The sequence below is a fragment of the Thalassobaculum salexigens DSM 19539 genome, assembly GCF_000423805.1.
In the GTDB taxonomy this organism is placed as follows: Bacteria; Pseudomonadota; Alphaproteobacteria; order Thalassobaculales; family Thalassobaculaceae; genus Thalassobaculum; species Thalassobaculum litoreum.
Genome location: NZ_KE384093.1, coordinates 916,535 through 973,051, shown reverse-complemented (window position 1 = coordinate 973,051; position 56,517 = coordinate 916,535). Strand labels below are relative to the sequence as shown.

General features: G+C 68.0%; 55 protein-coding genes (2 of these 55 only partly in view). 30 read left to right on the top strand and 25 right to left on the bottom strand.

The window, feature by feature from the left end; all coding sequences use genetic code 11:
* The 8 genes from pdeM to G578_RS25495 form a co-directional block, all read left to right on the top strand.
* Positions 1-370, top strand: the 3' portion of a protein-coding gene (gene pdeM / locus G578_RS25505; protein ID WP_051244397.1) for a ligase-associated DNA damage response endonuclease PdeM. It extends 362 nt beyond the left edge of the window; 370 of the gene's 732 nt are visible here — the last part of the coding sequence; its start codon lies off the left edge, out of view; its stop codon occupies positions 368-370.
* Positions 367-1,554 carry an EAL domain-containing protein gene (locus tag G578_RS0108870; protein WP_028793927.1) on the top strand — a complete coding sequence of 396 codons (1,188 nt, stop codon included), beginning with the start codon at positions 367-369 and terminating at the stop codon, positions 1,552-1,554. Before pdeM ends, G578_RS0108870 begins: the two co-directional genes overlap by 4 nt.
* 86 nt (positions 1,555-1,640) lie before the next feature.
* On the top strand, positions 1,641-3,095 hold the full coding sequence (locus tag G578_RS0108865; protein WP_028793926.1) for a cryptochrome/photolyase family protein: 1,455 nt from the start codon (positions 1,641-1,643) through the stop codon (positions 3,093-3,095).
* 72 nt (positions 3,096-3,167) lie between these two features.
* Entirely contained in the window at positions 3,168-4,490 is a 1,323-nt protein-coding gene (locus tag G578_RS0108860; protein ID WP_028793925.1) for an NAD(P)/FAD-dependent oxidoreductase, read from the top strand.
* Positions 4,491-4,499: 9 nt separating this feature from the next.
* Positions 4,500-5,318, top strand: a complete 819-nt coding sequence (locus G578_RS25500) for a DUF1365 domain-containing protein (RefSeq protein WP_051244394.1) — start codon at positions 4,500-4,502, stop codon at positions 5,316-5,318.
* Between the two features lie 35 nt (positions 5,319-5,353).
* A complete protein-coding gene (locus G578_RS0108850; protein WP_028793924.1) occupies positions 5,354-6,577 on the top strand; it encodes an SAM-dependent methyltransferase in 1,224 nt (407 codons plus the stop codon).
* Positions 6,570-7,937: an MFS transporter gene (locus tag G578_RS0108845; protein ID WP_051244391.1), complete on the top strand. Its 1,368-nt coding sequence runs from the start codon at positions 6,570-6,572 to the stop codon at positions 7,935-7,937. The genes G578_RS0108850 and G578_RS0108845 overlap by 8 nt, the downstream gene beginning before the upstream one ends.
* A gap of 3 nt (positions 7,938-7,940) precedes the next feature.
* Complete coding sequence (locus tag G578_RS25495) at positions 7,941-8,510, top strand: DUF3833 domain-containing protein (protein ID WP_084618777.1); 570 nt, start codon at positions 7,941-7,943, stop codon at positions 8,508-8,510.
* Positions 8,511-8,548: 38 nt separating this feature from the next.
* Here the strand turns inward: G578_RS25495 and G578_RS0108835 are convergent, their stop codons facing one another.
* From G578_RS0108835 to G578_RS0108820, 4 genes are read right to left on the bottom strand one after another with little or no spacing between them, the layout of a single operon-like run.
* Entirely contained in the window at positions 8,549-8,974 is a 426-nt protein-coding gene (locus G578_RS0108835; protein WP_028793922.1) for a nuclear transport factor 2 family protein, read from the bottom strand.
* A gap of 13 nt (positions 8,975-8,987) precedes the next feature.
* The gene (locus G578_RS0108830) at positions 8,988-9,740 is read right to left on the bottom strand and encodes an SDR family NAD(P)-dependent oxidoreductase (RefSeq protein ID WP_028793921.1); all 753 of its coding nucleotides are present in this window, start codon (positions 9,738-9,740) and stop codon (positions 8,988-8,990) included.
* 12 nt (positions 9,741-9,752) lie between these two features.
* Positions 9,753-11,276, bottom strand: coding sequence for a cryptochrome/photolyase family protein (locus tag G578_RS0108825; RefSeq protein ID WP_028793920.1), 1,524 nt, complete (start codon positions 11,274-11,276; stop codon positions 9,753-9,755).
* Positions 11,273-12,067, bottom strand: a complete 795-nt coding sequence (locus G578_RS0108820) for a DUF6134 family protein (protein WP_156907242.1) — start codon at positions 12,065-12,067, stop codon at positions 11,273-11,275. Before G578_RS0108820 ends, G578_RS0108825 begins: the two co-directional genes overlap by 4 nt.
* A 154-nt stretch (positions 12,068-12,221) precedes the next feature.
* Between G578_RS0108820 and G578_RS0108815 the strand changes: the two genes are divergently transcribed.
* Both G578_RS0108815 and G578_RS0108810 read left to right on the top strand, forming a co-directional pair.
* Entirely contained in the window at positions 12,222-12,722 is a 501-nt protein-coding gene (locus G578_RS0108815; protein WP_028793918.1) for a transcriptional repressor, read from the top strand.
* Positions 12,723-12,765: 43 nt separating this feature from the next.
* On the top strand, positions 12,766-13,908 hold the full coding sequence (locus tag G578_RS0108810; RefSeq protein WP_028793917.1) for a CobW family GTP-binding protein: 1,143 nt from the start codon (positions 12,766-12,768) through the stop codon (positions 13,906-13,908).
* 9 nt (positions 13,909-13,917) lie between these two features.
* Here the strand turns inward: G578_RS0108810 and G578_RS0108805 are convergent, their stop codons facing one another.
* Positions 13,918-14,445 (bottom strand): hypothetical protein, encoded by a 528-nt coding sequence (locus G578_RS0108805; protein WP_156907241.1) that lies wholly within the window; start codon positions 14,443-14,445, stop codon positions 13,918-13,920.
* Between the two features lie 19 nt (positions 14,446-14,464).
* The gene (locus G578_RS0108800; protein WP_051244386.1) at positions 14,465-15,352 is read right to left on the bottom strand and encodes an AEC family transporter; all 888 of its coding nucleotides are present in this window, start codon (positions 15,350-15,352) and stop codon (positions 14,465-14,467) included.
* Positions 15,353-15,556: 204 nt separating this feature from the next.
* Here G578_RS0108800 and G578_RS0108795 point away from each other — a divergent pair, with 204 nt between their 5' ends.
* A complete protein-coding gene (locus G578_RS0108795; protein WP_051244383.1) occupies positions 15,557-16,192 on the top strand; it encodes a flavin reductase family protein in 636 nt (211 codons plus the stop codon).
* Positions 16,193-16,299: 107 nt separating this feature from the next.
* Here G578_RS0108795 and G578_RS0108790 read toward each other — a convergent pair whose 3' ends face one another.
* A complete protein-coding gene (locus G578_RS0108790) occupies positions 16,300-17,274 on the bottom strand; it encodes an NADPH:quinone oxidoreductase family protein (protein ID WP_028793913.1) in 975 nt (324 codons plus the stop codon).
* 63 nt (positions 17,275-17,337) lie between these two features.
* Positions 17,338-17,964 (bottom strand): helix-turn-helix transcriptional regulator, encoded by a 627-nt coding sequence (locus G578_RS0108785; protein ID WP_028793912.1) that lies wholly within the window; start codon positions 17,962-17,964, stop codon positions 17,338-17,340.
* A gap of 160 nt (positions 17,965-18,124) precedes the next feature.
* Between G578_RS0108785 and G578_RS25490 the strand changes: the two genes are divergently transcribed.
* From G578_RS25490 to G578_RS0108750, 8 genes are all read left to right on the top strand, one after another.
* A complete protein-coding gene (locus tag G578_RS25490) occupies positions 18,125-19,645 on the top strand; it encodes a methyl-accepting chemotaxis protein (protein ID WP_051244380.1) in 1,521 nt (506 codons plus the stop codon).
* Positions 19,646-19,755: 110 nt separating this feature from the next.
* Positions 19,756-21,165: an MFS transporter gene (locus tag G578_RS0108775; protein WP_028793911.1), complete on the top strand. Its 1,410-nt coding sequence runs from the start codon at positions 19,756-19,758 to the stop codon at positions 21,163-21,165.
* A gap of 103 nt (positions 21,166-21,268) precedes the next feature.
* Complete coding sequence (locus G578_RS0108770; RefSeq protein ID WP_028793910.1) at positions 21,269-22,006, top strand: pyridoxine 5'-phosphate synthase; 738 nt, start codon at positions 21,269-21,271, stop codon at positions 22,004-22,006.
* 32 nt (positions 22,007-22,038) lie between these two features.
* Complete coding sequence (locus G578_RS29035) at positions 22,039-22,203, top strand: DUF2256 domain-containing protein (RefSeq protein WP_084618775.1); 165 nt, start codon at positions 22,039-22,041, stop codon at positions 22,201-22,203.
* Between the two features lie 27 nt (positions 22,204-22,230).
* Entirely contained in the window at positions 22,231-23,466 is a 1,236-nt protein-coding gene (locus G578_RS25485) for an NADH:flavin oxidoreductase/NADH oxidase (protein WP_084618774.1), read from the top strand.
* Positions 23,463-24,434 carry an ABC transporter permease gene (locus G578_RS0108760; RefSeq protein WP_028793909.1) on the top strand — a complete coding sequence of 324 codons (972 nt, stop codon included), beginning with the start codon at positions 23,463-23,465 and terminating at the stop codon, positions 24,432-24,434. The genes G578_RS25485 and G578_RS0108760 overlap by 4 nt, the downstream gene beginning before the upstream one ends.
* Entirely contained in the window at positions 24,431-25,342 is a 912-nt protein-coding gene (locus tag G578_RS25480) for an ABC transporter permease (RefSeq protein ID WP_245565581.1), read from the top strand. The genes G578_RS0108760 and G578_RS25480 overlap by 4 nt, the downstream gene beginning before the upstream one ends.
* 31 nt (positions 25,343-25,373) lie before the next feature.
* The gene (locus tag G578_RS0108750) at positions 25,374-25,784 is read left to right on the top strand and encodes a hypothetical protein (protein ID WP_028793908.1); all 411 of its coding nucleotides are present in this window, start codon (positions 25,374-25,376) and stop codon (positions 25,782-25,784) included.
* Between the two features lie 150 nt (positions 25,785-25,934).
* Here the strand turns inward: G578_RS0108750 and G578_RS0108745 are convergent, their stop codons facing one another.
* The gene (locus G578_RS0108745; RefSeq protein ID WP_028793907.1) at positions 25,935-27,113 is read right to left on the bottom strand and encodes a M20 aminoacylase family protein; all 1,179 of its coding nucleotides are present in this window, start codon (positions 27,111-27,113) and stop codon (positions 25,935-25,937) included.
* Positions 27,114-27,485: 372 nt separating this feature from the next.
* Here G578_RS0108745 and G578_RS0108740 point away from each other — a divergent pair, with 372 nt between their 5' ends.
* Positions 27,486-27,710 (top strand): hypothetical protein, encoded by a 225-nt coding sequence (locus G578_RS0108740; protein WP_028793906.1) that lies wholly within the window; start codon positions 27,486-27,488, stop codon positions 27,708-27,710.
* 35 nt (positions 27,711-27,745) lie between these two features.
* On the opposite strand, the gene G578_RS0108735 is transcribed toward G578_RS0108740, so the two are convergent.
* On the bottom strand, positions 27,746-28,975 hold the full coding sequence (locus G578_RS0108735; RefSeq protein WP_028793905.1) for a metal-dependent hydrolase family protein: 1,230 nt from the start codon (positions 28,973-28,975) through the stop codon (positions 27,746-27,748).
* 196 nt (positions 28,976-29,171) lie between these two features.
* On the opposite strand from G578_RS0108735, the gene G578_RS0108730 reads away from it, so the two are divergent.
* Complete coding sequence (locus G578_RS0108730) at positions 29,172-31,133, top strand: hypothetical protein (RefSeq protein ID WP_156907240.1); 1,962 nt, start codon at positions 29,172-29,174, stop codon at positions 31,131-31,133.
* On the opposite strand, the gene G578_RS25475 is transcribed toward G578_RS0108730, so the two are convergent.
* The 7 genes from G578_RS25475 to G578_RS0108695 all read right to left on the bottom strand — a co-directional run bounded on the left by G578_RS25475 (position 31,095) and on the right by G578_RS0108695 (position 39,333).
* Entirely contained in the window at positions 31,095-32,015 is a 921-nt protein-coding gene (locus tag G578_RS25475) for a ribokinase (protein WP_038013931.1), read from the bottom strand. The genes G578_RS0108730 and G578_RS25475 overlap by 39 nt on opposite strands.
* A gap of 112 nt (positions 32,016-32,127) precedes the next feature.
* Positions 32,128-33,231: an ABC transporter ATP-binding protein gene (locus G578_RS0108720; protein ID WP_028793903.1), complete on the bottom strand. Its 1,104-nt coding sequence runs from the start codon at positions 33,229-33,231 to the stop codon at positions 32,128-32,130.
* A complete protein-coding gene (locus G578_RS25470; RefSeq protein WP_038013929.1) occupies positions 33,224-34,264 on the bottom strand; it encodes an ABC transporter ATP-binding protein in 1,041 nt (346 codons plus the stop codon). Before G578_RS25470 ends, G578_RS0108720 begins: the two co-directional genes overlap by 8 nt.
* 4 nt (positions 34,265-34,268) lie before the next feature.
* Entirely contained in the window at positions 34,269-35,216 is a 948-nt protein-coding gene (locus G578_RS0108710) for an ABC transporter permease (protein WP_084618772.1), read from the bottom strand.
* Positions 35,209-36,198: an ABC transporter permease gene (locus G578_RS0108705; RefSeq protein WP_028793901.1), complete on the bottom strand. Its 990-nt coding sequence runs from the start codon at positions 36,196-36,198 to the stop codon at positions 35,209-35,211. The genes G578_RS0108710 and G578_RS0108705 overlap by 8 nt, the downstream gene beginning before the upstream one ends.
* Positions 36,199-36,287: 89 nt before the next feature.
* Positions 36,288-37,880 (bottom strand): ABC transporter substrate-binding protein, encoded by a 1,593-nt coding sequence (locus G578_RS0108700; RefSeq protein ID WP_028793900.1) that lies wholly within the window; start codon positions 37,878-37,880, stop codon positions 36,288-36,290.
* A 211-nt stretch (positions 37,881-38,091) separates the two neighbouring features.
* The gene (locus tag G578_RS0108695) at positions 38,092-39,333 is read right to left on the bottom strand and encodes a NupC/NupG family nucleoside CNT transporter (protein ID WP_028793899.1); all 1,242 of its coding nucleotides are present in this window, start codon (positions 39,331-39,333) and stop codon (positions 38,092-38,094) included.
* 147 nt (positions 39,334-39,480) lie between these two features.
* Between G578_RS0108695 and G578_RS25465 the strand changes: the two genes are divergently transcribed.
* The 6 genes from G578_RS25465 to G578_RS0108665 all read left to right on the top strand — a co-directional run bounded on the left by G578_RS25465 (position 39,481) and on the right by G578_RS0108665 (position 45,463).
* Complete coding sequence (locus G578_RS25465) at positions 39,481-40,275, top strand: VOC family protein (RefSeq protein WP_051244373.1); 795 nt, start codon at positions 39,481-39,483, stop codon at positions 40,273-40,275.
* A 134-nt stretch (positions 40,276-40,409) separates the two neighbouring features.
* Entirely contained in the window at positions 40,410-41,681 is a 1,272-nt protein-coding gene (locus G578_RS25460; protein ID WP_038013928.1) for an MFS transporter, read from the top strand.
* Entirely contained in the window at positions 41,678-42,043 is a 366-nt protein-coding gene (locus G578_RS0108680) for a hypothetical protein (protein ID WP_028793898.1), read from the top strand. Before G578_RS25460 ends, G578_RS0108680 begins: the two co-directional genes overlap by 4 nt.
* Before the next feature lie 75 nt (positions 42,044-42,118).
* The gene (locus tag G578_RS0108675) at positions 42,119-43,039 is read left to right on the top strand and encodes a glutaminase (RefSeq protein WP_028793897.1); all 921 of its coding nucleotides are present in this window, start codon (positions 42,119-42,121) and stop codon (positions 43,037-43,039) included.
* Between the two features lie 104 nt (positions 43,040-43,143).
* Complete coding sequence (locus tag G578_RS0108670) at positions 43,144-44,526, top strand: aspartate aminotransferase family protein (RefSeq protein ID WP_028793896.1); 1,383 nt, start codon at positions 43,144-43,146, stop codon at positions 44,524-44,526.
* 109 nt (positions 44,527-44,635) lie between these two features.
* Positions 44,636-45,463 (top strand): SDR family NAD(P)-dependent oxidoreductase, encoded by an 828-nt coding sequence (locus G578_RS0108665; protein WP_028793895.1) that lies wholly within the window; start codon positions 44,636-44,638, stop codon positions 45,461-45,463.
* A 6-nt stretch (positions 45,464-45,469) separates the two neighbouring features.
* Here the strand turns inward: G578_RS0108665 and G578_RS0108660 are convergent, their stop codons facing one another.
* Positions 45,470-46,315 carry a flagellin gene (locus tag G578_RS0108660; protein WP_084618770.1) on the bottom strand — a complete coding sequence of 282 codons (846 nt, stop codon included), beginning with the start codon at positions 46,313-46,315 and terminating at the stop codon, positions 45,470-45,472.
* A gap of 71 nt (positions 46,316-46,386) precedes the next feature.
* Here G578_RS0108660 and G578_RS25455 point away from each other — a divergent pair, with 71 nt between their 5' ends.
* The gene (locus G578_RS25455; RefSeq protein ID WP_051244370.1) at positions 46,387-47,418 is read left to right on the top strand and encodes an amidohydrolase family protein; all 1,032 of its coding nucleotides are present in this window, start codon (positions 46,387-46,389) and stop codon (positions 47,416-47,418) included.
* Here G578_RS25455 and dxs read toward each other — a convergent pair.
* The 7 genes from dxs to G578_RS0108620 form a co-directional block, all read right to left on the bottom strand.
* Positions 47,404-49,335 (bottom strand): 1-deoxy-D-xylulose-5-phosphate synthase, encoded by a 1,932-nt coding sequence (gene dxs, locus G578_RS0108650; RefSeq protein ID WP_028793893.1) that lies wholly within the window; start codon positions 49,333-49,335, stop codon positions 47,404-47,406. The two genes, G578_RS25455 and dxs, sit on opposite strands and share 15 nt — an antisense overlap.
* 30 nt (positions 49,336-49,365) lie before the next feature.
* A complete protein-coding gene (locus tag G578_RS0108645) occupies positions 49,366-49,641 on the bottom strand; it encodes a hypothetical protein (protein WP_028793892.1) in 276 nt (91 codons plus the stop codon).
* Between the two features lie 9 nt (positions 49,642-49,650).
* Positions 49,651-50,832, bottom strand: a complete 1,182-nt coding sequence (locus tag G578_RS0108640) for a geranylgeranyl diphosphate reductase (RefSeq protein WP_028793891.1) — start codon at positions 50,830-50,832, stop codon at positions 49,651-49,653.
* 11 nt (positions 50,833-50,843) lie between these two features.
* Positions 50,844-52,181, bottom strand: coding sequence for a BCD family MFS transporter (locus tag G578_RS25450; RefSeq protein ID WP_038013925.1), 1,338 nt, complete (start codon positions 52,179-52,181; stop codon positions 50,844-50,846).
* Between the two features lie 12 nt (positions 52,182-52,193).
* Positions 52,194-53,096, bottom strand: a complete 903-nt coding sequence (chlG, locus tag G578_RS0108630; protein ID WP_051244366.1) for a chlorophyll synthase ChlG — start codon at positions 53,094-53,096, stop codon at positions 52,194-52,196.
* A gap of 136 nt (positions 53,097-53,232) precedes the next feature.
* On the bottom strand, positions 53,233-54,642 hold the full coding sequence (gene ppsR, locus G578_RS0108625; protein ID WP_211228881.1) for a transcriptional regulator PpsR: 1,410 nt from the start codon (positions 54,640-54,642) through the stop codon (positions 53,233-53,235).
* A 129-nt stretch (positions 54,643-54,771) separates the two neighbouring features.
* A complete protein-coding gene (locus tag G578_RS0108620; RefSeq protein ID WP_028793888.1) occupies positions 54,772-55,515 on the bottom strand; it encodes a cobalamin B12-binding domain-containing protein in 744 nt (247 codons plus the stop codon).
* Between the two features lie 407 nt (positions 55,516-55,922).
* Here G578_RS0108620 and bchF point away from each other — a divergent pair, with 407 nt between their 5' ends.
* Both bchF and G578_RS0108610 read left to right on the top strand, forming a co-directional pair.
* Positions 55,923-56,471: a 2-vinyl bacteriochlorophyllide hydratase gene (gene bchF / locus G578_RS25445; RefSeq protein WP_051244363.1), complete on the top strand. Its 549-nt coding sequence runs from the start codon at positions 55,923-55,925 to the stop codon at positions 56,469-56,471.
* Positions 56,468-56,517 carry the 5' end (the start) of a ferredoxin:protochlorophyllide reductase (ATP-dependent) subunit N gene (locus G578_RS0108610; RefSeq protein WP_028793887.1) on the top strand. It continues 1,237 nt past the right edge of the window, so only the first 50 of its 1,287 coding nucleotides appear in the window; it begins with the start codon at positions 56,468-56,470; its stop codon lies beyond the right edge, outside the window. The genes bchF and G578_RS0108610 overlap by 4 nt, the downstream gene beginning before the upstream one ends.

The window sequence follows — 56,517 nt, the reverse complement described above, 5'->3', positions numbered from 1 at the left end:
CCTCGGCGGCATCGTCACCGACGGGCTGGTGGACGGCCCGCTGACCTTCCGTCACGAGGCCAGGGACACCGGCGGCCCGGGCGAGATCTCCGGCCACTACCACCCCGTGGCCCGGCTGCGGATCAAGGGCCGCACCGTCTCCGGACGCTGCTTCGTGAATGACGGCGCGCGGCTGATCCTGCCGGCATTCGGTGCCTATACCGGCGGCCTCGATGTGTGCGCGCCGGATCTGCGCCGGCTGTTCGCGCGCCGGTTCGAGGTGGCGCTGCTGCAGTCGGGACGGGTCTGGCGCGTTCCCTCCTCCGAGCTTCTGTCCCCACCGCCGGCGCAGATCGGCACGCCCGTGGAACGGCGAGAGAGCGTGCGATGAGAACGCGCGAGGCGGACCTGCTGGCCCTGGCCGTGAAGGCCGCCGAGGAGCACCCCGATGCGACCGCGCTGCTCGTCGACCTGTCCCACGTGCCGCATATCGACGATCCGGCGTTCTTCCGCGTCCTGGTCGGCCGGCTGCAGGAGCGCGCCCGACAGCTCGATGCCCAGCGCTTCGATCTGGCGGACCACCGGATCTGCTTCGTTGTCCGCACCAGCGACGCTGCGACGCTTGAGACCGCCGTGAAATCGCTCTCGTCCCTCCTGGTGGCCCACGGCAAACCGCCTATCCAAGAGACCAGGTTCGCCCTGCAGACCCGCCCCGAGCCGTTCCTGACCGCCTGCCGGGAGATGGCCAAGGCGGTCGAGAACCGCCCGGATTTCCGAGCCGAGGACGACGACGGCAGGGCCCTGGCCGCGTTCCTGGCGATCGAGCGCAATCTCGCCGCAGCCGATATCTCGAACCTGCTGCGCGAACAGGCGATCGTCGATCTGTCGGACCCGGCAGCGCCGTCGATCCTGGCGATCGAGATCTTCACCTCCATTCAGGCGGTCCAGACGCTCTACGGCATCCCGCTGACCCGCAATCCCTGGCTTTTCGACCGGGTCACCGAGATCCTGGACCGGCGCATGCTGCTCCACCTCTCGCGCGACCGCGCCCAGACCGACCGGCGGCTGTCGATCAACATCCATCTGTCCACGGTCCTGTCCGACAGCTTCGAGACCTTCCTGCTCGACCAGCGCTTCGACTGGCGCCGGCATCTGATCTTCGAGCTGTCCCATATCGAGATGATCGACGCGCCGGATCGGTTCGCCGCGGCCCTTCGCCGCTTCACCGATCTCGAGGCGACGGTCGCGGTGGACGCCGTACCTTGGACGTCCTTGGCGCACATGGCCGAGGCTTCGTCCGATATTCGGTTTATCAAGGTCGAATGGGCACCGGACCTGGCGAGCCTCGACGGTGACGCCCGCACCCGGCTGACCGAGATGCTGGACCGCATCGGCCGTGACCGTATCGTTCTGCACCACTGCCCGGACGAGGCCGCGATCGAGACCGCGCTGGCCCTCGGCATCCATCTGGTCCAGGGATGGGGCGTGGATGCCCGTCTCAGCCACCCGGTCGCGGCCGAAAAGCCCACGACGACAGCGCCCCATGGCCGGAAACCCCGCTCCCAACGGCGCTAGCCGTCTCCAGACCGGGCGTCGGCCTGATCCGGCGCACGCGCGGCCGCGTACCTCATGTTACCGACCGCAACCGGCCCAAGCCTTTCATGCCTGAAACCGCCCCGACCCTTCTCTGGTTCCGACGCGACCTGCGCCTGGACGACAATCCCGCCCTCGCCGCCGCCGTGACGCGCGGCGGGCCGGTGATCCCGCTGTTCGTTCTCGACGATGACGACGCGGGCGACTGGCGTCCAGGCGGTGCGTCGCGCTGGTGGCTGCACCACGCGCTGAAGGACCTCGCCAAGGCCCTGTCGAAGGCTGGCAGCCCGCTGATCCTGCGGCGCGGGAAGGCCGCCGACGTGATCGATGCCGTCATTCAGGAGACCGGCGCCGACGCCGTCTACTGGAACCGGCGGTACGAGCCCTGGGCGACCGAGCGCGACGGCCGGATCAAGACGGCCCTGAAGAAGCGCGACATCGAGGTGCAGAGCTTCAACGGCAGCCTGCTCTACGAGCCCTGGGAGATCGTCTCCAAACAGGGTACGCCGCTGAAGGTCTTCTCGCCGTTCTGGCGGGCGGTGCAGGCCAAGGGCGACCCGGCCGCGCCGCTGGCCGCGCCGAAGATGCTCCGCGCGCCGGCGACGGCCACGGGCAGCGAGGGGCTCGACGACTGGTCCCTGCTGCCGACGCGGCCTGACTGGGCCGGCGGCCTCCGCGCGACCTGGACGCCGGGCGAAGCCGGGGCGGCTGAGCGCCTGGAGCGGTTCCTCGACGAGGCCGTTCCCGACTACAAGGCCAAGCGCGATATCCCCGGCACCGCGGCCACCTCCGCCCTCTCGCCGCATCTGCATTTCGGCGAGATCTCGCCCCGACGGATCTGGCACGCCGCCCGGCTGGCCAGCGAGGCCCGCAGCAACGAGCCGATGGATCGCGGCACGGCGAGCTTCCTGTCGGAGATCTGCTGGCGCGAGTTCTCCTACAACCTGCTGTTCCACAATCCCGACCTGCCGGAGGTCTCGCTGAAGCGCGAGTTCGAGGACTTTCCCTGGCGCGACGATCCCGACGGCCTGACGGCGTGGCAGCGGGGACGGACCGGCTATCCCATCGTCGATGCCGGCATGCGCGAGCTCTGGCATACCGGCTGGATGCATAACCGGGTCCGGATGATCGCCGCCTCGTTTCTGATCAAAGACCTGCTGATACACTGGCGCGAGGGCGAAGCCTGGTTCTGGGACACCCTGGTCGATGCCGACCTCGCCAACAATGCCGCGAGCTGGCAGTGGGTCGCCGGCTGCGGGGCGGATGCCGCCCCCTATTTCCGGATCTTCAACCCGGTGCTCCAGGGCGAGAAGTTCGACGGCGACGGCGCCTATGTCCGGCGCTGGGTTCCGGAACTGGCGAAGCTTCCCGACGCGGTGATCCATAAGCCATGGGAGGCGAAACCGATGGAGCTGTCGGAGGCCGGCGTTACCCTGGGCAAGACCTACCCGCGTCCGATCGTCGATCATGCGGGCGCGCGGAAGCGGGCGCTGGAGGCGCTGGAGACGATCAAGAAGCGGTGATCGCGCCGCCTCCCTGATCCGGGCTCCGCTCCGGCTCGTATGATGGGAGCCACCAAGGGAGAGAGACAGCCTATGCGCATCGCCGTCATCGGGTCCGGAATTTCGGGTCTTTCCGCCGCCTGGCTGCTGAACCGCGATCACGAGGTCACCGTGTTCGAGGCCGCTGACCGGCTCGGAGGCCATAGCAACACCGTCGAAGTCGACTATGACGGCACCCCGATTCCGGTGGATACCGGCTTCATCGTCTATAACGAGCGCACCTATCCGAACCTGATCGCACTGTTCGCCGAGCTCGGTGTCGCCACCGAGAGGAGCGACATGTCCTTTGCCGTCTCGGTGGATGGGGGCAGGCTCGAATACGAAGGCTCCTTCGCCGGTTTCACCGCCCAGCCGGCCAACCTGATGAGCGCGCGCTACTGGCGGATGATCCGCGACCTGGTCCGGTTCTACCGCACCGCCCCGTCCCTGCTTCTGGGGCCGGCGAACGACGACTCCCCCACCCTTGGCGAATACCTGACGCGGGAAGGCTACGGCCCCGGCTTCATCGAGGACCACCTGCTGCCCATGGCCGCCGCGATCTGGTCCTGCCCGGTGGAGACGATGCTGACCTTTCCGGCGCGCTCCTTCGTGCGGTTCTTCTGCAATCACGGCCTGCTCGACTTCGCCGCCCGACCGCAATGGCACACGGTGACCGGCGGGTCGCGGGAGTATGTGCGGCGGATCTCCGAACCCTTCGCGTCACGGATCCGGCTGTCCACGCCGGTGCGGCGGATCCGGCGGGACAGCTTCGGCGTCGACGTGGTGACCGACAGCGGAAGCGAGCGCTTCGACGAGGTGGTGATCGCCACCCATGGCGACGCCGCCCTGGCCATGCTGGATCAGCCCGATCCCCGGGAACGCTCGATCCTCGGCTGCTTCTCCTACCAGAAGAACACCGCGATCCTGCACCGCGACGCGGCGCTGATGCCGCGGCGCAAGCGGCTCTGGGCGTCCTGGAACTACCTGTCGGCGAGTAGCGACGGCGGGCGAGACGTCGCCGTCTCCTACTGGATGAACCGGTTGCAGAACATCGACCGGCGGTATCCGCTCTTCGTCAGCCTCAACCCGTTGACCGAGCCGGATCCGGCCAGCGTCTTCGCCCGGGTCGAGTACGACCATCCGGTCTTCGACACCGCCGCGATCGGCGCCCAGGGACTTCTGCCGGAGATCCAGGGCCGGCACCGGACCTGGTTCTGCGGCAGCTATTGCGGCTGGGGCTTCCACGAGGACGGCCTGCGGGCCGGCATCGCGGTGGCCAAGGCGCTCGGCAGCACGCCGCCCTGGGCGGAGACGGTCGAGCCGGCGGACGGCATGCCGCTGTCCGCGACGCCCCGGTCCGTCGAAGCCGCCGACTGAGGACACGCGATGACCGCTCGCCGCTCCGCCCTCTATCTCGGCAAGGTGATGCATTGTCGCCTCGCCCCGAAGCGTCACCGTTTCCGATACCGGGTCGCCTCGCTGCTGGTCGATCTGGACGAGCTTGCGGATCTGGACCGGGGCCTGCGGGTCTTCTCGGTGGATCGCGCGAACCTGTTCTCCTTCCATCAGCGCGACCACGGTCCGCGCGACGGCGCCGCGCTCAAGCCGTGGGTCGAGGCCGTCTTCGCCGACCAGGGCAGCGCCATTCCCGGCGGCCGGGTGCTGTGCTTCTGCATCCCCCGCACCCTGGGCTACGCCTTCAATCCGCTGACGGTGTACTGGGGCTACCGGGCCGACGGATCGCTCGCCGGGGTGCTCTACGAGGTGAAGAACACCTTCGGCGACCAGCACTGCTACTTCGTGCCCGCCGGGCCGGACCACGTGCCCGGCGAACCGCTGGTCCAGGAGGCGGAGAAGCTGCTCTATGTCTCGCCGTTCTTCGACGTTGCCGGCGGCTACCGTTTCCGCACCGGCGAGCCGTCGGACACTCTGGGGCTGCTGATCCGCCTCGTCGGCCCGGACGGCGCCGACCGTATGATCGCGACCCACAGGGCCGAGCGCCGCGCCTTGAACGACGGCGCCCTGTTGGCCACGTTAATCACGCATCCGCTGAATACGATCAAGGTGATCGCCGGGATTCATTGGGAAGCGCTTCGGCTCTGGTCGAAAAAGGCGAAGTTTCATTCCCGACCGGCGCCGCCGGATGACCCCGTGTCGCGCGGCACCGCGCGGCACACACACGCGCGGCCGGCGAAGGCCGCCTAGAAGCAACAGCGCCAGACAAGAGGGAAGTCGCACCGATGTCCGACACCGCCGTGTCCACACCGCTTGCTCAGTTCGACCTCAGCGGGCTCGATGCCTGGACCCGCCGTGGCATGTCCCTGCTGACCCGCCTTGCCGTCGGCCGGCTGACCGTCCAGTTCCCGGACGGCCGGCAGCTCACCTTCGAGGGCCGCGAGCCGGGTCCCTCGGCCACGGTCCGCCTGAAGGACACCGGCGTGGTCCGCCGGTTCATGATGGGCGGCGACCTGGGCTTCGCCGAGGCCTTCATCGAGGACGAGGCCGAGAGCCCCGACCTGACCGCCCTGGTCGAGCTGTTCTGCCGTAACAAGGCGGCGATCGAGCATCACACCCGCGCCCACCCGCTGGCCAAGCTGCTGCGCCGGGCCATCCATGTGCTGAACCGGAACTCCCGCAGCGGCGCGCGGCGCAACATCAGCTACCACTACGACCTGGGCAACGCGTTCTACGAGCGCTGGCTCGACCCCAGCATGACCTACTCCGCCGCCCTGTTCGACGGCACCCAGCAGGACCTGGAGGCGGCGCAGCAGGCCAAGTACCACCGGCTGGCCCGGGACCTCGACCTGCAGCCCGGTCAGAGCGTGCTGGAGATCGGCTGCGGCTGGGGCGGGTTCGCCGAGGTGGCGGCCCGCGACTACGGCGCGCGGGTCCACGGCGTCACCCTGTCGACCGAGCAGCTCGCCTATGCACGCGATCGCGCGGCCGCGGCCGGGCTCAGCGATCGGATCACCGTCGAGCTGTGCGACTACCGCGACGTGCGGGGTAGCTACGACGCGGTCGCCTCCATCGAGATGTTCGAGGCGGTCGGCGAGAAATACTGGCCGGCCTTCTTCCAGACCGTGACGAACCGGTTGACGGCCGGCGGCCGGGCGGCGCTGCAGATCATCACCATCGAACCGGACTCCTTCGACGACTACCGGCGCAACCCGGATTTCATCCAGCGCTACATCTTCCCAGGCGGCATGCTGCCGACCCGCGAGCACGTGATCGACCATGCCGCCCAGGTTGGGCTGACCCCGCAGGACGAGCGGGCGTTCGGGCTGGACTACGCCCGTACCCTGGCCGAGTGGCGCGACCGGTTCCTGAACACCTGGCCGGAGATCGCCGGTCTCGGCTTCGACGAGCGTTTCAAGCGGATGTGGCTCTACTACCTCGCCTATTGCGAGGGCGGGTTCCGCTCCGGAAACATCGACGTCCGGCATTTCGCGTTCCAGCGTGGCTGATGACGCCCGGCCCGCGGGCGTCGGCGGGAGCCTGTCGCCCGCCCGGTTGATCGCCTATGGCCTGCCGGGACTGCCGGTCGGCGCGCTCGGCGTGCCGCTCTTCATCTTCCTGCCGACCTTCTACTCCCAGGAGGTCGGCCTCTCCCTGGCGACGGTGGGGACCATCCTGCTGGCCGCGCGGTTGTGGGACGTGGTGACCGATCCGGTGATCGGCGCGCTGTCGGACCGCACGCGGAGCCGGTTCGGACGGCGCCGGCCCTGGATGATCGCCGCCGTCCCGCTGGTCATGCTGGCGGTCTGGATGGTGTTCCGCCCGCCGGAGGACGCCGGCGCCTGGCATCTGCTGGGCTGGAGCCTGGCGCTCTATCTCGGCTGGACCATGATCCAACTACCCCACGGCGCCTGGGGGGCCGAGCTGTCCGACGACTACGACGAGCGCAGCCGCATCGCCGGATCCCGCGAGGCCTGCGTGGTCATCGGCACGCTGCTTGCCGCCGGCACGCCGGTGTTCCTGGGAATCGACGGCGACGTGCGCCCGGGGACGGCGCTGGGCGCCCTCGCCATCGCGCTGATGCTGGTGCTGCCGGCAACCATCGCCGCCGCGGCCTCCGTCGTGCCCGACCATCGAACCGCCGCGCCGAATCCGCTTCCCTGGTCGGAATCCCGGCGCCTGCTGCTGCGCAACCGCCCGTTCCTGCGGCTGATCGTGGCCTATTTGATCAACGGGCTCGCCAACGGCCTGCCCGCGACCCTGTTCCTGCTCTTCGTCGAGCACGTGCTGGCCGCGCCGGAGAAACAGGGACTGCTGCTCTTCGTCTACTTCCTGTGCGGCATCCTCGGCGTCCCCTTCTGGCTGCTTGTGGCACGCCGGCTGGGCAAGCACAGGACCTGGTGCACCGCCATGATCCTGAACGCGGCCATCTTCGCCTTCGTCCCGCTGCTCGGCGCCGGCGACGCGACAATCTTTCTGGCGATCTGCGTGGCGACCGGCCTCTGCCTCGGCGCCGACCTGACCCTGCCGAGCGCGATCCAGGCGGACGTGGTGGACGTGGACACCGCACGGGGCGGCGGCCGGCGGACCGGGCTTTACTTCGCCTTCTGGGGCATGGCGACGAAGCTGGCCCTGGCGCTGGCGGTGGGCATCGCGTTCGGCCTGCTGGACGTCGCCGGCTTCGAGGCGGCCGGAACCAACGCGGAGGGGCCGCTGCTGGTCCTGGCCCTGCTCTATGGCGGACTGCCGGTGCTGCTCAAGGCGGTGGCGATCGCCCTGATGTGGCGCTTCCCCCTCGATCGCGACGCCCATGCTCATCTGCGCATCGAGATCCTGCGTAAAGAGACTGAAAATAAGGCTGGAGGCTGATCCATGTTCCACCGAATCGCGTATGCAGTATCGGTTCTCCTGATATTGGGGGGGTGTCAGTCAATGCAGATCGACGATTTCAAAGGAACCACGCCGACGCTTGTTCTGGAGGAGTATTTCGCGGGCAAGACCAAGGCCTGGGGCATCTTCGAGGACCGGTTCGGCAATCTGCGGCGCCAGTTCGTCGTGGACATCACGGGCGAATGGGACGGAACAACGCTCACGCTGGACGAGCGCTTCGACTACGCCGACGGCGAGAAGGACCAGCGGGTCTGGCGGATCGAGAAGGTCGGCGAGAACAGCTATGTCGGGCGGGCCAGCGACGTCATCGGCACCGCGGAGGGACAGACCGAGGGGTCGGCCTTCAGCTGGACCTACGAGATGGAACTCAACATCCAGGGCCATGACGTGAAGGTCCGGTTCGACGACTGGATGTTCCTGCAGCCGGACGGCGTGATGGTGAACCGGGCCCATGTCACGAAATTCGGCATCGAACTCGGCACCGTGACCCTGTTCTTCCAGAAGCGGAACGCCCAGAAGGCCGATACCGACGAGGACCGGGAGGCGGCTTAATATCTAGCCCTCCTCGTCATCCCGGCGGAGGAAGAGAGCTAAACCGCCAGCCTGCCCCGCACCCAGCGGATCAGCGCGCCCAGCACCGGTACGCGCGCATAGACCTGAGAGCCGGCGTCCCAGTGATCGATATGGGCCACCACACGCCCGTCCGGTCCGAAGACGACCTCCGACATCCCGTCGATCGTCATCGCCCGCCCGCGCAGACCGAAATCGAACCGCCAGCGGATATAGCCCGCCATGTCTCCCGCGGCCCGGTCGAGGATGGTGAAGCGCGGGTTCTCAAGGGTCGCGTACATGTGCCGGTACACGTCCTTGAACCTCTCCAGGCCATGCAGGTCGTTGAAGGGGTCCACGAACCGCACATCCGGGTCGCAGACATCGTCGAACACGTCGAGCCGGTCCGGCCCCATCAGCTCATAGGCGGCAAGATAGGCATCCAGGTTGCGTCGGCCGTCGATCATCCCCGAACCCCCCTCATTTCCGGGTTCCCTTGCGGACCATCGGGAAATACAGCGCATAGGGCAGAGCCGACATGGCCTTGACCAGCCAGGTGAAACGCTTGGGGAAGGTGATCTCGAAACCGCCGCCCTCCATGCCCTTCACCATCGCCTCGGCCGCATCCTCCACCTTCATCAGGAAAGGCATGGAAAACTCGTTCCGGTCGGTCAGCGGCGTGCGCACGAATCCGGGGCAGACGAGCTGCGTCTTCACGCCCCATTCGTCCAGATCGAACTTCATGGACTCCGTGAAGTTGATCAGCCCGGCCTTGGTCGCGCCATAGCCGGCGGCGGTCGGCAGTCCACCATAGCCGGCGACGCTGGCGACAACCACCAGATGGCCGGCGCGGCGCTGCTTGAAGCCCGGCAGGACGGCCGCCGTGGCATGGACCACGCCCATCAGGTTGACTTCCACCAGGGTGCGGAAATCCTCCGGTTTGAAGTCGTCGGCCGAGGTCGGGATGTGGGTGCCCGCGGCCAGGATTGCCCGGTCGATCGGCCCGATCTCGGCTTCGATACGGGCCACGGCCGCCCTTGTCGCCTCCGGGTCGGTGACGTCGACCGCGACGCCGGTGATCCGTCCGGCCGGTCCCTCAGCCGCCAGTTCGTCCAGCGCCTCCTGCCGCCGCGCGGAGCCGACAACGCGCCAGCCGTCGCGTGCCATCTGCAGGGCAACCGCCCGGCCGATGCCGGAACTGGCGCCGGTGATCCAGACTGTCCGTTCGCTCATCGCATCCGCCTTTCAGCTCAAGGTCTCAAGAAATGTCTCGGCGCGCTCCAGGATCGCGTCGCGCCTCTCGGCGTCGAACCGATCCCAGGTGCGGTAGATCATCGCCATCCGCCGGTTGTCCCGCAGGCGGTCGCCGTGGCGATGCAGAAACCGCCAGTACAACGCATTGAAGGGGCACGCGTTCTCCCCTTCCGTCTCCGTCACGTCGAAACGGCAGTGCCGGCAGTAATCGGACATCCGGTCGATGTACTTGCCCGACGCCGCATAGGGCTTGGAGCCGAGCATGCCGCCATCGGCATGCAGCACCATTCCATGGGTGTTGGGAAGCTGCACCCACTCGAACGCGTCGGCGTAGACCGCAAGGTACCAGTCGTTCACCTCGACCGGGTCGGCGCCGATCAGCAGCGCGAAGCAGCCGGTCACCATCAGCCGTTGGATGTGATGGGCATAGGCCTCGCGCCGGGTCTGGCCGATCACCTCGGCAAGACAGCGCATGTCGGTCTCGCCGCTCCAGTAGAAGCCCGGCAGTGGCCGGTCGGCACTGAAGGCGTTCGTGTCGGCGTAGTCCGGCATGGCGTGCCAGTAGATGCCGCGCACGTATTCCCGCCAGCCGAGGATCTGGCGGATGAACCCTTCCGCCGCGTTCAGGGGAGCCGCACCGTCGCGATAGGCCGCCTCGACCCGTTCGATCACCTCGCGCGGCCGCAGCAATCCGATGTTCAAGGCCGGCGAGATCAGCGAATGGAACAGAAACGGCTCGCCCACCGCCATGGCGTCCTGATAGTCGCCGAACCGCGCGAGTCCGTGCTCCACGAACCGGTCGAGCAGGTCGAGCGCCTGCTCGCGGGTGACCGGAAAGCGAAAGCCGTCCAGATCGCCGAAATTATCCGCGAACCGGTCGGCGACCAGGGCAAGAACCTCCTCGGTGACCGCATCCGGCGCATACCCCTCGAAGCCCGGCGCCCGCAGCCCCTTCGGCAGCGACTTGCGGTTCTCCTTGTCGAAGTTCCATTCCCCGCCGGCCGGAGCCCTACCGTCCATCAGGATGCCGGTGCGCTTGCGCATCTCGCGATAGAAATGCTCCATGCGGAAGGTCTTGCGCCCCTCGGCCCAGGCGGAGAAGGTGTCGCGGGAACACAGGAAGCGATCGTCGGCCCGGATCTCCACCGCCACGCCCAGCGCCGTCTCCCAGGCCTTCATGTCCTGCTCGACCCGCCATTCGCCCGGTTCCGTCACCACGACACGGTCGGGCCCATGGCGTTTGACCGCCCGGGCGAGTTCGCCGGTGAAGCTGCCGGTGTTGTCCCGATCATCGAGGCGCACGTAGTCGACCGCCACGCCGTCTGCCTCCAGCCCGGCCGCGAAATGACGCATGGCGGAGAGGATCAGGGCGATCTTCTTGGGGTGGTGCGGGACATAGGTCGCCTCGTCCGCCACCTCCACCATCAGAACCACGTCCGCGTCCGGGTCGAGATCCGTCAGGCTGGAGAGTGCCCGGTCAAGCTGGTCGCCGAGGACGAAGCGCAGGACCGTCACGCGGTCCCCGGCGGCGGCAGCGCGATGCCGGTCGACAGGGGCGAGCCGAACTGCCCCTCGTCCTCCGGCGCCGGCGCGACCCGTGTGTACTCCATGAAGCCGCCCTTGATGGTGAAGGCCATCTTCTGCCAGACCCGGTCCGCGTCGTACCAGAAGTCCAGGTCGATATCTCCGCGCATGGCGAAGCGGTCGGCCTCCACCGGCCGGCCCATCGCCTCGATCCGTTCGCTGCCGACCTTGGCGATGTCGAATTCCAGGATCCGTCCGAGCTGGCTGTCCAGCATGCGGGAGGAGTCCGTGAAGCGCGGGTGCCAGTAGCTCGACGGCAGGATGTCCGCCGGCGCCGTCACCGGCCCCTCCATCCCCTCCACGTCGAAGCCGCCCGGCACGGCACGGCCTTTGACCTGCTGCGCGTCGCCGTTGTCGTTGGTCACCGTCTCGAGCCGCACCAGACGGCCGTCGCGCCAGGTCTCGCGGGACCGGTGCTCGTAGCGGTAGACGGGGATGAAGGCCAACGACACCATGAACCCGATGAAGACATCGACCTGCAGGTCCTGCCCCACGGGGCGGTAGCGCTCCATCACATGGCCGATCGGGTTGCCGTCGCGCGTCACCTGGAACTTGAGGATGCTGGGATAGGCGGAGGCGAGCGACGGCGCCGCCATCGCATCGGACCCACCCCAGAGCGTCGCCGCCCCGGTGGCCGCCAAGCCACCGAGGACCGCGCGGCGGGAGAACGGCCGCCGAGAAAACGGCCGATGGGTATGTGGACGGGAGATAGTGCCGCTCATGCTGATCTCTTTGCCGGTCTGCGCCCCCTGGCTTCGCGCCTGTCTACGGTACGCGGCAAGGAACGGATCACCCGTGTGACGGTTGCCCGGGTGGTGGGATGGGGGGCGCTGCGCTATATCTTGGGGAGCAGACACACGAACGGATCCGAGGCCGGTGAGCAGCTTTCCCCATAGCGACCATGATCACGACCGCTGCGTCGCCGATGCCCTGTCCTCGGCCGAGATCGTGTGCATGCAGCGCGGTGCCCGGCTGACGGACCTGCGCCGCCGGGTGCTGGAGCTGATCTGGGACAGCCACGCGCCGATCGGCGCCTATGACCTGATCGACAAGCTAAGCCGGGCCCGCGCCGATGACGGCGCGGACGGCCGCGTCGCGCCGCCGACCGTGTACCGCGCCCTGGAATTCCTCATCGAGCAGGGGCTGGTCCATCGGATCGAAAGCCTGAACGCCTTCGTCGGCTGCGCGGAGCCCGAGCGGCCGCATCGCGGCTACTTCCTGATCTGCCAGAGCTGCGGCGCCGCGCATGAGCTGGCCGGCGGCGCGCTGGACCGGGAACTGCGGAACTACGCCGACGGTCTGGATTTCCAGGTCAAGCGGATCACCATCGAGGTGGCCGGGCTCTGCGCGGATTGCCGCGAGCCGGCCACCGCCTAGACAAGCCCACGACCAGACAACAAGCCTCTCACGGGAGCCTCCCATGCCCGACGATACAGCCCCTCCCTCCCCGCTGGAGCGGATGCCGGTCTCCATCCTCACCGGCTTTCTCGGCAGCGGTAAGACCACCCTGCTGAAGGCGCTGCTGGCCCATCCGGGGATGAACCGGGTGGCGGTGATCATCAACGAGTTCGGCGAGATCGGCCTCGACCACACGCTGATCGAGAGCGTGGACGAGGACGCCATCCTGCTGAATTCGGGCTGCCTGTGCTGCACCGTGCGCGGCGACCTGCTGGACACCATGAAGTCGCTGTACAAGCGCCGGGCCAAGGGCGAGGTGGCGGATTTCGACCGGATCGTGATCGAGACGACCGGCCTGGCCGATCCGGCGCCGATCCTGCATACCATGATGTCCGACGGCTTCCTGGTCACCCGCTTCACCCTGGACGGGGTGGTCACCGTGGTCGACGCGGTCAACGCCATGACCCAGTTCGATCGCCAGTTCGAGAGCGTGAAACAGGCGGCGGTCGCCGACCGGGTTGTGCTGACCAAGACCGACCTGATCCCCGAGGAGGCCGCCCAGGCGGTCGAGCAGCGGATCACGGCGATCAATCCCGCCGCCCCGGTGCTGCGGGTGATCAGCGGCGACATCGACCCCGCCGAGCTGTTCAACGCCGGCCTGTACAACCCGATGACCAAATCCTCCGATGTGCAGCGCTGGCTGAAGGAGGAGGCCTATCGGGACACCGAGGGCCACGTCTATCACCGCCCCGGGGAACAAGAGTCCGAGGACGGACACCATCATCATGATCACGGGCACGACCATAGCCACGACCATGCCCACGGCCATCACCATCACGACGTGAACCGGCACGACGACCACATCCGGGCGTTCTGCCTGACCTTCGACGAGCCGTTTCCGTGGAATAAGATCGCGCCGGCCCTGGACATGCTGGTCCAGACCCACGGCGCCAACCTGCTGCGGATGAAGGGCATTCTGAACGTCGTGGAGATCGACCAGCCGGTGGTGGTGCACGCGGTGCAGCACCTGTTCCACCCGCCGGCCAAGCTCGACGCCTGGCCCGACGACGACCGCCGCTCCAAGCTGGTGATCATCGCCCGCGACATGGAACAGGATCAGATGACCCGGATCTTCAACAGCTACCTGGCGCTGGAGTTCGCGTAAGCGGGCGGATCACTTCCCCGGCACGAACCCGGCGGTGCCCATGATGGCGATGCCGCCGCTGTCCGGCACCGGGCGGGCCTGGATCAGGATCCGGCGGCGCCAGCCGTCGCCCTGGTCGAGCGAGTAGGAGGCGCGGAACTCCCCGCTCTGCTTGGTCTCGAAAAGATCCTGAGTGAAGCCGAGGGCGTCCTTGGAGAACCAGAATCCGACCTGGTCGCGCAGGTTATCGATGTCGTTGTACTTAGAGACCACGAAGCAATGGTCCGGCCGGTCCGAGGCGACCAGCACGTCGTGCTGGGTGTTGTACTTCCATACCCGGCCCGGCTGGCCCTGCAGCCACTGCTCGGCCAGCTCGTCCGGCAGTTCGATCATGCCCTCGGTGACGATCGGGGTCTGGTTATGGGCGGCCGGCATGCAGCGGGTCAGGAAGGCCTCCAGGAACGTCCGGTTATGGGCCACCCCCCGGTCGTCGGCAACGGCGGCCGCCGCTCCTAGTCCGAGCCAAAGTCCCAACAGGCACAGCAGCAGCTTACGCATCGCGGTCACACTTCCTCGCTCAGGTTCCCGGCATCACCAGGTACAGCACCAGCGGCAGCGAGACGAAGCTGAACAGGGTGGACAGCACCACCGCCCCGGCCAAGGTTTCCGGCGAGCGACCGTAACGCAAAGCGAACAGGTAGGTGAACACCGCCACCGGCAGGGACGACTGGATGATCAGCACCCCGGCCATGACCGGCGGCAGGTCGAAGGCCCAGGCGGTCGCCGTGCCGATGCCGAATCCCATCACCATGCGGGTCACCGCCACCGCCAGGCTCTCGCCGAGCGAGGAGATCCGCAGTTGGGCGATGGACACGCCGAGCGCGATCAGCATCACCGGAATGGTCACGCCGGACAGCAGCTGCGTGGTCTTGGCGATCGGCTCCGGCACGGTGATCTCGAAGCTCATGACCATCAGGGCCAGGACCAGCGCATAGGCCACCGGCGAGGTCAGCAGCAGGCGGAACGACGCCTTGCCGGCGGCGATCGCCACGCCGACGGTGAACTGCAGGACGATCATCACCGCGAAGAACGACACCGCCGACGCCAGCCCCGCCTCTCCGAACGCGAACAGGCAGACCGGCAGGCCGATATTGCCGCAGTTGGGAAACATCAGCGCCGGCAGGAAGGCCGCCTTGGAGAACCCGGCGATCATCAGCCAGATCAGCCCGACCACCGCGAAACCGGCGATCGCCGTCAGGGAGGCCGCCGCCATCAGCCCGAAATCGCCCAGCGACACATCCAGCCGCGTCAGGGTGTCGAACACGATGCAGGGCGTGCCGATATTGACCGTGAGCCCCGTCACCGTCTCGCTGTCGAACGGCCGGTCCATGCGCCGCCAGACCCAGCCGATCGCCGCGCAGGCGAAAACCGGTGAGACGAGCGCGAGTAGGTCGAGCAGGATCAAGCGGGGCGTCTCCGGTGCGGGTGGCCCGTGACCGGGCAATCGGTGTTATGTAGCGGAGCCGGGGGGCGCCGTCACGCCATCGCCTTCGCACCTGCAAGATGACCCGCGCCTCCGGGCACGACTGCCGTTCCGCGCGGCCCCTTGTCAAACGCCGGCGGCTGCGGCACCTGTGCGGCAACCAATAAGACACATCAGGAGAGGCGCATGATCTTCTACGAGCCGGGACAGCACAAAGAGCACGGGTTCAGCCACGATCCGTTCAAGGCCTTCGTCAGCCCGCGCCCGATCGGCTGGATCGGTTCGATCGACGATCAGGGCCGCACCAACCTCGCGCCCTACAGTTTCTTCAACGCCATGGCCTCGAACCCGCCCCAGGTGGTGTTCGGTACCGGCAGCCGGCCTGACGGCAGCAAGAAGGACAGCCAGCTCAACATCGAGCAGACCGGGCAGTTCACCCTCAGCATCGTCGGCCATGCGCTGAAGGACGACATGAACGCCAGTTCGGCCGCCCTGCCCCATGGCGAGAGCGAGTTCGAGACGGCCGGAATCGAGGGTGCCGCCTCGCGCCTGGTCAAGCCGCTCTGGGTCGCCAAGGCGCCGATCGCGTTCGAATGCGTCTACCGGCAGACGATCGAGATGGAATGCTGGGACGCCTCCCATAAGAACTACATGCTGATCGGCACGGTGATCGGAATCCACGTGTCCGAGGACGTGGTGGTCGACGGCAAGGCGGACGTCACCAAGTGGCAGCCGGTCTCGCGGCTGGGCTATTACGACTACGCCACGGTGACCGAGGTGTTCGAGATGTTCCGCCCGGAAGGCGCGCCGCGCCCGACCTGAGGGGGGGGGGTGAGTTCCCTCCTGCTCTGACCCTCCCATCATCCTCAGAGCACTCCCCGGATTTATTCCGGGGAGTGCGTTATGGCTGGTGGTTTGGGGTAAGGCCCCTAAACCTTCAGCACCAGCTTGCCGGTCACCGAGCGGGCCGACAGTGCCGCCAGGGCGTCGCGGGCCTTCTCCAGCGGATAGGTCTCGCTCACCAGCGGCTTGATCTTCCCCGCCGCGTGCAGGTCGAACAGCGCCTTGAAATTGGCCGCGTCCACGTCCGGCTCGTTGCGGCGGAACTGGCCCCAGAACACGCCGACCACAGCACAGCCCTTCAGTAGGGTCAGGTTCGCCGGCACCTGCGGAATCTCGCCGCTGGCGAATCCCACCACCAGATAGCGCCCGTTCCACGCCATCGAACGCAAGCTCGGCTGCAGCAGGTCGCCGCCGACCGGGTCGTAGACCACGTCGACCCCGCGTCCGCCGGTGATCTCCTTCAGCCGGTCGCGGAAGCCCTCCTTGGCATAGTTCACGACCTCGTCGGCGCCCTGCGCCTGGGCCACGGCGAGCTTCTCGGCCGTGCTGGCCGCGGCGATCACCTTCGCCCCCAGCGCCTTGGCGATCTGGATCGCCGCCACGCCGACCCCGCCCGACGCGCCGAGCACCAGCAGGGTCTCGCCCGGCTGGATCGCCGCGCGCTGCACCAGCGCGTGATAGGACGTGCCGTAGGTGATGGCGAAACCGGCCGCCGTGACCTCGTCCATGCTCTCCGGACGCCGCAGCAGCCGGTCCGGAGTGGTGACGATCTCCTCGGCGAAACCGCCCCAGGTCGTCGTGGCGATCACCGGATCGCCCACCGCGAACTCGGTCACGTCCGACGCCACCTCGACCACCGTGCCGGCGACCTCGCCGCCGGGAGAGAACGGCGGTTCCGGCTTGAACTGGTATTTGCCCTGGGTGATCAGGACGTCCGGAAAGTTCACCCCGCAGGCGGCGACCTTGAGGCGGACCTGCCCGGCCTCCAGTGGTGCGGATCCCACCTCCTCGACCACGAGATCGTCGATCGAGCCATAGGCCTTGCACAGCACGGCGCGCATGTCTTTCTCCCTGATGATGCTTGTTTGTCTTGGCTTGAGCGGCGGCAATCCGCCGAGTGTGGCTCAGGCGGCGGTCACCCGATAGGCGCAACGCCGCCCGCCGGCGAGCACGTGGTCCACCCGCTCCACCACGGCGTCGCGGCCGAGCGCCTCGCGGAACACGCTGAGCTCGGAGCGGCACAGATTCTGGCAGGCGGCAGCGGCGGCGCAGATCGGGCAGTGGTTCTCGATCAGCAGCAGCGACCCGTCCTCCTCGCGCCGCCATTCGGCCATGTAGCCCTCGCGATCACGCAAATCGGCGAGACGGGCCACCCGCTGCTCCAGACTGCCGGCCCCGGCAGTGGCCTGCACGTAGATCTGGCGCTGCTCGGTCTCGCGCCGCGCGATCAGACGGTCGAGCCCTGCATCGCCAAACTCCTCTCGGATCGCGTCGAGCAGCGCGACAGAGAGGTCTGAGTGGCGGTCGGGAAATCTGGCATGACCGGTCGCGGTCAGGCGCCACAACCGTCTCGGGCGGCCCCGTCCGACGCGCTGGTCCTCAAAAGCGACCAGACCATCGGCGTCCAGTTTAACCAGAAGCTGCCGCACCGCCTCGCTGGTCACGCCGAACGCGGCGCTGAGGTCGGCGATGCTCTCCGGGCCCCGCGTCTTCAGGCGGAACAGGATGCGATCTACCGTCGTCTCGGACATCTCGTTCACTCGTTTAGCCAAGTTCACCCTTGTAAATAGCGACTCTGGTCGGAGATTTCCAGGCGGCGAAATTTTGTCGGCACGACAACCACAAATTAACCGGATGTTATTGAACTCGTGGAATTCTGCCTTAACCAAATTTCTCCAGCGGGGAGCCCGTATGAGCTGGAATTTCTGGGGTAAAAAGGCTCACAGAGCCTCATCGGCCGACCTGAAGGCGATCTATCAGGCGTTGAACATGTCCCAGGCGGTCATCCAGTTCGCGCCGGACGGCACCATCCTGGATGCAAACGAAAATTTCTGCTCGGCGATGGGCTATTCCATCGGAGAGCTCCGCGGCAAGCACCACCGGATCTTCGTCGACCGGGCCGAAGCCGAGAGTCCCCGGTACTCGGCCTTCTGGGACTCGCTGCGCAAGGGCCAGTTTCAGCAGGCCGAGTTCCGCCGCTTCGGCAAGTCCGGCGAGGAGGTCTGGATCCAGGCCACCTACAACCCGCTGCTGGACGGGTCGGGCAAGGTCTACCGGGTGATCAAGTTCGCCACCGACGTGACCGAGCGCAAGCTGAAGGATGCCGAAATTGCCGGCCAGCTGGCGGCGATCGGCAAGTCCCAGGCGACCATCGAATTCGACATGGATGGCACCATCCTCCATGCGAACGATCTGTTCCTGAACGCGATGGGCTACCGGCTCGACGAGATCGTGGGCAAGCACCACCGGATGTTCCTCGAGGACAGCTACGGCGAGAGCCCGGCCTACCAGTCCTTCTGGTCGGCCCTACGGCTCGGCGAATTCCAGCAGGCCGAGTTCAAGCGCTTCGGCAAGGGCGGGCGCGAGGTCTGGATCCAGGCGACCTACAACCCGATCCTCGACATGAACGGCAAGCCGTTCAAGGTCGTGAAGTTCGCCGTGGACATCACCGAAGCAGTGCGCGCCCGGCAGCAGAACGAAAAGCTCGCCGCCCTCGTTCTGGAGAACATGGAGAACATCGGCGACGCCGTTCAGGTCGCCAACGCGAAGTTCACCACCACGGCCGAGGCCTCGCACGAGGTATCCGCCACGGTGCAGCAGGTCGCCTCCGGCGCCGAGGAACTCGACAGCTCGGTACAGGAGATCGCCCGCAGCACCGCCATGTCCACCGAGCAGGTAGCCAGGGCGATCCAACAGACCGGCTCGGCCGACAGCGCCGTCTCCGACCTGGCGAAATCGGCGGACGCCATGGGCGGCATCATCGAACTGATCCAGGACATCGCCGCCCAGATCAACCTGCTCGCCCTGAACGCCACCATCGAGTCCGCCCGCGCCGGAGAAGCCGGCAAGGGCTTCGCCGTGGTCGCCGGCGAGGTGAAGTCGCTGGCCAGCCAGGTCGCCACCGCCACGGATCGGATCTCCACGGAGATCGACACCATGCAGTCCGTGTCGGACGCGGTGGTAAGGGCGCTGGCGGTCATCAAGACCTCGATCGCCGAGATCGAGTCCAGCGTGACCGGCGTCGGCGGTGCGGTCGAGGAACAGGCCGCCGTGACCCGGGAGATTTCCCAGAACATGCAGGCCACCTCCGAAGCGGTGAGCCAGATCGATAACGGCATCAACGAGATCCGCGCGTCGATCCAGATCGCGGATACCGCCTCGACGACCGTGCGCAACGAGATCAAGGAACTGAAGTCCAGGAAGGTGGCCTGATCCGGCGTCCGGCAGGCGTCCACGAAAAACACTTTCGCCGGTCCCGCCCCAGAATTATAACAAGCAAAACATTGCTATAATACGCTTGCTATAATCCTGGGGCGGGACGCATGACCGATCATTCGGACGACCGACTGTTGCGCTGGGGCGAGCTGCTGGGGCCGCGCTACCGGGTCGCCACAGTGATGATCGCCCTCGGCATCCTGCTCAATGCGGTCAATTTCTTCGTCTTCTCCTCCCTCGCGCCGAGCGTCGTGCGCGACATCGGCGGACTGGAGCTGCTGCCCTGGGCGACCACGCTCTACGTGGTCTGTTCCATCGTATCGACCGCCGCGGGCGGCCTGGTGCGCGCCCATATCGGCGCCCGGCGGGCCCTGACCATCTCGATCTTCGGCTTCGCCGCCGGCTCGACCGGGATCGGCCTGGCGCCGACCATGGAATGGCTGCTCGCCGCCCGTGCGCTGCAGGGGCTCGGCGCCGGGTTGCTGGTCGCCAATTCCCACGGGCTGATCCGCGACCTGTTCCCGGCCAAGAGCTGGGCCCGCCTGTTCGCCGCCATCTCCGGCGCCTGGGGCATCGCCGCGCTGTCCGGCCCGTTGATCGGCGGTATCTTCGCCGAGTTGCAGGACTGGCGCTGGGGCTTCTTCGCCATGGTGCCGGTCTGCGCGGTGTTTCTGGCGATGGTCCTGCGCACGGTCACCGACCGTCCGCATGAGGAACGCGCCGGGCTGGCTCCGGTCTTCCGTCTCGGCCTGATCGGCCTTGCCGCGCTGCTGGTCGGCGCCACCGGCAAGGGCGCCCACGCCCATGAGGAGATCGCGCTCGCCGTCTGCGCCCTGGTCGTGCTGATCACCGCCATCGTGTGGGAGCGGCGCTCGGCGACGCCGATCTTTCCGCGCGACATGTTCCGGCCGTCCACCCCGCTGGGCGCCGGTGTCAGCTACTTCTTTTTCGTCTCCCTCGGTACCGTGGCGACCGGGGTCTACGGCCCCTATTTCCTCCAACTCCTGCACGGCGTGCAGCCGCTGGTCGCCGGCTATACCGTCACGGTCCAGTCGCTCTGCTGGACGACGGCGGCCATCCTGTTCTCCGGCCTTGCAGGACGGCGGGCGCGGATCGCCATTGTCGCCGGGCCGATCCTGACCGCCGCCGGATGCCTCGGAACGCTGCTGTTCCTGCCTCAGGGGCCGCTGCCCCTTGCCATCGCCTCCATCGGCCTGCTCGGCTTCGGCATCGGCACCGCCTGGGGCCATGTGGCCAAACGGGTATTCGACGCCGCCGGCGAGGCCGACCGCGACCGGGTCGGCTCGGCCATGCCGACGATGCAGTCCCTGGGCCTCGCCTTCGGCGCCGCCGCGGTCGGCGTGGTCGGCGACCGGGTCGGGCTGTCCGGCACGCCGGACGCGCCGGTGATCGAGGCGGCGGCGCGCTGGACCTATCTCGCCTTGCTGCCGGCAATCGGATTGGCCATTCTCGGAGCGCTCGGTAACGCGCTGCGGACCATCCCGGAGCATCGCTGAGCGCCTTGGACCAAAAGCCTTCGCGCGCTGATGGCCCCACCCGCCTGATCATTCTTGCTACAATGACCAAGCCAAAAGCCTGGAGCCTTCCCCGGAGCCTCGAATGATCGCCCTCAGCGTCAACCTCAACAAGGTCGCCACCCTCCGCAACACGCGTCCGCATGACGACCCGTCCGTGGTGCGCGCCGCCCGCACGGTGCTGGATGCCGGTGCCGCCGGTGTGACCGTGCATCCGCGCCCGGACGCCCGCCACATTCGCGAACAGGACGTCCTCGACCTGGCGGATGTGATGAAGGAGGCGGCCTATGCCGGCCGCGAGTTCAACATCGAGGGCTATCCGGACGAGCGGTTCCTGGCGCTCATTCGCCGGGTGAAGCCGGATCAGGTGACGCTGGTGCCCGACGCCCCCGATCAGGCGACCTCCGACCATGGCTGGGACCTGCCGGCCCAGCACAATTTCCTCGCCCCGATCGTGGCCGATCTAAAGGACATGGGCTGCCGGGTCTCGCTGTTCGCCGATGCCGAGCCGGCGATCGCCGAGGCCATGGCCAAGACCGGGGCCGACCGGATCGAGATCTATACCGGCCCCTATTTCGAGACCTTCGGCACGCCGGAGAACGCGGCGATCCTGAAAGCGATCGTAGAGACCTCGGAAGCCGCGCGCGCGTTGGGGCTCGGCATCAATGCCGGCCACGACCTCACCCTGGAAAACCTGCCGACCCTGGCCCAGGCGGTGCCGTGGATCGACGAGGTCTCCATCGGCCACCACCTGATCGGCGAGGCGCTGTGGATGGGGCTGGACGGCGTCGTGAAGGCGTATAAGAACTGCCTCGCCGTTTGACGGGCCGGTTGTCGCGACCATCTTACCCTCCGATGGCCCATAGCAAACCGTCCCTGCCGACCAAGATCTGCGCCGCCTGCGGCCGCCCTTTCGCCTGGCGCCGTAAATGGGCCCGCGACTGGGAGCGGGTGCGCTATTGCTCGGACCGCTGCCGACGCACGCGCGGCCGGTTGCCCGAGCCGCCGCCCAGGCGGTAGCGTGGGCCACCAACCGGAGGGTTCCCCATGACCGACCGTCCCGCCCCGGACGCCGCGGCCGCGCTGCCGAAACTGTTCCAGCCGATCACCCTGCGCGGGGTGACGGCGCGCAACCGGGTCATGGTCTCGCCGATGTGCCAGTACCACTCGGTGAATGGATCGCCGACCGACTGGCACATGATGCATCTGGGCCGGCTCGCGGTCGGCGGAGCGGGCATCCTGTTCGGCGAGGAGACCGCCGTCGAGGCGCGTGGCCGCAAGACCCATGAGTGCGCCGGCCTATGGGACGACGCCCAGATCCCGCATTACGCCCGCCTGACCGAGTTCATCCGCCAGCAGGGCGCGGTGCCGGCGATCCAGATCGGCCATTGCGGGCGCAAGGCCGGCTGCCACGGTGCCGTGAAGGACTGGGCGCCGCTGACCGAGGCCGATGCCGCCGAGGGGCGTCCGCCGTGGCAGGGCCTGGCGCCGAGCCCGATCCCCTACGGCCCCGGATTCATGGCGCCGAAGGAGATGGACACCGACGACATCCGCGAGGTGATCGACGCCTTCGGCGAGGCGGCGCGGCGTGCGGTCGATGCCGGCTACGACATCATCGACGTGCATGGCGCCCACGGCTACCTGCTGCATCAGTTCCTGTCGCCGATCACCAACAGGCGCACCGACGGCTATGGGGGCGACCGGGCGGGGCGGATGCGCCTGCTGCTGGAAGTGACCGAGCGGGTGCGGGCGGTCTGGCCGAAGGACCGGCCGGTCTTCGTCCGCTTCTCCGTGGTCGACGGCAAGGGCGGGGTCTGGGGCCTGGAGGACAGTCTGGCGTTGGCCCAGGCGCTGAAGGAGCGCGACGTCGACGTGCTCGACATCTCGTCGGGCGGCATCGGCGGAGAGACCGACATGCCGGCCCTGCCGCGCACGCCGGGCTATCACGTCCCCTTCGCCGAGCGTATCCGCGCCGCCACCGGCCTGCCGGTGGTCGCCGTCGGTATGATCACCGACCCGCGCCATGCCGAGGATATTCTGGTCCGCGAGCGCGCCGACATCATCGCCATCGCCCGCGAGTTCATCTGGAACGCCGATTGGGCGGCCCACGCGGCCAAGGCGCTGGGCGTGCCCGGCGCCAACCGGCTGATGCCCGAGGAATACGCCCATCGCCTCGACCTGCGCGACCGGCAGCAGGCCATGGGCTTCAACCGGCCGGGGCCGGAGAGCGCGGCGGCCTTCGCCGTCCTGCTCGGCGAGGCGGGGGCCGCGGCGGCGCAATGAGCCGCTTTCTGGTCGGCCGCCTGCTGCAGACGATCCTCGTCCTGCTGCTTCTGTCGGCGGCGACCTACGGGCTGCTGGGGCTGATGCCGGGCGATCCGGTCGACCTCATGGCCGGTGCCGACCCGGACGTCACCCCCGCCGACATCGCCCGACTCAAGGCGCTCTATGGGGTCGACCGGCCGATCTGGGAGCGCTATCTGACCTGGCTGTCCTCGGCGCTGCAGGGCGATTTCGGCTATTCCCGCCTCTACGCCCGCCCGGTGCTGGACATCGTCGCCGACCGGCTGCCGACCACCATCCTGCTGATCGGCCTGTCGCTCGGCGTCGCCCTCACGATTGCCCTGCCGGCCGCCATCGTCGCGGCGCGCCGCCCGGGCGGGCTGGTGGACCGGACGATCAACCTGCTGTGCTTCGCCGGGGTGTCGGTGCCGCCGTTCTGGCTTGCCCTGCTGCTGATCATCCTGTTCGCGGTGACGCTGGGCTGGCTGCCGGCCGGCGGGATGTCCTCGTCCAGCGGCGACGGGGGCATCCTCGACCGCGCCCGCCACCTGATCCTGCCGGTGCTCACCCTGTCGGCGGCGACGGTGGCCGCCTATACCCGCCACCTGCGCTCGGCCCTGATCGAGGTGCTGGGCGAGGACTTCATCCGCACCGCCCGGGCCAAGGGCGTGCCGGAGCGCCGGGTGATGACCCGTCACGCGCTTCGCAATGCGTTGCTGCCGGTGGTCACGCTGATCGGCCTCGACCTCGGCTCGCTGGTGTCCGGCGCGCTGATCACCGAGACCATGTTCTCCCAGCTTGGCATGGGCAAGACGATTTACGACGCGGTGATGGGCAACGACTACAACCTCGCCCTGGTCGGGTTGCTGACCGCGGCGGCGGCGACCCTGATCGGCAATCTGGGCGCCGATATCGCCTATGCGAAGCTCGATCCCCGCATCGTCTACCGCGCGGAGCCGGGCGCATGAGACGGATGCTGCGCGATCCCCTGGCCCTGCTCGCCCTGCTGATTCTGGTCGCGCTGGCCCTGGCGGCGGTCTTCGCGCCGCTGATCGAGGCGGCCATGGGCCTGGATGCCGAGGCGGTCGACCTGTTCAACCGCCTCGCCCCACCCTCGCCGGCGCATCCGCTGGGCACCGACGAGCTCGGCCGCGACCTGCTGCTGCGCCTGCTGGAGGGCGGGCGGGTGTCCCTGTCCGTCGGCCTCTCTGCCGCCCTGGTGGCGTCGGCGATCGGCACGCTGATCGGGTTGGCAGCAGGCTATATCGGCGGTCGGCTGGACGCGGTGTTGATGCGGACCGCCGACGGGGTGATCGCCCTGCCGCTGCTGCCGCTGCTGATCGTCCTGGCCGCCGTCGACCTCTCCAAGCTCGGCCTGCCCGCCGACATGGCGCAGTCCGAGACCGCGTCGCTGGTGCGGCTGGTGGTGCTGGTCTCCCTGGTCGGCTGGCCGGTGACCGCCCGGCTGGTCCGCGCCTCGACCCTCAGCCTGCGCAAGCGGGAGTTCGTGGAGGCGGCGCGCGCGCTGGGCTTCTCGTCCTGGCGGATCGCCCTGCGTCACGTGCTGCCCAATGCGCTCGGCCCCATTCTGGTGGCGGCCACCCTGTCGGTCGGCAATGTGGTGCTGTTCGAGAGCGTGCTGTCCTTCCTCGGCCTCGGCGTGCGGCCGCCGACCCCGAGCTGGGGCAACATGCTGACCGGTGCGCAGGAACTGATCTGGGAGGCGCCGCGGCTGGCGATCTGGCCCGGCGTCCTGATCTTCGCCACGGTGGTCAGCGTCAATCTGCTGGGCGATGCGCTGCGCGACCGGCTCGATCCGAGGACAGCCCGGCGCCCGTCGGCGAGGGCCGCGGCGACACCCGAGCGTGTGCGTTGACGAATGCCGACCCGCTGACCACTCTGCAGGTATGATTCGCACCCTTACCCTGCTCGCCGTCTTCGTGCTGACCCTCGGCCTCGCCGCCTGCGAGGAGGAGCCGACGGCGACTGGCCCGCAGAACCACCGGGCCGGCCTTCCGCCGAAGGGGCCGGACTATACCGGCGATCTCTGCGCGGTGGTCCGCAACCGCGCACCGTTCACCATCACCGGTCGGATCGAACTGAAGAACAACAACCGCGCCACCTTCCGGCTGGCCCGCAACGAGACCACCAGGCTGTGCCTGAACGGGACGACCTTCGGGAACTACACGGTGACGCTGGTGGTGACCAACTTCGTCACCATGCCGATCTTCAGCTGCTACACCACGGTGGACGAGGCGATCGAGATCTTCGCCCGGCCGAACGGCGACGGGTTCACCTATTCCGCCACCTGCCGGTAGCGCGTCCCCAGTTACCCCTCCCGTCTCCCCGGCCCTGAGCCGGAGCCCAGGAAACGAGCCGCTGGAAAGTCAGACCAACTGGCGATAGCGCTCCAGCGCGCAGATGCCTGGATCCCGGCGCAAGGCCGGGAAGACGGGCTGCGGGAGCGTTTACGCCGCCTTGTCGCCGAGCACGGTCTCGACCAGTTCGGTCCAGTAGCTCGCTCCCCAGGTCAGGACCTCGTCGTTGAAGTCGTAGCCCGGGTTGTGCAGGCCCTCGCCCGGGCCGGCCGGACCGTTGCCGATCCAGACATAGGCGCCCGGCTTCTCCTGCAGCATGTAGGCGAAGTCCTCGCCGCCCATGCTCGGCAGCAGGTCGCCGACCACGTTGTCCGCGCCCATCAGGCCGGCGGCGACGTCAGCGGCCACAACGGACTCCGCCTCGCTGTTCACGGTCGCCGGATAGCCGTAGCGGAAGTTCAACTCGCCGCTGCCGCCATTGGCCGCCGGGATACCCTCGACGATCGCGCGCATCCGCTCCTCCGCCATCTTCATGACCTCCTCGGAATAGGTCCGCACGGTCCCGCGCAGCACAACCGAGGGCGGGATCACGTTGTAGGCGTCGCCGGCATGGATCTGGGTGACCGAGACCACGAGGCTGTCCACCGGATGGGTATTGCGGCTGGCGATCGACTGCAGCGCACCGACCACCTGGGAGGCCACGACGATCGGATCGACCGTCTGATGCGGCATGGCGGCATGGCCGCCCTTGCCGTGGATCGTGATGTCGAACACGCCGGTGCCCGCCATCATCGGCCCCGGCATCACCGCGAGCTTGCCGACTTCCAGACCCGGCCAGTTATGCATGCCCCACACACTCTCGACCGGGAAGTCCTTGAACAGGCCTTCCTCGATCATCACCCGGCCGCCGCCGCCGCCTTCTTCGGCCGGCTGGAAGATGAAATAGACGGTGCCGTCGAAGTTCCGGGTTTCCGACAGATACTTGGCGGCGCCGAGCAGCATGGTGGTGTGCCCGTCATGGCCGCAGGCGTGCATCTTGCCCTCGGTCTTCGACTTGTAGGGGATGTCGTTCGTCTCGTAGACCGGCAGCGCGTCCATGTCGGCGCGCAGGGCGATCGCCCGGCCGCTGTCGGTCTTGCCCATCAGCTTGCCGACCACACCGGTCTTCGCCAGGCCCCGATGCACCTCGACGCCGAACTCCTCCAGTTTCTTGGCGACGAAGTCGGAGGTCAGGACCTCCTCGAAGCACAGTTCCGGGTTCTCGTGCAGGTACCGGCGCCACTCGGTCATGTCGGCGTGGAAATCGGCGATTCGGTTGATGATGGGCATGGCTGCGCTCCGGATGTCGTTGCCGCCAGACTAGGCCTGCACGCTGCCGGTGTCATCCATGCTGCGAGGCAACAAAGTCATGCATTGCGCGAAAGGCTGGGGCGCGGATTCAGCGCACGACCGAAGCGCGAAATCGCCGTAAAGGGTGCACCGCACGCGGAATCCCGGACGTGCTCTAGGGGGCCGGGGAAAAGGCATCAGAACTGCGCGCTGCCGGCCGGCGAGAAGGGCTTCTCCGGTTTGTTAAAGGAGTTGCCTGTGTCCGTCGACACGACCTGGTGCGCCGCAGAAGCGGCCGCCAAGCTTTTGAGTGCCTTGCAAAACCTAATCCCGACATGTCCGAGAGACGGAGGCCAACCGCACCGGAACACGATGCGGACGATCACCCGCTGCGTCTCGGAAATGCTGACCGATGCCGGTCTCTGCAACGGTCCCAGCTGCCGGCTGGACTCTCCGTCGATCAGCCACGAACAGATCGCCGAGATCCTGCGGACCCTGCAGGTCGCCCTGGAGGACGAGTCGTCGACCTCCGACGCGGTGGCCGCCGGCATCCTGACCGATCTGCACGACCGGCTTGCAGTCCTTCAGGACGGCTGACCGGCGATCCGGTCGAGCCGTCCCGAAGGGCGACGTCACGGCGTCATGGTCGGGCCGAGAGCCGGCCGTTCGGTCGCGGCACCGGTCACCGCCACGCCGTTCTTCACCACCATGCGGTGGTTGGCCCGGCGCGCGACCTTGGTGATATCGGCCAGCGGGTCGCCGTCGACGATCAGCAGGTCGGCGGCCTTGCCGTCGGCGATGGTGCCGCGGTCCTCAAGACGCATCAGGTCGCAGCCGTTGCGGGTGGAGACGGTGATCGCGTCCATCGGGCTGATCCCGGTTTCCGCCACCATGTACTCCAGCTCCAGCGCGTTCTCGCCGTGCTTGTTGTACGGGGTGCCCGCGTCGGTCCCCATGGCGATCTTACCGCCGGCCTCGTAGAACTTCTTGATCGAGGCGACGTGGTGCACGACGACCCGCTCGCATTTCTCCACCGCATAGGCCGGCACGCCGTGGTCCTTGTTGGCCAGGATGTTCTTCACCGCCGCCAGGGTCGGGACGAGATAGGTGCCGTGGGACAGCATCTCCTCCACGCACTCGTCGGTCATGAAGATGCCGTGCTCGATCGAGTCCACACCGCCGCGCACCGCGTTGAGGATGCCCTCCGAGCCCTGGGCATGGCTGGCGCAGGTGCGGTGGAAACGATGGCCTTCGGAGATGCCGGCCTTCATCTCCTCGGCCGTGTAGTGGGCGTCCTCCGGATTCACGCCCGGGGTCATCACGCCGCCGGTGGCCATGATCTTGATCAGGTCGGAGCCGGCATGGATCTGCTCGCGCACCGCCTTGATCACCTCATCGACGCCGTCGGCGATTCGGCCGTTGCGGTGGCCGTGGCCGCCGGTCATGCACACGACCTTGCCGGAGGCGCGGATGGTCGGGCCGAGCTGCCGGCCGGTGTTGCACGCGTCACGGACGGCGAATTCCAGATAGTCCTTGCCGCCGCAGTCGCGCACCGCGGTGATGCCGCCGCGCAGGGAGGTCTGGGCATTGTCCAGCGCCTTCATGGTGAGCTGGCTCTCGCGCAGGGCGATCATCGAGGCCCACGGATTGCCCTCGGCGCCGTAGCAGAGATGGACGTGGCAGTCGACGAGGCCCGGGAGCAGCGTGCCGCCGGAGGTGTCGACCCGGTCGCCCGAGAAGCCGGCGAACTCGGCGAGCGGGGCGAACCGCGTGATCTTCGCCCCCTCGACCAGTACGCCGTGGTCGTCGTGGACATTGCCGGCGCCGTCGATGACGCGTCCGCCGGAGTACAAGGTGGCCATTCAGGGCTCTCCTGTTGATGGGTTGCTGCCCCCGCTTATCCGATCGCCGCAGGCCACCACAAGCCCGCACGTCCGCTTCGATCGGCGGCCGCAGACAAGCGCGTGGCTCTGGCGACGATATTCGTCTAACGTCTATACACAGTGAGCGGGCGATCTCTCGCCTTCCTCAATCTGCACCGGTCCGCGGAGCCTCACTGTGAGCAATGACACACCTGCTTCCACCGGGATGGCTTCGAAGGCGGTCGACTGGACGCTGGCGACCGTCGCCGCGATCGGAAGCTTCATCCTGATGCTGAAGCTCGGCGCGTTCCACGCAACGCCGCCGGAGTCCCTCGACGGGGCCTGGCAGGCGGCGCTTCAGTTCGCCTGGCTGCACGATCTTCAGGTCGGCCGGGACATCGTCTTCCCGCACGGCCCCTACGGCGCCTTCTACGCTCAGCTCTACCATCCCGATCTCGTCGGCCTGTGGTACGCGATACGCCTGTCCCATGCGGTGGTCCTGGCGGTGGCCCTGGTCTGGACGCTGCGGGTGGTCGCCGGCCCCGGTCTGGGATGGCGGGTCCTGGCCTGCGGCCTCGCCCTGCTGGCGGCCGCCGCCCTGGTGCCCGGTCCCGACGGGATCTGGATGCTGGCCTCCTTCCTGCTGATCGGCCTCGCCGTGGACGACCGCAGGGCGCCGCCGCTGCTGATCGTGCTCCTGGTGGCGGCGATCGCGCTCGCCACCCTGGCCAAGTTCTCCTTCCTGGTGATGGGGGTGACCGCCCTGATCGCCTGGACCGTCGCCGCCGCCTTCCGCCGCGACCCCATGGCGCTGCTGGCCATCCCGCTCTATGTCGCCGCGATCGTGCTGCTGTGGATCGGTGCCGGCCAGGAACTGTCCGGATTCGCCGACTGGGTGCGCGTGTCGTTCGAGGTCGGCAGCGGCTACGCGGCCGCCATGTCCCTGACCAGCAACCGATATGACCTCGCGGTCTACGGCGCGCTCGTCGTGCTCCTGCTGCTGGGGGTCTGGGTCGGGTTCCGGACCCAGTCCGCCTTGGCGGTGAAGGCCATCGTCGTGCTGGGCTGGCTAGCGCTGTTCATGTTCGTGGCCAAGGCCGGCTTCGTGCGCCATGACGGCCACGCGGTCTTCCCCTTCGAGATGGCCGTGGTCGCCGCCGCCCTCGTCGTTGCGCATGGCCTGCCGCCGCATCGCGGCACCGGGCAGCTCTTCGCCCTGCAGACGCTGGTCCTGGTCGGCGCCGTCGGCTGGCTGTCGGTCGCACATACGCGCCTGACGCCCAGCGAGCACACGATCGACCGGCAGATCGCCAGTCGCGTCGTCCATGCGCCGGCGCTGCTGCTGGGGATCGCCAACGATCTGCTGTCGCAGCAGGGCAAGGCGGCGCACTACCGTGACTACGCCGACAAGTCGCGCGCGCTTCTGGGCGGCCCGCATCCCCGGATCGCGTCGGCCGCCTCGGTCGATGTCTATTCCTACATGATCGCTCCGCCGATCCTGGCCGGCCTGCCGTACCACCCCCGGCCGGTGATCCAGTCCTACCAGTCCTATATGCCGGCGCTGGCCGACCGGGACGTGAAGGAGGTCCGCCGCACGGGCGCGGAGGTCTATGTCCTGCAGGTCGGCAGCATCGACAACCGCCCGCCCCTCGCCGATGGCGGCCATCTCTGGCCGGAGTTCCTGTCGCTCTACAACCCGGTGGACCAGGTCCCCCTCGGCCTCGTGATCGAGCGCCGGGCCGAGCCGCTGACGCTCGAGACCCGCAAGCTGGTTGACGGCAAGAACCGCTACAACAGCTGGATCGAGCTGCCCGCTCCCGCTCCGGGCACCATCCTTCAGGTCAAGGGCGGGATCCGTCCGACCCTGCTCGGCCGCGCCTTCGGGCTCGCGTTCAAGCCGCCGCAGCTCACCATCACCCTGCGCCGGGCCGATGGTAGCGAGCAGATCCACCGGCTGGTGCCCGGCCAGCTCGGCGCCGGCTTCCCGGTTTCGCCGCTCATGACCACACCGCAGGAGGTCCGCGCCCTGTTCGAGGGTGAGGCCGCCGGCGCGCCGGTCACCGCCTTCCGGATCAACGCCGGCCGGCTTCAACAGGCGTTCTGGGGCAGTGCGTTCCCGCTAACCGTCACCGAGATCCACCGGCCGGGCCAGGGCTGACAACCGGCCGTCGATCTCTGCCGCGTCCGGCAGAGCCGCCGCCGCGCCCGGCCGGGTGCAGGTGAGACCGGCCGCGACCGAGGCCCTGTGCAGGGCATCCGGCAGCCCCATCCCGACATCGAGCGAAGCCGCCAGGACGCCGACGAACGCGTCGCCGGCGCCGACGGTATCGACCGCCTGTACCGCCAGCGTGCCCACCCGGCAGCCCCGGCCGTCCGGCGTCACCGCGAGGGCGCCGTCGCCCCCCAGGGTGACGACGCAGGTCAGGCCATGGGCCGCGGCGAGGCCGCGCGCGGTCTCCAGGGGCGGCGCAGCACTCCCGGCCAGCACGGCCGCCTCGCCCTCGTTGAGGACAAGCACATCGAGATCGGCCAGCACCTCCGGCGGCAGCGGCCGGGCCGGCGCCAGGTTGAGGATCGTGCGCGCACCCGCCCGGCGGGCCGCCGCCAGCGCCGCCGCCGTGGCCTCGGGCGGGATCTCCATCTGGCAGACCAGCGTGTCGCCGGGGCCGAGGGCGGCGCTCTCCAGCATCGAGGCCGCCACCGCCATGTTGGCGCCGCTGCCGACGACGATCTGGTTCTCGCCCGAGCGCTCGACCATGACCACCGCCGTCCCCGTGGCGCCCGCTACCTCGCGCACGCCGGAGACGTCGCAGCCGGCCGCCGTCAGGGACGCCAGAACCGGGGCGCCCAGCCCGTCCTCTCCGACACAACCGACGAACCGCGTCGACGCGCCTGCCTTGGCCGCGGCGGTGGCCTGGTTCGCGCCCTTGCCGCCGGGAAGCTGAACGATCTCCCGGGTCAGCACGGTCTCGCCGGGGGCAGGCAGCCGGTCGAGATTGAACAGCAGGTCGACGTTGAGGGAGCCGAAGACGGTGATCATGTCCGAGCCTTGTGCGGGTTCGTTGCTGTGCCATGGTGGCACCGGCCCGCAGACGGTGGCCAGTCCGCCGGTCCCGCGCAAAAGAAAACGGCGCCCGAAGGCGCCGTCGTTGTCAGGCCAGCCCTTCCGGCCTTGCCGGTGGCGTCAGCATCGGGCCGTCAGGGATGCGGCCTTCCTCGATGCCGTGGCAGGCGACGATGGCGCCGTCGCTCAGTGGACGCGGCATGGGAATCTCCGCGCGGCAGCGCTCGTTGGCGAAGGGACAGCGCGGATGGAACGTGCAGCCCGGCGGCGGGGTGATCGGGTTCGGCACCTCGCCGGCCACCGGCGTCCGCTCGCGCCCGCTCATGTCCAGGTCCGGAATCGTGTCCAGCAGCAGCCGCGTATACGGGTGGCGCGGCGTGCTGAACAGTGTCTTCGCCGGCGCCACCTCGACCAGCTTGCCGAGATACATCACGCCGACGCGGTCGCTGATGTGATAGACCACCGCCAGGTTGTGGCTGATGAACAGATAGGTCAGCCCGAACTCGCGCTGCAGGTCCTTCATCAGGTTCAGGATCTGCGCCTGCACCGAGACGTCCAGCGCCGAGGTCGGCTCGTCGCAGACCAGGAACTCGGGCTCCGAAGCGAGCGCGCGGGCGATGGAGATGCGCTGGCGCTGGCCGCCGGAGAACTCGTGCGGGTACTTCTCGCCGTCGCGGGCGTTCAGCTTCACCGTTTCCAGGAGATCGCCGACCCGGGCGTCGATCGCCGCCTGTCCCTTGGCCAGATCGAAGGCGCGGATCGGCTCGGCAATGATGTCACGCACCCGCCAGCGCGGATTCAGGCTGGCATAGGGGTCCTGGAAGATCATCTGCAGCCGGCGACGCATCGGCGCCATCTGCTGCCGGCTCAGGCCGGCGATGTCCCGGCCCTCCAACTCGATGGAGCCTTCGGTCGGGCCGTAAAGACCGACGATCAGCCGCGCCACCGTGGACTTGCCGCAGCCGGACTCTCCCACGAGGCCGAAGGTCTCGCCCTGGCCGATCTCGAAATCGATTCCGTCCACTGCCCGCAGGATCTGCTTGGGCTGGCGCTCGATCATCCGGTTCAGCCAGGGGGCGGACACGTCGAAATACCGCTTCAGCCCCTGCACCTTGAGCATGGCGACCTCGTGGCCGCCGGCATCGCGGATCTTCGCCCGGGCCTCGCGCTTCTTGGCGACTGCTTCAGCCATTGTTTCTCTCCAGCACCGCGTCCGCCTTGGTCTCGGCCACCAGTTTCTTCGAGGCTTCCTTGTTGCGCCCGTCCTCGCCGTCATAGAGCCAGCAGGCGGTCCAGCTGTCCTCGATCGGCAGCAGGTCCGGCCGCACGGTGCGGCACTTGTCGAAGGCGTGCGGACAGCGCGGGTTGAAGGCGCAGCCGGTCGGGATGTCGGTCAGCCGCGGCATCGAGCCGGGGATCTGCTCCAGGCGTTCGCTGTCGTGGCCGATCGACGGGATCGAGCCCATCAGGCCGTGGGTATAGGGATGCTTGGCGTTCTTGATCACCTCGCGGACAGGGCCGATCTCGGCGATCCGGCCGGCATACATCACCGCCACCCGGTCGGCGGTCTCGGCGATCACGCCCATGTCGTGGGTGACCAGCATCACCGCCGTGCCGTGCTCGCGGCACAGACGTTTCAGCAGTGCGATGATCTGCGCCTGGATCGACACGTCGAGCGCGGTGGTCGGCTCGTCGGCGATGATCAGCCGCGGGTTCACGCAGAGCGCCAAGGCGATCACCACGCGCTGGCGCATGCCGCCGGAGAACTGGTGCGGATACTGGTCGACCCGGCGCTCCGGTGCCGGGATGCCGACCTCGGTCAGCAGCTCGATCGCCCGGGCCCGCGCCTGGGTCGGCGACAGGTCGGTGTGGGTCTGGATCGTCTCCACCAGCTGTCGGCCGACCGAATAGAGCGGGTTCAGGCTGGTCAGCGGATCCTGGAAGATCGCGCCGATCCGCTTGCCGCGGATCCGCCGCATCTTCTCGTAGGGCAGATTGTCGATCCGCTCGCCCTCGAGCAGGATCCGGCCGCTGGCGACCCGGCCCGGGGGCTCCAGCAGGCCGATGATCGCAGCCCCGGTCATGGACTTGCCGGCGCCGGACTCACCGACCACGCCCAGCACCTCGCCCTCGTCGATGTGCAGCGAGATGTCGTTGACGGCGGTGAGCGTGCCCCGGCGGGTGGGGAACTCTACGACGAGGTTTTCGACTTCAAGCAGAGGCATCGGATCAGCGCAGCTTCGGGTTCAGGGCGTCACGCAGCCAGTCGCCCAACAGGTTGACGGCGAGCACCAGAATGGCGAGGGCGGCGCCGGGGAAGATCGTGATCCACCACTCGCCGGAGAACAGGTAGTCGTTGCCGACGCGGATCAGCGTGCCGAGCGACGGCTCGGTCGGCGGCAGACCGACACCGAGGAAGGACAGCGTCGCCTCGGCGATGATCGCCAGCGCGAGCTGGATCGTGGCGATGACCAGCACCGGGCCGAGCACGTTCGGCAGGATGTGGCGCCACATGATCAGCACCGGCCGGATGCCGATGACGTGGGCCGCCTGGACGTATTCCTTGTTGCGCTCGACCATGGTGGAGCCGCGCACGGTACGGGCGTACTGCACCCAGTTCGACAGACCGATCGACAGGATCAGCACCGCATAGGCCAGGTCCGCCTGGTTCTGCAGCTCGATCACGCCGCGCAGCACGCCGTTGATCAGCAAAGCGATCAGGATCGACGGGAAGGAGAGCTGGATCTCCGCCACGCGCATGATGAAGGCGTCGATCGCGCCGCCGACGAAGCCGGAGATCAGGCCGAGGCCGACGCCGAGGATCAGCGACAGGATCACGCTGGCGAAACCGATCAGCAGCGAGACCCGGCTGCCGTAGATGATCGCCGACAGCACGTCGCGGCCCTGGATGTCGGTGCCGAGCAGGAAGCGGGCATCGCCGTCCTCCATCCAGGCCGGCGGCAGGGAGGCGTCGAGCAGCGAGATCGACGCCAGGTCGAACGGATTGTGCGGCGCCACCAGCGGTCCGAAGGCCGCCATGAAGAAGTACAGGAAGGTGATTGCCGCGGCGACCATGGTCACCGGCGAGCGGGTGAAGCTGTACCAGATGTCGCCGTCGAAGAAGCGGCGCATGCCGTCCATGAAGCCGGAACCCGAGGTCATGTTTGCGTCAGCCATGGCCGCTGGCCTTTCCGGTATCCACGCGCAGGCGCGGGTCCACAACGTAGTAGAGCAGGTCGACGATCAGGTTGATCACCACGAAGAAGAACGCGATCAGCATCAGGTAGGCCGCCATGATCGGGATATCGACGGTGGTCACCGCCTGCAGGAACATCTGGCCCATGCCCGGCCACTGGAACACCGTCTCGGTGATGATCGCGAAGGCGATGATCGAGCCGAGTTGCAGACCGGTGATGGTGATCACCGGGACCAGCGTGTTCTTCAGCGCATGGCCGAAATGGACGGCGCGGTTGGTCAGCCCCCGGGCCCGGGCGAACTTGATGTAGTCGGTGCGCAGCACTTCGAGCATCTCGGAGCGCACCAGACGCATGATCAGGGTGAGCTGGAACAGCCCCAGCGTGATCGACGGCATGATCAGCGACTTCCAGCCGTCGATCGTCAGAAGCCCGGTCTTCCACAGCCCGATATCGATCAGCCCGCCGCGCCCGAAGGAGGGCAGCAGATTGAGCTGAACCGAGAAGAAGAAGATCAGCAGGATACCGATCAGGAAGGTCGGCAGGCTGATGCCGACCAAGGATACCGACAGCAGGACCTTGGAGATGAATCCGTCTCTGTTCAGGCCGGCGTACACGCCCATGGGCACGCCGAGGAGCAGCGAGAACACCGCCGATACCAGCGCCAGCTCAAGGGTCGCCGGCATCCGCTCCACCAGCATTTCGGCCACCGGGCGCTTGTGCTGGTAGGAGATGCCGAACTCGCCGGTCGCGGCCTTGCCGATGTAGCGGCCGAACTGGACCATGAACGGATCGTTGAGGCCGAGCCGCTCGCGCAGCGCTTCGCGCTCGGCGATGCTGGTTTCGATGCCGACCATCTGGTTCACCGGATCGCCAACGAACCGGAACATCGAAAACGACACCAGCGCCACGAAGAACATGACGAAGAGCGATTGGATCAACCGTCTTAGAATGAAAGCGACCATAGGGCCCGCAACCTGAAACCGAACAAGGTCAAAATCTATGGTCCCGGCCCGCCCTCAGGCGGACCAGGACCGGTTTAGTATCCGACGCGTCAGTCCACTTTGACGTAGTTAAGCATGAACTGGTTGTCGGCGCGCTGCACAAGCGAAATGTTGCTGCGCTTGCCCCAGGCCAGAGCCTGCTGGTGCAGCGGGATGTAACCACGCTCGTCGTGCAAGATCTGATAGGCCTCGCGGATGTACTCGTTCCGCTTGTCCTGATCGGTCTCGGACAGGACCAGGTCGGTCAGCTCGTCGAACCGGGCGTTGGAGTAGCCGCCGTTGTTGAACTTGCCGCGGCCGCTCTCGAGGTCCGGAGTGCCGATGATGTTGAACATCACGTTCCAGCTGTCGAACGAGCTCGGGGTCCAGCCCAGCAGATAGAAGCTGGTGTCCCGCTTCGGCGCCAGGATCTTGGCGAAGTACTGGGCCTTCGGCTGAGCCAGCAGGTTCACCTTCACGCCGATGCGAGCGAGCATCGCCACGACCGCCTGGCAGATCGCCTCGTCGTTGACGTAGCGGTTGTTCGGGCAGTCCAGGGTGATCTCGAAGCCGTCCGGATAGCCCGCCTCGGCCAGCAGTTCCTTGGCCAGCTTGGCGTCGGGCTCCAGGCGCTTGAACTCGTCGGAATACTTGAACAGCAGCGGCGAGATCATCAGGGCCGACGGGGTCGAGAGGCCGCGCATCACCTTCTTCTTGATCAGCTCGACGTCGATCGCACGGTAGAACGCCTCGCGGACGCGGACGTCCTTGAACGGGTTCTTGCCCTTGACGCTGGAGTGCAGAAGCTCGTCGCGCTCCTGGTCCATGCCCAGGAAGATCGTGCGCAGCTCCGGACCGCCCAGCACTTCCGTGTTCGGGTCGTTCTCCAGACGGTTCATGTCCTGAACCGGGACCGGATACATCATGTCGATCTCGCCCGAGAGCAGGGCGGCGACGCGGGTGGAATCGGAGCCGATCGGGGTGAAGATCACCTCGGTCAGATTGTGCTCCTTGTTCGCGGCATCCCACCAGCCCTCATAGGGGACCAGGACCGTCTTCACGTCGGTCTCGCGCGACTGGATCATGAACGGGCCGGTGCCGTTGGCGTTCCGGGTGGAGAAGTTCTCCTTGCCGGCGGTCACGTCCGTGGGATCCTCGGCACCGTTCGCCTCGGACCACTCCTTGTCCATGATGTACCAGGTGCCCCACTCGTTCACGAGGGTCGGGACCGGCACTTCAGTGACGAAATCGACGGTGTAGTCGTCGACCTTGACCACATCGACCACGCCCGCCAGGCGGCCCTTGAGGTCGGAGCCGTCCTTGCGCACGCGCTCGGCGGAGAACAGCACGTCGTCGGCGTTGAAGTCGTTGCCGTTATGGAACTTCACGCCCTGGCGCAGCTTGAAGCGCCAGCGGGTCGGCTCGACGATCTCCCAGCTCTCAGCCAGGGACGGCTCGATCTGCAGGTCCGGATCCATGCGGATCAGACCTTCGTAGATGTTGCCCTGCAGGCTGAGGGTGAAGGTCTCGCTCAGCGAATACGGATCGAGCGACTGGGCATCGCCCTGGAAGGCCCACTTGAAGGTCTTGGCATCCGCCGAGGAGGCGCCAAAAGCCCCAAGAACTGCCGCCGCCGCGGCGGCGGCCAGCAAAGTTTTACGCATTACAAATAGCTCCCACGTGTGTGCCAATGGACGTCGGTCCAACACATAGCCGATCCGAAAAGGCGGAAGCGGAACCGGTGAGGCCGACGTTCGCATCGTTGGCGCCGGGCCCCCGGCCCGGCACGTCGGGGGGACTTAACCGGGGGACAGCAAGCGCGTCAATGCGCGCATGCAGCACTTTTGGTTCGGATTGCGCATTTCTTACAGCGTTTCAGATCAGCCCCACAACCGCGCCGGTCGAGAGCGTGGAGAGCGTCCCCGCTACGAGCGATTTGGGAGCCAGCCCGGCAATCTCCCCGCGCCGAGCGGGCAGGATCGTCGCCAGGCCGCCGATCATGATGCCGAGGCTGCCGAAATTCGCGAAGCCGCACAGAGCGTAGAGCATGATCAGCTCCGAGCGTTCGCTGAGCGTGCCTTCCGGCAGCTTGGACAGTTCCAGATAGGCCAGCAGCTCGTTCAGGGCGGTCTTGATGCCCATCAGCCGCCCGGCCTCGCCGGCCTCCGCCCAGGGGATGCCGATCAGCCAGACCAGCGGGCTGAACAGCCAGCCGAAGACCATGCCCAGCGACACCGGCTGCCCCTGGACGTCCGGCAGCAGGCCGAGCACCGTGTCCACCAGGCTGACCAGGGCGACCATCACCAGCAGCATGGCGAGAATGGACAGGAACAGCTTCAGCCCCTGTTCTGTGCCCTGGGTGATCGCGTCCATGAGGTTCGCCGCAGGCGAAACGATCTCCAGCTCGCCCGGTGTCGGCGGACCGCGGCGCGGCACCATGATGGCGGCGATGGCGATGGCCGCCGGCACGCTGATGAGCGAGGCCGTGATCAGGTGTCCGATGCCGTTCTCGATCACCGGGGCGACGAATCCGCCGTACAGCGCCAGGACCGTCCCGGCGATGGTCGCCATGCCGGTGGTCATGACGATGAACAGCTCGCCCCGATCCAGCTTGCTCAGGTAGTCGCGCGCCAGAACCGGTGCCTCCACCATGCCGAAGAACACGTTGGCGGCGCAGGCCAGCCCGACCGGCCCGCCGACCCCGAAGGCCCGCTCCAGCGCCGCCGCGAAGCCGCGGACGATCCAGGGCAGGATCCGCAGGTGGATCAGCGCCGAGGTGAGCGCGCTGACCACGATCACCAGCGGCAGCGCCTGGAACGCCAGCACGAAGGCGGCACCGGGATAGCTCTCCTCGAACGGCAGCGGGGCGCCGCCGAGATAGCCGAATACCAGGGAGGTGCCGGCCTTCGTCGCCGACTGCAGCGCCAGGAAGGCGTCGTTCAGCGCCGCCACCGCGTCGCGCAGGAACGCGACCTTCAGCATGGCGAGCGCGAGGCCGATCTGCAGCACGATGCCGACCAGCGGCACCCGCCAGCCGACGGCCCGCCGCTCCTCGCTCAACGCCCAGGCGATCGCGAAGATCGCCAGCAGCCCGATCCCGGAATGAAGCTGCGCCATGTCACCCCCGCGTTCAGCGCACCGCCGGCTCCCGCCCCACAGGGGCTGACGGACCGTCTCAGGATTTCTACGTTGCCAGCCTGGGGCCGTCGACTCCAGGGTTGGCCCGAGAACCACAGGACCGTCACGCACAGAGGGAGACGCCGGATGCCCACGCCCCGCGATATCGACCACATCGTGGTCATGACCCGCGACCTCGCCGCCGCCCAGGCGGCCTGGAGCGCCTGCGGCTTCACCTGCACGCCGCGCGCGGTGCATCCGTTCGGTACGGCCAATTCGCTGATCCAGCTCCAGGGCAATTTCGTCGAGCTGCTGGAGATCGACGACGCCAGCCGGATCGAGGAGGCGGCCGGCGACCGTTTCTCCTTCGCCGGCCACAACCGGGACTTCCTGGCGCAGCGTGGCGAGGGCATGTCGATGCTGGTGCTGGCCAGCGGCGACCGCGACGCCGACCTCGCCGACTGGCGGGCGCAGGGCCTGCGCGTCTACGAGCCGTTCGATTTCGAGCGGCAGGCCAAACAGCCCGACGGGAGTAGCCAGCGGGTCGCCTTCTCGCTGGCCTTCGCCTCGGAGCCGTCCCTGCCCGGTCTGGGGTTCTTCACCTGCCAGCAGCACACCCCGGAGGTGTTCTGGAAGCCGGATTATCAGGTCCATGCCAACGGCGCCCAGCGCATCGCCTCGGTTCAGGTGACGGGTCCGGATCCGGAGGCGGCGGACACCTTCCTGCGCGCCTTCTCCGGCGGCCGGCGGACCACCCATATCGCCCTGGACCGCGACGCGCTCACCCTGGAGGAGGGCGCGCCGGCCTTCCCGGAGATCACGATCCGGGTGGCGGACCTGGACGCCGCCGCCGCCCATCTCCCGGCGGCCCGGCGCGAGGCCGACACGCTGGTGGTCCCGGCGGAGCGGCTGACCGGGGTGTCGGTGCGGTTCATGCGGTAAACCGGCGCCACAGGCTTGGTCCCGACGTGCGTCAGGACCAAGCCTCCCACGCCCGAACAGATCCGGTCCCGCCACCCATCTCGACACCCCGCGACCGTCCGTGGTCTAAGGTTCGCCCAAACAAGAGGCCGCCAATGACCCGGACCACACACCCCGCCCACCCGACAGTCGCCCGTCTGCTGCTCGTCGTGTTCATGCCGTTCGCCGGCGGGTATTTCCTGTCCTACCTGTTCCGCTCGACCAACGCGGTGATCGCGCCGCAGCTCATCGCCGAGATCGGACTGGACGCGGGCGATCTGGGACTGCTGACCAGCACCTATTTCCTCGCCTTCGCCGGGTTCCAGTTGCCGCTCGGCCTGCTGCTCGACCGGTACGGGCCGCGCCGGGTGCAGTCGGTGCTGCTGCTGTCCGCCGCGCTGGGCGCCACCCTGTTCGCGCTCGGCGACTCCCTGGTGGCGCTGGCCGTGGCGCGCGGCTTCATCGGCCTCGGCGTGGCCGGCGGGCTGATGGCGTCGTTCAAGGCGATCACCCTGTGGTTCCCCAAGCAGCGCTGGCCGCTGATCAACGGCTGTTTCATGGCGATCGGCGGGCTCGGCGCCGTCGCCGCCACCAGGCCGCTGGAGATGGCGCTGCACGTGACCGACTGGCGCGGCGTGTTCCTCGGCCTCGCCGTGGTCACCGTGCTGGTCGCCCTGACCATCCGTCTGGCGGTGCCGGAGCGTCCGATCCACGGCGCCGGAGACACCTTGGGCGAGCAGCTCGCCGGATTGAAGCGGGTCTTCGCCGACCTGCTGTTCTGGCGCGTCGCCCCGCTGACCGTCACCACGATGGCGGCCAACCTGGCGATCCAGGGCCTGTGGGCCGGGCCGTGGCTGCGCGACGTGGGCGGCATGGACATCGAAGGGGCGGCCGACGCGCTGCTCTGGCTCGCCGCCGCCATGACGGTCGGCTTCGTGGTTACCGGCATGATCGCCGACCGCTGCACCCGGCGCGGCATCCCCCTGTCGCGGGTGATCCTGGTGCTGACCACCCTGTTCATGGCGAGCCAGGCGGTCATCGTCTTCGAACTCGCCCCGACCAGCGTGCTGCCCTGGGTGGCGTTCGGACTGCTGGCGAACGGCGCGGCGCTGGTCTACCCGCTGCTCAACGGGCATTTTCCGCTGGCGCTGTCCGGTCGGGCGTCGACCGGGCTCAACACCCTGGCGTTCTTCGGCGCCTTCGCCGGGCAGTACCTGATGGGGGCGGCGATCGACCTGTGGGAGCCGCTGGCGACCGGCGGCTACCGGCCCGATGCCTATCAGGCGGTTTTCGGGGGCATCCTGGCCCTGCAGATCCTCAGCCTTCTGTGGTACGCCTTGGCCGGGGCGGGCCGGCCCAGCGGCCATCAGGAGGACACGGGCGTTTGATCAAGCGCGACATCAAGACGGAGGCCTTCGCCATGGCCTCCTTCATCCTGCAGGTCAACACCATGCGCGCCCTGGTGTCCAAGGGCGTGCTGCGCCGGGACGAGGCGGTGGAACTGGTCGACGAGGCGCGCCGCCAGCTCGACCATCTCATCGCCGGCAATGAGACCGACCGCGAGGCCATGCTCGACCGCGAGCTGCTGGACTACGAGGCGATCTTCCGTCACATCGACGACCGCGCCGCAGACGACCTCCTGCGCACCCTGCGCGATGCCCTGAACCGCATCCTCGACGACGACGCCTCGGTGGCGGAGCTGGCAGAGGACATCATGGCCGACGACGCGGACGACACTATTCACCTGTAGCGGGATTCACCTGTAGCCGGGCGCCTGTAGCCGACATCCGGACCGCGTCTGCCCCATACCGACAGGAGGAGCGTCATGTCCCTGGATGCCATGGTTGCCAGCATTCTCGACCGGATCGGCCCCGAGGTCGGCCGGGGCCGGGTCGCCGACTACATCCCCGCTCTGGCCCGGATCGAGCCGTCGAAGATCGGCATTGCCGTCGCCACCCTGGACGGCAACCTGTACACGGCCGGCGATGCCCACGAGGCCTTCTCGATCCAGAGCGTGTCCAAGGTCTTCACGCTGGCCTTGGCGCTGGGACGGGCCGGCAGCGACCTGTGGCAGCGGGTCGGCCGGGAGCCGTCGGGCTCGGCCTTCAACTCCATCGTCCAGCTCGAACGGGAGCATGGAATCCCGCGCAACCCCTTCATCAATCCCGGGGCCATCGTCGTCAGCGACATCCTGCTGGCGGGCGGACGGCCGAAGGAGACGATCGCAGAGATCCTGTCCTTCCTGCGCTGGCTCGCGGACGACGACACCGTGGCGATCGACGCGGAGGTTGCCGCCTCGGAGGCGGAGACCGGCTATCGCAATGTCAGCCTGGCCAACTTCATGAAGGCGTTCGGCACGATCGACGGACCGGTCGCCGACACGCTGGATGTGTACTTCCACCAGTGCGCCCTGTCCCTGTCCTGTGTCCAACTGGCGCGGGCCGGGCTGTTCCTGGCGAACCGGGGCGTCGATCCGGTGACCGGACGACGGGTCGTCGCCGACTACCGCGCGCGCCGGATCAACGCGCTGATGATGACCTGCGGGCATTACGACGCCTCGGGCGACTTCGCCTTCCGCGTCGGCCTGCCGGGCAAGAGCGGCGTCGGCGGCGGCATCCTCGCCATCGCCCCCGGGCGCGCCGCGGTCGCGGTCTGGTCGCCGGGCCTCAACGACAGCGGCAACTCCCACGCCGGCACCATCGCGCTGGAGGAATTGGCAAGGGAGACCGGCTGGTCGGTGTTCTGACGACAAACGGCCGGGGATTCGCCCCCTTTCGCCGCCGGATTAGCGTGGTATGCTTCTGCCAAGTCATTTCCGACGATAATCCCTGCTTCCTTTTGGAGGACGCCATGAGCTTCCAGCCGAACTCGCCGGCCGCGCGGGACGTTGCCTACGTCTTGCACCCCTACACCAACGCCCGGGCCCATGAAGAAAACGGTCCGATGATCATCACCAAGGGTGACGGCGTCTACGTGTACGATGACGGCGGCAAGCAGTACCTGGAGGCGATGGCCGGCCTGTGGTGCGCGTCCCTCGGCTTCAACGAGAACCGTCTCGTGAAGGCCGCGACCAAGCAGCTCGAGACCCTGCCCTACTACCACACCTTCGCCCATAAGGCGCACCTGCCCGGGATCGATCTGGCCGAGAAGCTGATCAACCTGGCGCCGGTGCCGATGTCCAAGGTGTTCTTCGCCGGCTCCGGCTCCGAGGCGAACGACACCGCGATGAAGCTGGTGTGGTACTACAACAACGCCCGCGGCCGTCATGCCAAGAAGAAGATGATCAGCCGCATCAAGGGCTATCACGGCGTGACCATCGCCTCGGCCTCGCTGACCGGCACCCCGGTGAACCATCCGGGCTTCGACCTGCCGATCGCCGGCGTGAAGCACACCTCCAACCCGCACTACTACCGCTTCGGTCAGTCCGGCGAGAGCGAAGTCGATTTCGCCACCCGGATGGCGCAGGACCTGGAGACCATGATCCTGGAGGAGGGTCCGGAGACGGTCGCCGCCTTCATCGCCGAGCCGATCATGGGTGCCGGCGGCGTCATCGTGCCGCCGGAGACCTATTTCGAGAAGATCCAGGCGGTCCTGAAGAAGTACGACGTGCTGATGATCGCCGACGAGGTGATCTGCGGTTTCGGCCGGACCGGCGAGTTCTGGGGCAGCCAGACCGTCGGCATCAAGCCGGACATCCTGACCTGCGCGAAGGCCCTGTCCTCCAGCTATCTGCCGATCTCGGCGGTGATGATCAGCGAGGACGTGTACCAGCCGATCGCCGACCAGAGCCAGGATCTCGGCGTGCTGGGCCACGGCTACACCTACACCGCCCACCCGGTCTGCGCCGCCGTCGCGCTGGAGACCCTGAAGATCTACGAGGAAGACAACATCCTCGACCACGTCCGGGCGGTCTCTCCGCTGTTCCAGGAGCGTCTGCATGCGCTCAGCGAGCATGAGCTGGTCGGCGAGACCCGGGGCCGCGGCCTGATGGGCGCGCTGGAGATCGTCGCCGACAAGGGCACGCGCGCGTCCTACGACCCGAAGGTCGGCGCCGGCGCCAAGGCCGGTGCCGCGGCGACCGAACACGGCCTGATCGTGCGGGCCATCGGCGACAGCATCGCCTTCACCCCGCCGCTGATCATCACCGAGAGCCAGATCAACGAGCTGTTCGACAAGATGACCAAGGCGCTCGACGACGCGGCCGGCGCGATCCACAAGGCGGCGGCGGCGTAAGCCTCCATCCGCCGACGACGGTTCCGACGGGCCCCGGTCGCAGGATCGGGGCCCGTTCTCGTTTGTGGCATACTGGCGCAAGACAACCAGCGCGCAGGAGGAACCGCCCATGCCCCATCCCGCCATCGCCCGGGACAAGGCCGCCGTCATCACCGGGGCCGCCAGCGGCATCGGCAAGGCGGCGGCTTCCCGGCTCGCCGGGGCCGGCATGCGGGTCTACCTGCTCGACCTGCCCGGCCCGGCGCTCGACGCGGCGCGGGCCGCGGTGGCCGAACATGCGTCCGAGCCGGATCACGTGGTCGCCCTGCCCTGCGACGTCTCCGATGAGGCCGAGATGCGCCGGGCGGCCCAGCGGGTCGCCGCCGTGTCCACCGCCCCGTCCTTCCTGATGAACAACGCCGTCACACGGGTCGGCGGCGGCATCTGGAACCCGTCGGCCGATTGGCACCGGGCGGTGGAGGTGAACCTCTGGGGCTTGATCAACGGCGTGCGCTGCTTCGTGCCGTCGATGATCGAGGCCGGGGCCAGGGCGCATGTGGTCACTGTCGGCTCCAAGCAGGGCATCACCAACCCGCCGGGCAACACCGCCTACAACGTCACCAAGGCGGCGGTGAAGGCCTATACCGAGGGCCTGCAGCACGACCTGCGCAACACACCGGGCTGCCGGGTGAGCGCCCATCTGCTGATCCCGGGCTGGACGACGACCGGCGATCGCGAGCACAAGCCCGGCGCCTGGCTGCCCGAACAGGTCGTGGATCACATGCTGACGGGGCTGGAGGCCGGCGACTTCTACATTCTGTGCCCGGACAACGAGACGACGACGGAGATGGACCGCAAGCGCATCCTCTGGGCCGCCGGCGACATCACCGAGAACCGGTCGCCGCTGTCGCGATGGGACCCTGCCTACAAGGACGCCTTCGACGCCTTCGAGCCCTGAGACGACCTACTGGAACAGCCCCAGGGCGATCTGCGGCGCGTTGTTGGCCACACCCAGGGTCTGGACCGAAAGCTGCTGGCGGACCTGGGCCGCCGTCAGTTCGGCCGAGGCGCGCGCCATGTCGGCATCGACGATATTGCCGAGCCCCTTCTCGATCTCGTCCAGCGTCGCCTGCACCTGGTTGACCTGCAGATCCAGGGCGCGGAGGTCGGCGCCGAGACTGCCGAGCGCCGTGGCGACGTTCTCCTCCTCCGTTTCGAAGGTGCTCAGGGCGACGAGGGCGTTGGCGGGCGAGGAGATGTCCTCGTTCGCCAGCCGGGCATAGGTCACGTCAAGACGCTGACCGTTCAAGGTCAGCGTTCCACCCTCCAGATTGGACAGCACATCCACGTCACGTACCGTCCCGATCGCCAGGTTGAACGGGATGGCCACCTCGATGAGGATGTTGACGCCATTGAATTCGCTGTTCTCTAGGATCTGACGCATCTGGGCAATCATCTCGTCATAGTCGTTCTGCAGGATCTGCTGCTGCTGGGCGGTGTTGCCTTCGTTCGCGCCTTCCGTGATCTTCTGCCGGATGTCCGTCATCAGGTCGGACACCGCCGTCGCGCCGGCCAGTGCGACCTTGGCAATCCCCTTGGCGTTGTTCAGGCCCTGCACCACCGCGTTGAGGGCCCGCACGTCGGAGCGCAGACCCTGGGCAATCGCGAAGTTCGACGCGTCATCCTTGGCACCGCGGATCTTCAGGCCGGTGGAAACCTGACGGCTGGCCTCGGCCACACGGGATCCCGCCACGGTCAGGTTCCTGAGCGCGGCAAGAGCTTCCGGGTTGGTGCGAATCGACAGCGTCATGGCGCTACACAAGCAAAACGCGTGCCGAAATAGTCAAACACACACGAACCCGCGCCCTATATAGTCCCGCCATGGTCAAAACGCCGCTGATCCTGCCATCCGATCCGTCCTTCTATGAACTGCCGCCGCCGCCGGGCAGCGAGCCGCCGCCCAGCTTTAAGGCGCGGCTGTCCTCTCTGCGCGACGCCGAGGAGAACGAGCAGCACGAGGAGGACCGCGAGCCGGAGGACACCGCCCCGCCCCGCCCCGGGACCTGCGACAGCCACATCCAGGTCTTCCCGGACCCCGAGCGCTTCTCCCCTGCCGCCGACGCGGCCCTTACCCCCGGCGAACACCCCGTCGCGGACTACGTGCGGACGCGCGACCGGCTGCGGCTCGACCGGACCGTGGTCGTGCAGTCCTGCATCTACGGCACCAACCATGACGCCCTGCTCGACGCGCTGGAGCATCTCGGCGCCGACCGGAGCCGGGGGGTGGCCGCCGTCGGTTCCGATGTCAGCGACGCCGAGCTGCGCGACCTGAATGCCGGCGGGTGCGTCGCCACCCATTTCCAGATGCGCGAGCCCTGGCGCCGGATCGACTGGAACGACACCGGCCGCATCGCCGCGCGGGTCCACGATCTGCTGAACTGGAATGTCGGGCTGCAGATGGACGGCCGCTTCCTGATGGAGGTGGAGGACCGGATCCGGAGCTGGCCGGGCCGTGTGGTGCTCGACCATATCGGCTGCTTCCTCGGCCCGGTCAGCGACCGAGATCCGGGCTTCCGCGCCCTGCTTCGCCTGATCGACGCCGACAAGGTCTGGGTGACGCTTTCCGGGCCGGAGGAGAGCGATCCGCAGCACCCGCGCTATCCCCATGCCGAGCGGCTGGCGCGCATGTTGATCCGCTTCGCGCCGGAACGGCTGGTCTGGGGCAGCAACTGGCCGCGCCTCGTCGGCACCGATCCGATCCGCGACCGGCTGCGGCCGCCGGAAGGCCAGCTCCTGGCACTGCTCGACCAATGGTGCGAGGACGAGGGGCTGCGCGACCGGATCCTGATCGACAACACGGCGGAGCTGTGGCGCTTCCCCGCACCCGAGGGCCAATCCTCAGTCGCCGGCTGAATCGGGCACGAGGCGCCGCGCCTGGCGCATATCGGGCAGGGCCGACACCGCCGTCGCCACGATGGCGGACGCGTCGAGACCGGCCTGGGCGTATTGCAGCTCCGGCTTGTCGTGGTCGATGAACCGGTCCGGCAGGGTCATCGGCCGTACCACCAACCCTCGGTCGAGCAGACCTCCGGTGGCCAGGTCGTGCAGCACCTGGGAGGCGAAGCCGCCGGTCGACCCTTCCTCCACCGTGATCAGCACCGCGTGCTCCCGCGCCAGGCGCCGGACCAGGTCGCTATCGATCGGCTTGGCGAAGCGGGCATCGGCCACCGTGGTGGACAACCCGCGCGCGGCCAGGGCGTCGGCCGCCTTCAGACATTCCTCGAGCCGGCCGCCGAGCGACAGCAGGGCGATCGTCGTCCCCTCCCGCACGATCCGCCCCCGGCCGATCTCCAGCGGCACACCGCGCGCCGGCAGTTCGACGCCGACGCCCTCGCCGCGGGGAAACCGCACGGCGGACGGGCCGTCGTCGATCGCCGCCGCCGTCGCCACCATGTGCCGCAGCTCCGCCTCGTCGGACGGGGCCATGATCACGAAACCGGGCAGGCAGCCGAGATAGGCGAGGTCAAAGGCGCCGGCATGGGTGGCGCCATCGGCACCGACCAGCCCGGCCCGATCCAGGGCGAACCGTACCGGCAGGTTCTGCAGCGCAACGTCGTGCACCACCTGGTCGTAGGCGCGCTGCAGGAAGGTGGAGTAGATCGCCACGAAGGGTTTGAGCCCCTCCGTCGCCATTCCGGCGGCGAAGGTCACCGCGTGCTGCTCGGCGATGCCCACGTCGAAGCAGCGCTCCGGGTATCGCTTGGCGAAGAGGTCGAGGCCGGTGCCCGACGGCATGGCCGCGGTGACCGCCACGATGCTTTCGTCCGCTTCAGCCTCGGCGATCAGGCTGTCGGCGAAGACCCGGGTATAGGTCGGCGCGTTGGCCTGGGGCTTGGACTGGACACCGGTCACGACGTCGAACTTGGCGACGGCGTGGTACTTCTCGGCATGGGCCTCGGGGAACGGATGGCCGCGCCCCTTCTCGGTGATCACGTGCAGCAACACCGGCCCGTGGCGCCGCCCGCGCAGCTTGCGCAGGATCGGCAGCAGGTGGTCGAGATTGTGGCCGTCGACGGGCCCCACGTAGAAGAATCCCAGCTCCTCGAACAGGGTGCCGCCGGTGACCAGACCGCGGGCGAATTCCTCGGCCCGGGCCGCCGTCTTCTCCAGCGCCCGCGGGAAGCGCTTGGCCATCTGCTTGGCCAGTTCGCGCAGCGAGCAGTAGGAGCGCGAGGCGACGATCTGCGAGAGATAGGCGCTCATCGCGCCGACCGGCGGGGCGATCGACATGTCGTTGTCGTTCAGGATCACCAGCATCCGGCTGTCCGAGGCGCCGGCGTTGTTCATCGCCTCGTAGGCCATGCCGGCGCTCATCGAGCCGTCGCCGATCACCGCGACCACGTCGAAATCGTCGCCGCGCAGATCCCGCGCCGTCGCCATGCCGAGACCGGCGGAGATCGAGGTCGAGCAGTGGGCCGCCCCGAACGGGTCGTAGTCGCTTTCGGAGCGTCTGGTGAAGCCGGACAGGCCTCCCCCCTGGCGCAGGGTGCGGATGCGGTCGCGCCGGCCGGTGAGAATCTTGTGCGGATAGGCCTGATGGCCCACGTCCCAGATAACCTTGTCGTTGGGCGTGTCGAAGACGTGGTGCAACGCCACCGTCAGCTCGACGACGCCGAGACCGGCCCCCAGATGGCCGCCCGTGACCGAGACCGCGTCCACCGTCTCCTGGCGCAGCTCGTCGGCGAGCTGTTTGAGTTCGGCCGGGCTGAACGTGCGCAGATCCCCAGGGAGGGTGACCCGGTCCAGAAGCGGGGTTCGCGTATCGGCCATGTCACTCTCCTCGGTTGGGCGGGTCGCGCGCTAGGCGCGTCTGCGCCAGCGGTGATGCAGTTCCAGCGCGTGGGCGGCGAAGGCGCAGGCCAGGAACCCGGCGATCCAGGGCCAGGGCGCGTCGAGGGACGACGCCCGGAATGCCGCCACCAGCGCGCCGCCGGACAGCAGGAAGGGCAGCAGCCGCGACGGCCGCTCACCGAGCCCGGTACGCCGCCAGTGCCACCACAGCAGGCCGCCCTCCAGCGCCAGGACCAGAAGGATCAGGTCGTAGATCCGCCCGTCGATGAACAGCGCCTCGACCATCGCCCGCCCTCACCGAACCCGGGCCAGGCCCAGCAGATGGGCCGAGTCCTTCAGGAAGATCCGCAGATGGGCGAGCGGGTCGGACCGGACCAGCTCCTTGTTCATGTAGGACTGCCAGGTCAGGCGCTGGACGTCCGGATCGGCGCAGATGCTGACGAACCGCTCGCGCCGGCGGTCTGTCGTGTACCAGAAGGACTGCAGGATCCCGAGCACCCAGAACACCCGGCCATGGGCCTTCATGAAGGTCTTCCGCGCACCGGCCAGGGCCCGGGCGTCGCCGCTCTCCAGGAACGCCAGCGCGGCGTCGGCCGCCATCTGTCCGCCGGCCATGGCGTAGTAGATCCCCTCGCCGGAGGCCGGGGCCACCGTGCCGGCGGCATCCCCCGCCAGCACCACGTCGCGGCCGTTGTCCCACCGCTTCAGCGGCTTCAGCGGGATCGGCGCGCCCTCGCAGCGTATGGTCGTCGCCCCGTCGAGCCCGGCGCGGGCGCGCAGGGCGGCCGTCGCCTGACGCAGCGGGAAACCCTTCCGCATGCTGCCGGTGCCGACGCTGGCGGTGCGGCCATGGGGAAAGATCCAGGCGTAGAAATCGGGGGACAGGTCGCGCTGGTAATAGACGTCGCAGCGGTCCTCGGCGATGCCGTCCGGCGTGTCGATGATCTCGTGATAGGCGAAGACGCATTTCACCTTGCCGCCGCCCGGGACCTCCTGGCGCGCCACCTGGGAGCGGGCGCCGTCGGCACCGATGACGACCCGGGCATCGACCGAGAGAAGGTCGCCCGCCTCGCCGCAGCGGTACTGCACGGTGACCGTGCCGTCGCCGCGCCGGGTGATGTGATCGTAGGTGCCGGTCCGGCGCTCGGCCCCGGCCCGCGCCGCGCGCCGGCGCAGGGCCTCGTCGAAATGCTCGCGGTCGACCATGCCCACGTAGCCATCCTCGATCGGCATATCCACGGTGCGTGACGATGGGGCGATGATCCGCGCCCCGCGCGCCCTGGCGACGATGAGCGTGTCGGGGATCGCGAAATCGCGCACGAGCCGGGGCGGTATCGCGCCGCCACAGGGCTTGATCCGGCCGGCCCGGTCCAGCAGCACGACGGAACGGCCGGCGCGCACCAGCGTCTCCGCCGCCGTCGAGCCCGACGGCCCGCCGCCGACCACCACCGCATCATAAACTTTCCGCTCAGCCATCTCCCGCCCTCCTATCGGACCACACCGGCGATCACGCCGCGCCCGAGAGTGAGGCGGTCGATCCCTTGCGTCGCTGCGTCGCCGGTCCGCCCCAGACGCAGGGCCAGCAGACCGGAGATCACGAACAGCCCGGCCTCGACGGCGAAGACGGTGCCGTAGGCTGCGGGAATTGAATCGAGGACGAGCCGGGCCAGGTCCACGGAGACCGCGCCCAGGAAGCCGCCGAGGCCGAAGGCGATGGCCTGGGCGGCACCGAAGACGCCCATGCGGGTGCCCTCCCGCCGCGTCCTGCCGCCGGCGGCGATCGACATCATCATGGCGATGGCGGCGACGGCGAAGGCGCCGTTAGACACGCCCAGCACGAAGACGTTGGCCCGCAGCGGCCACCACGCGGCGGCACCGCCGGCCAGGGCCAGTCCGAGCATCGCCACGCCGGAGCACAGACAGCCGCCGACGACCCAGAGTCCCAGGGATCCCTCCCGTCGCCGGCCGAGCAGCGTGCAGACCGCACCGACCGCCAGCATACCCAGCAGCACGCCGCCGTGATGAACGCCCGAAAGCGCGGTCGACTGGCCGGGCGTGAAGCCGAACACCAGCCCGGCATAGGGCTCCAGGATCAGGTCCTGGGCGCTGTAGGCGAGCATGGAGAGAAACACGAACACCGCGAACCGGCGGACCGTCGCATCCTGCCAGGCCTCGCTCAGGGCGGCGCGGAACGGCGGCGCCGGGGCCTCGTCCACCGGCATGCGGCGTGCGCGCTCCACCCCCCAGACCGACAGGGTGGCGACCGCGAAGGCGATGGCGGAGGCCGCCGCGACGAGCCCGACCAGCCGTTCCGGCGAATAGGGATCGAGCAGTGCGCCCAGGGTACCGGCGGTGAGGGCGAAGCCGGCGATCATCATCAGCCACACCACGGTGGCCGCGGCGGGACGCCGCTCGGGCGTCACCTCGGTGGCCAGCAGCACCAGCAGCGACGTTCCGGCCGCGCCGACACCGGCCCCGATCATCAGGAAGGCGACTGCGGCGGCCACCAAGCCGAGCACGGGATCCACCGACATCCAGGCCGTGGCCAGCGCCGCCCCCGCCCCGCCGAGGCTGAGCAAGGCCATGCCCCCAATGATCCAAGGGGTGCGCCGGCCTCCGGCATCGGAGCCGTACCCCCAGCGCGGACGCAGGATCTGCACCGCGTAATGGGCGGCAACCAGCAGCCCCGGCACCATGGCCGGCAGGGCAAGCTCCACCACCATCACCCGGTTCAGCGTCGAGGTGGAGATCACCACGACGGCCCCCAGAGCCGTCTGCACCAGGCCCAGCCGCAGAATGCCGATCCATCCCAGCGCCGGTGCCATCGCGCCCACCCCCTAGAGCCCGCGCAGCGCCACGGCGCCGGCCAGCATGCCGAGGACGTAGAGCGTGGTGCCGGTCGCGTTGTACCAGGAGGCATAGGCGCGCGGGTCTTCCAGTAGCCGCACCATCAGCACGACCTGGACGGCCAGCAGGGCGGCGACCAACGCGCCCGCCAGGGCCGCGCCCCAGGAGAACAGCAGGAGGCTGACGGCGACCTGCGGCAGCGCCATCACCACGCAGGCGAGCCAGGCGGCGGGCCGCACGCCGAGCTGCACCGGCAGGGAGCGGATGCCGAGCGCCTGATCGCCCTCCACCGCCTTGAAATCGTTGAGGGTCATGATACCGAACGCCCCGAGGCTGTAGAGCCCGGCGAGCAGGAGGACCGGCGTGTCCGGCAGGCCGCCGATCATCGCCGCCGTGCCGGTGAACCAGGGCAGCCCCTCGTAACACAGACCGACGGCGAGGCAGCCGAACCAGCCATTGCCCTTCAGACGGATCGGCGGCGCGCTGTACAGCCAGGCGAGTACCAAGCCCACGCACACCGCGGCCACCACCCACACGCCGAGCAGCGTCGCGACGGCCAAGGAGACGGCGGACCAGACGATGCCGACATAGAGGCCCCACCGGCCTGGCACCCGGCCCGAGGGGATCGGACGGTTCGGCTCGTTGATGGCGTCCACATGGCGGTCGAACCAGTCGTTGACCGCCTGGCTGGTACCGCAGACCAGCGGCCCTGCCAGCAGCGCCCCAAGGATCAGCATGGGCCAGGCATCAAGGATGGGCACGCCGGAGGAGACCACGCCGCACATGAAGGCCCACATGGGCGCGAACCAGGTGATCGGCTTGAGCAGTTCCAGCAGCGCTCCCGGCGCCGGATGGCGGGACTGCGTAGCCCGGGATGAGAGCGTATCGACCATGGAGAAAACGTTAAAATTGACACTTTGGAATGTCAATTTATCTTTACACTCGAAATACGAGAAAGCGCCGCCGGTGATCTATCGGAGGCGTGGGGCAGGTATCGCCCTGAGACCAGACCTGAGATCGGTCCGGAAATCAGTCTTCGGGGGAATCCAGGTCGGAGAAGCCGTAGCGGCGGAGCTTGGAATACAGGCTCTGCCGGCTCATCCCCAGCATCTCCGCCGCCGAGGCCCGGTTGTCGCCGGTCAGCTTCAGCGCCGTCTCGATGCACAACCGCTCGATGACGTCGGTGGTCTCGCGCACCAGATCCTTCAGGGTCACCCGGCCAACCAGCGCGGTGAGCTGCGACGCGTCGCGCGGCAGCGCGGTCGGCTCGCCGCCGATGATGTCGATGCGGCTGCGGACGGGGCGCATGGCGAAACCGAGGCAGGCGTCGTCGTTGCCGGACACGGACACCGCCGACAGCTCGATCGGCTCGCGGGCGCCGAACTCGCCATTGATGACCGTCGCGAACTGGCGCAGCGATCCCTGCTTGCGCAGGTTCGCCGAGATGACGTTGACGTCGACGGAGCGGCCGAGCCAGCGGCTCAGCGGTTCGCCCAACGCCTGTTCCTCCGTCGCCAGCTGCGCCAGATCCAGGAATGCGGAATTCGCGGCAATGATCCGCTGATCCATGTCGGTGACGACGAACCCGTCGGGAATTTCCGAAATCGCCCGCAGCAGGGACGCCCGGACCTGATCCTCGGCCTCGACCGGCGCCACAGAATCCGTCCGGCCGAAGCGCAGCAGGAAATGCGCGTCGTTGCCCTGACGGAAGATCGAGGCACCCATTTCCAGCTTCAGGTCCTGCCCTGCCACCAGCACCGACGTGGCGCCCGCGCGGCCGGTCGCCCCGACCGAACCGAGCAGGGCATTCATGTCGTCGTGGCTGCCCTCGGCGATCAGGTCCTTCAGCGACCGTCCGCTCAGCGCCTTGGCGTCCTGGTTGAGCAGGCGCGCGGCGGCCGGATTGACCTCGACGATCTTGCGGCTGGTGACGTGCAGGATGACCACCGCCTCGGAGGCGACCTGGAACAGCAGCCGGTAGCGGGTCTCGGCATGCCGAAGCTTGGCGTATTCCCGCTCCATCGTGGTCTGGGCGTCGATCAGCCGCTGCTGCAGGTCGGCCATCGCGCTCAAGTCGCGGCCGAGAACGAGGATGCGTTCGTCGCTCATGCGCAGCGCCACGTAGCGGACCGGCATGTCGATGCCGGTGGGCGACGGATGGTTCACCTGGCGCCAGCGCGTCGCCGTTCCCGTCGCGGCTTCGGCCAGCAGTTCGGCGACCTTGTCCCGGCTTTCCTTGGTGACGGTCTCGCCCCAGCGGCGCCCGATCCACTGATCGAACTTTCGGCCCTCGAGATCGGAATTGCTGAACGCGATGTCGCTGACCACGCCCTCGTGGTCGACGATCAGAGCGATATCCGCGGCCATGCCGATCGCCATCGCTGCGATGTCCGCATCGAGGTCGCCGATGGACTTGCGCGGCGATTTGAAAGGGTTCAACACTTCGGCTAGCGTAGGTAGGTTAATGACCACTCGCGACTCACTCAGCTTTTTCAATGACAAGCCGCGGGCCGGCGGCCTGAGTTCTAAAACCCCGTAGTTTCTAGCCGTCCGTGTCGGTCAGCGGCTCTATTCTCCCTTGAGCCGCGACAGGCTTTGCGATTGGACAACAGCCTCCAGACCGTCATTCGCCGATGCGTCGGCACCGACAAGGCTGACCCACTCCGGGTGCTCCTGAAACATCGCTCCGCCGACAATGACTCCAACCTTCCGGTTTCGCGAAGACATTCGTACGCTTTTGATAACCGAGGCCAATCTGTCTCGCAACAGTTCGCCGCTGAGCGAGAATCCGACCACCGAAAACCATTGCTGGCGAACCCGCTGAACGACCTCGGTCTCGGTCTCCGGAATCTCGTCGAACACCGACCATCCGGCGCGCCGGAAGAACTCGCTGACCAGCGTCAGTCCGAAGGTGTGCTGTTCGCCCGGCGTCACCGCCAGCAGGACCGTCGGGCCACTCGGATTCCACTCCTCCGTCATCTCGAATCGGCCCGACACCGTGCGCAGCAGACGTTGCAGCCGGGCCAGCGCGATCGTCACGTCGGTGAAGTCGCACAGATCCTCTTCCCACATCACCCCCAGCAACCGGGCACTCGGTGCCAGCAGATCCAGCAGCAGAGTCTCCAGGTCGACCCCGCGCGCCTCGATCTCCAGCACGAACGCGTCGACGAAGTTGTCGGAGCGCGCCAGCAGATGCGACGCCAGCAACTCGACATCGGCCGCCGTCACCCCCGACCGGGACCGCGGCTCGGCCGGGCTGACGCCGTGGATCAACAGAAGGCGGGGAATGACCTCGCTTTCTATGGTCCGCATGAGACGGCCGGCAGAGGGCGGGCTTCGATCCCGCTTCGGCGGCTCACGGCTTGCTGTCAGCAGAGCATGGTCTATCGCACGATACAGGCCATCTACAGCTGCTCGAATCTCCGGCATGGTATGCAACCCCCCGTAGTTTTTTATCGAGCTTTTCTTAACGGTACACCGGTTTGACACGGGTGTAAGTCCAAATCTTCGGACACCCGCATCGGCTCGCTATTTCCCTGCCATCTCCCGTACTCGCGCCAGCACACACCGCTTGCTGCAGCAGATTACGTCAGATTCAAGCGTGAATGTACAAATTATTTGACGTCAAGTTTGTTTGACACTCCCGTTAAATCGCTCTTACAGTGTTTGCATAAGGAGACCGGGAGGCAATCCCGGCAGGCCTCTAAGGGAGATGGACGATGTCTGTATCCAGGACTCCGAGCCGACCCGTCCGCCCGATCTACACGGCGGAGCAACGGCGGCGGCGGGACGAAACCCGATGGACCCTGGTACAGGGAATCCTCGCCCCGGCGCAGTTCCTGGTTTTCCTGATCAGCCTGGCCCTGGTGCTGCGGTTTCTCGCCACCGGCGAAGGCGCCGGGCTGGCCGCCGCCTCCATCGTCGTGAAGACCCTGTTTCTCTACGCCATCATGGTGACCGGCTCGCTCTGGGAAAAGGCGGTGTTCGGCAACTACCTCTTCGTACCGGCCTTCTTCTGGGAGGATGCGGTCAGCATGGTGGTGATCGCCCTGCACACCGCCTATGTCGTGGCCCTGATCGCCGGCTGGGGGTCGACGACCGCGCAGATGCTGATCGCGCTCGCCGCCTACGCCACGTATGTCGTGAACGCCGGCCAGTTCCTCCTGAAGCTCCGCGCCGCCCGGCGCCAGGTCCCCGGCCGAGCCGGGTCCTCGGAGGCCGGGTCCTCAGAGATCCGATCCGCTTCGGCGCTGGAGATGGCACGATGACCGTCGCGCTGAAACCCGGCTCGCCGGCCGCGTCCGGCTGTCTCGA

Bases quoted from the DNA above. Each gene is read 5' to 3' on its own strand.
- G578_RS0108665 (WP_028793895.1), top strand. From the start codon at position 44,636: ATGCCCCATCCCGCCATCGCCCGGGACAAGGCCGCCGTCATCACCGGG.
- G578_RS0108740 (WP_028793906.1), top strand. From the start codon at position 27,486: ATGCGGACGATCACCCGCTGCGTCTCGGAAATGCTGACCGATGCCGGT.
- G578_RS0108770 (WP_028793910.1), top strand. From the start codon at position 21,269: ATGATCGCCCTCAGCGTCAACCTCAACAAGGTCGCCACCCTCCGCAAC.
- G578_RS0108720 (WP_028793903.1), bottom strand. From the start codon at position 33,231: ATGGCTGAAGCAGTCGCCAAGAAGCGCGAGGCCCGGGCGAAGATCCGC.
- G578_RS25485 (WP_084618774.1), top strand. From the start codon at position 22,231: ATGACCGACCGTCCCGCCCCGGACGCCGCGGCCGCGCTGCCGAAACTG.
- G578_RS0108660 (WP_084618770.1), bottom strand. From the start codon at position 46,315: ATGACGCTGTCGATTCGCACCAACCCGGAAGCTCTTGCCGCGCTCAGG.
- G578_RS0108670 (WP_028793896.1), top strand. From the start codon at position 43,144: ATGAGCTTCCAGCCGAACTCGCCGGCCGCGCGGGACGTTGCCTACGTC.
- G578_RS0108745 (WP_028793907.1), bottom strand. From the start codon at position 27,113: ATGCCCATCATCAACCGAATCGCCGATTTCCACGCCGACATGACCGAG.
- G578_RS25455 (WP_051244370.1), top strand. From the start codon at position 46,387: ATGGTCAAAACGCCGCTGATCCTGCCATCCGATCCGTCCTTCTATGAA.
- G578_RS0108870 (WP_028793927.1), top strand. From the start codon at position 367: ATGAGAACGCGCGAGGCGGACCTGCTGGCCCTGGCCGTGAAGGCCGCC.
- G578_RS0108865 (WP_028793926.1), top strand. From the start codon at position 1,641: ATGCCTGAAACCGCCCCGACCCTTCTCTGGTTCCGACGCGACCTGCGC.
- G578_RS0108795 (WP_051244383.1), top strand. From the start codon at position 15,557: ATGATCTTCTACGAGCCGGGACAGCACAAAGAGCACGGGTTCAGCCAC.
- G578_RS0108785 (WP_028793912.1), bottom strand. From the start codon at position 17,964: ATGTCCGAGACGACGGTAGATCGCATCCTGTTCCGCCTGAAGACGCGG.
- G578_RS0108830 (WP_028793921.1), bottom strand. From the start codon at position 9,740: ATGAGCGAACGGACAGTCTGGATCACCGGCGCCAGTTCCGGCATCGGC.
- G578_RS0108675 (WP_028793897.1), top strand. From the start codon at position 42,119: ATGTCCCTGGATGCCATGGTTGCCAGCATTCTCGACCGGATCGGCCCC.
- G578_RS0108805 (WP_156907241.1), bottom strand. From the start codon at position 14,445: ATGCGTAAGCTGCTGCTGTGCCTGTTGGGACTTTGGCTCGGACTAGGA.
- G578_RS29035 (WP_084618775.1), top strand. From the start codon at position 22,039: ATGGCCCATAGCAAACCGTCCCTGCCGACCAAGATCTGCGCCGCCTGC.
- G578_RS0108860 (WP_028793925.1), top strand. From the start codon at position 3,168: ATGCGCATCGCCGTCATCGGGTCCGGAATTTCGGGTCTTTCCGCCGCC.
- G578_RS0108710 (WP_084618772.1), bottom strand. From the start codon at position 35,216: ATGGCTGACGCAAACATGACCTCGGGTTCCGGCTTCATGGACGGCATG.
- G578_RS0108640 (WP_028793891.1), bottom strand. From the start codon at position 50,832: ATGGCTGAGCGGAAAGTTTATGATGCGGTGGTGGTCGGCGGCGGGCCG.
- dxs (WP_028793893.1), bottom strand. From the start codon at position 49,335: ATGGCCGATACGCGAACCCCGCTTCTGGACCGGGTCACCCTCCCTGGG.
- G578_RS0108700 (WP_028793900.1), bottom strand. From the start codon at position 37,880: ATGCGTAAAACTTTGCTGGCCGCCGCCGCGGCGGCGGCAGTTCTTGGG.
- G578_RS0108620 (WP_028793888.1), bottom strand. From the start codon at position 55,515: ATGCGGACCATAGAAAGCGAGGTCATTCCCCGCCTTCTGTTGATCCAC.
- G578_RS25450 (WP_038013925.1), bottom strand. From the start codon at position 52,181: ATGGCACCGGCGCTGGGATGGATCGGCATTCTGCGGCTGGGCCTGGTG.
- G578_RS25500 (WP_051244394.1), top strand. From the start codon at position 4,500: ATGACCGCTCGCCGCTCCGCCCTCTATCTCGGCAAGGTGATGCATTGT.
- G578_RS0108735 (WP_028793905.1), bottom strand. From the start codon at position 28,975: ATGGCCACCTTGTACTCCGGCGGACGCGTCATCGACGGCGCCGGCAAT.
- G578_RS25490 (WP_051244380.1), top strand. From the start codon at position 18,125: ATGAGCTGGAATTTCTGGGGTAAAAAGGCTCACAGAGCCTCATCGGCC.
- G578_RS25470 (WP_038013929.1), bottom strand. From the start codon at position 34,264: ATGCCTCTGCTTGAAGTCGAAAACCTCGTCGTAGAGTTCCCCACCCGC.
- G578_RS25475 (WP_038013931.1), bottom strand. From the start codon at position 32,015: ATGATCACCGTCTTCGGCTCCCTCAACGTCGACCTGCTGTTCAATCTC.
- G578_RS0108835 (WP_028793922.1), bottom strand. From the start codon at position 8,974: ATGATCGACGGCCGACGCAACCTGGATGCCTATCTTGCCGCCTATGAG.
- G578_RS0108820 (WP_156907242.1), bottom strand. From the start codon at position 12,067: ATGAGCGGCACTATCTCCCGTCCACATACCCATCGGCCGTTTTCTCGG.
- G578_RS0108775 (WP_028793911.1), top strand. From the start codon at position 19,756: ATGACCGATCATTCGGACGACCGACTGTTGCGCTGGGGCGAGCTGCTG.
- G578_RS25480 (WP_245565581.1), top strand. From the start codon at position 24,431: ATGAGACGGATGCTGCGCGATCCCCTGGCCCTGCTCGCCCTGCTGATT.
- G578_RS0108705 (WP_028793901.1), bottom strand. From the start codon at position 36,198: ATGGTCGCTTTCATTCTAAGACGGTTGATCCAATCGCTCTTCGTCATG.
- G578_RS0108760 (WP_028793909.1), top strand. From the start codon at position 23,463: ATGAGCCGCTTTCTGGTCGGCCGCCTGCTGCAGACGATCCTCGTCCTG.
- G578_RS0108850 (WP_028793924.1), top strand. From the start codon at position 5,354: ATGTCCGACACCGCCGTGTCCACACCGCTTGCTCAGTTCGACCTCAGC.
- chlG (WP_051244366.1), bottom strand. From the start codon at position 53,096: ATGGTCGATACGCTCTCATCCCGGGCTACGCAGTCCCGCCATCCGGCG.
- G578_RS25495 (WP_084618777.1), top strand. From the start codon at position 7,941: ATGTTCCACCGAATCGCGTATGCAGTATCGGTTCTCCTGATATTGGGG.
- G578_RS0108790 (WP_028793913.1), bottom strand. From the start codon at position 17,274: ATGCGCGCCGTGCTGTGCAAGGCCTATGGCTCGATCGACGATCTCGTG.
- G578_RS0108645 (WP_028793892.1), bottom strand. From the start codon at position 49,641: ATGGTCGAGGCGCTGTTCATCGACGGGCGGATCTACGACCTGATCCTT.
- bchF (WP_051244363.1), top strand. From the start codon at position 55,923: ATGTCTGTATCCAGGACTCCGAGCCGACCCGTCCGCCCGATCTACACG.
- G578_RS0108695 (WP_028793899.1), bottom strand. From the start codon at position 39,333: ATGGCGCAGCTTCATTCCGGGATCGGGCTGCTGGCGATCTTCGCGATC.
- G578_RS25460 (WP_038013928.1), top strand. From the start codon at position 40,410: ATGACCCGGACCACACACCCCGCCCACCCGACAGTCGCCCGTCTGCTG.
- G578_RS25465 (WP_051244373.1), top strand. From the start codon at position 39,481: ATGCCCACGCCCCGCGATATCGACCACATCGTGGTCATGACCCGCGAC.
- G578_RS0108750 (WP_028793908.1), top strand. From the start codon at position 25,374: ATGATTCGCACCCTTACCCTGCTCGCCGTCTTCGTGCTGACCCTCGGC.
- G578_RS0108810 (WP_028793917.1), top strand. From the start codon at position 12,766: ATGCCCGACGATACAGCCCCTCCCTCCCCGCTGGAGCGGATGCCGGTC.